General features: G+C 71.9%; 52 protein-coding genes and 2 tRNA genes (1 of these 54 cut by a window edge). 19 read left to right on the top strand and 35 right to left on the bottom strand.

Features of this window, described 5'->3' with window-relative positions; genetic code table 11:
* Positions 1-807: the 5' portion of an ectoine/hydroxyectoine ABC transporter substrate-binding protein EhuB gene (ehuB, locus tag ABT171_RS30980; protein WP_351249609.1), read on the bottom strand. Its footprint begins 111 nt before the window's first position; 807 of the gene's 918 nt are visible here — the first part of the coding sequence; its start codon is at positions 805-807; the stop codon falls past the left edge of the window.
* A gap of 47 nt (positions 808-854) precedes the next feature.
* Between ehuB and ABT171_RS30975 the strand changes: the two genes are divergently transcribed.
* Positions 855-1,349: a DUF3830 family protein gene (locus tag ABT171_RS30975; protein WP_351249607.1), complete on the top strand. Its 495-nt coding sequence runs from the start codon at positions 855-857 to the stop codon at positions 1,347-1,349.
* Between the two features lie 99 nt (positions 1,350-1,448).
* Entirely contained in the window at positions 1,449-2,768 is a 1,320-nt protein-coding gene (locus ABT171_RS30970; protein ID WP_351249605.1) for a hypothetical protein, read from the top strand.
* Here ABT171_RS30970 and ABT171_RS30965 read toward each other — a convergent pair.
* The gene (locus ABT171_RS30965) at positions 2,765-4,168 is read right to left on the bottom strand and encodes an amidase (protein ID WP_351249603.1); all 1,404 of its coding nucleotides are present in this window, start codon (positions 4,166-4,168) and stop codon (positions 2,765-2,767) included. The genes ABT171_RS30970 and ABT171_RS30965 overlap by 4 nt on opposite strands.
* A gap of 15 nt (positions 4,169-4,183) precedes the next feature.
* Positions 4,184-5,134: a D-2-hydroxyacid dehydrogenase gene (locus ABT171_RS30960; protein WP_351249601.1), complete on the bottom strand. Its 951-nt coding sequence runs from the start codon at positions 5,132-5,134 to the stop codon at positions 4,184-4,186.
* A 149-nt stretch (positions 5,135-5,283) separates the two neighbouring features.
* On the opposite strand from ABT171_RS30960, the gene ABT171_RS30955 reads away from it, so the two are divergent.
* From ABT171_RS30955 to ABT171_RS30945, 3 genes are all read left to right on the top strand, one after another.
* On the top strand, positions 5,284-6,075 hold the full coding sequence (locus tag ABT171_RS30955; RefSeq protein WP_351249599.1) for a maleate cis-trans isomerase family protein: 792 nt from the start codon (positions 5,284-5,286) through the stop codon (positions 6,073-6,075).
* On the top strand, positions 6,072-6,806 hold the full coding sequence (locus tag ABT171_RS30950) for a maleate cis-trans isomerase family protein (protein ID WP_351249597.1): 735 nt from the start codon (positions 6,072-6,074) through the stop codon (positions 6,804-6,806). The genes ABT171_RS30955 and ABT171_RS30950 overlap by 4 nt, the downstream gene beginning before the upstream one ends.
* A gap of 121 nt (positions 6,807-6,927) precedes the next feature.
* Entirely contained in the window at positions 6,928-8,034 is a 1,107-nt protein-coding gene (locus tag ABT171_RS30945) for an LLM class flavin-dependent oxidoreductase (RefSeq protein WP_351249595.1), read from the top strand.
* Positions 8,035-8,198: 164 nt separating this feature from the next.
* On the opposite strand, the gene ABT171_RS30940 is transcribed toward ABT171_RS30945, so the two are convergent.
* Positions 8,199-9,998 (bottom strand): putative bifunctional diguanylate cyclase/phosphodiesterase, encoded by a 1,800-nt coding sequence (locus tag ABT171_RS30940; protein ID WP_351249593.1) that lies wholly within the window; start codon positions 9,996-9,998, stop codon positions 8,199-8,201.
* 290 nt (positions 9,999-10,288) lie between these two features.
* Here ABT171_RS30940 and ABT171_RS30935 point away from each other — a divergent pair, with 290 nt between their 5' ends.
* Entirely contained in the window at positions 10,289-11,569 is a 1,281-nt protein-coding gene (locus tag ABT171_RS30935) for a M6 family metalloprotease domain-containing protein (protein ID WP_351249592.1), read from the top strand.
* A 103-nt stretch (positions 11,570-11,672) separates the two neighbouring features.
* Here ABT171_RS30935 and ABT171_RS30930 read toward each other — a convergent pair.
* The 7 genes from ABT171_RS30930 to ABT171_RS30900 form a co-directional block, all read right to left on the bottom strand.
* A tRNA-Lys gene (locus ABT171_RS30930) sits at positions 11,673-11,746 on the bottom strand.
* Positions 11,737-12,306, bottom strand: coding sequence for a bifunctional DNA primase/polymerase (locus tag ABT171_RS30925; RefSeq protein ID WP_351249590.1), 570 nt, complete (start codon positions 12,304-12,306; stop codon positions 11,737-11,739). Before ABT171_RS30925 ends, ABT171_RS30930 begins: the two co-directional genes overlap by 10 nt.
* A 144-nt stretch (positions 12,307-12,450) precedes the next feature.
* Positions 12,451-12,819 carry a DUF8844 domain-containing protein gene (locus ABT171_RS30920; protein ID WP_351249588.1) on the bottom strand — a complete coding sequence of 123 codons (369 nt, stop codon included), beginning with the start codon at positions 12,817-12,819 and terminating at the stop codon, positions 12,451-12,453.
* A gap of 291 nt (positions 12,820-13,110) precedes the next feature.
* The gene (locus ABT171_RS30915) at positions 13,111-14,448 is read right to left on the bottom strand and encodes an AAA domain-containing protein (protein ID WP_351249586.1); all 1,338 of its coding nucleotides are present in this window, start codon (positions 14,446-14,448) and stop codon (positions 13,111-13,113) included.
* A complete protein-coding gene (locus ABT171_RS30910) occupies positions 14,445-16,034 on the bottom strand; it encodes a hypothetical protein (protein ID WP_351249584.1) in 1,590 nt (529 codons plus the stop codon). The genes ABT171_RS30915 and ABT171_RS30910 overlap by 4 nt, the downstream gene beginning before the upstream one ends.
* Entirely contained in the window at positions 16,025-17,197 is a 1,173-nt protein-coding gene (locus tag ABT171_RS30905) for a hypothetical protein (protein ID WP_351249755.1), read from the bottom strand. The genes ABT171_RS30910 and ABT171_RS30905 overlap by 10 nt, the downstream gene beginning before the upstream one ends.
* A complete protein-coding gene (locus ABT171_RS30900; protein ID WP_351249582.1) occupies positions 17,178-18,122 on the bottom strand; it encodes a phosphatase PAP2 family protein in 945 nt (314 codons plus the stop codon). Before ABT171_RS30900 ends, ABT171_RS30905 begins: the two co-directional genes overlap by 20 nt.
* Positions 18,123-18,364: 242 nt before the next feature.
* Between ABT171_RS30900 and ABT171_RS30895 the strand changes: the two genes are divergently transcribed.
* Positions 18,365-18,958, top strand: coding sequence for a histidine phosphatase family protein (locus ABT171_RS30895; RefSeq protein WP_351249580.1), 594 nt, complete (start codon positions 18,365-18,367; stop codon positions 18,956-18,958).
* A 74-nt stretch (positions 18,959-19,032) separates the two neighbouring features.
* On the opposite strand, the gene ABT171_RS30890 is transcribed toward ABT171_RS30895, so the two are convergent.
* Positions 19,033-20,502, bottom strand: coding sequence for an NsdA family TPR-like regulatory protein (locus ABT171_RS30890; protein ID WP_351249578.1), 1,470 nt, complete (start codon positions 20,500-20,502; stop codon positions 19,033-19,035).
* A gap of 265 nt (positions 20,503-20,767) precedes the next feature.
* Between ABT171_RS30890 and ABT171_RS30885 the strand changes: the two genes are divergently transcribed.
* Entirely contained in the window at positions 20,768-21,181 is a 414-nt protein-coding gene (locus tag ABT171_RS30885) for a hypothetical protein (RefSeq protein WP_351249576.1), read from the top strand.
* Between the two features lie 34 nt (positions 21,182-21,215).
* Positions 21,216-22,103, top strand: coding sequence for a spermidine synthase (locus ABT171_RS30880; protein ID WP_351249574.1), 888 nt, complete (start codon positions 21,216-21,218; stop codon positions 22,101-22,103).
* A 4-nt stretch (positions 22,104-22,107) separates the two neighbouring features.
* On the opposite strand, the gene ABT171_RS30875 is transcribed toward ABT171_RS30880, so the two are convergent.
* On the bottom strand, positions 22,108-22,593 hold the full coding sequence (locus ABT171_RS30875) for a hypothetical protein (protein ID WP_351249572.1): 486 nt from the start codon (positions 22,591-22,593) through the stop codon (positions 22,108-22,110).
* Positions 22,594-22,692: 99 nt separating this feature from the next.
* Here ABT171_RS30875 and ABT171_RS30870 point away from each other — a divergent pair, with 99 nt between their 5' ends.
* The 3 genes from ABT171_RS30870 (at position 22,693) to ABT171_RS30860 (ending at position 26,390) form a co-directional block, all read left to right on the top strand.
* Positions 22,693-23,412: a response regulator transcription factor gene (locus ABT171_RS30870; protein ID WP_351249570.1), complete on the top strand. Its 720-nt coding sequence runs from the start codon at positions 22,693-22,695 to the stop codon at positions 23,410-23,412.
* Positions 23,409-24,791, top strand: coding sequence for a sensor histidine kinase (locus ABT171_RS30865; protein ID WP_351249568.1), 1,383 nt, complete (start codon positions 23,409-23,411; stop codon positions 24,789-24,791). Before ABT171_RS30870 ends, ABT171_RS30865 begins: the two co-directional genes overlap by 4 nt.
* A gap of 132 nt (positions 24,792-24,923) precedes the next feature.
* Positions 24,924-26,390 carry a glycoside hydrolase family 18 protein gene (locus tag ABT171_RS30860; RefSeq protein ID WP_351249566.1) on the top strand — a complete coding sequence of 489 codons (1,467 nt, stop codon included), beginning with the start codon at positions 24,924-24,926 and terminating at the stop codon, positions 26,388-26,390.
* 54 nt (positions 26,391-26,444) lie between these two features.
* On the opposite strand, the gene ABT171_RS30855 is transcribed toward ABT171_RS30860, so the two are convergent.
* From ABT171_RS30855 to ABT171_RS30840, 4 genes are all read right to left on the bottom strand, one after another.
* Entirely contained in the window at positions 26,445-27,875 is a 1,431-nt protein-coding gene (locus tag ABT171_RS30855) for a GH1 family beta-glucosidase (RefSeq protein WP_351249564.1), read from the bottom strand.
* 106 nt (positions 27,876-27,981) lie between these two features.
* On the bottom strand, positions 27,982-28,866 hold the full coding sequence (locus tag ABT171_RS30850; protein WP_351249562.1) for a carbohydrate ABC transporter permease: 885 nt from the start codon (positions 28,864-28,866) through the stop codon (positions 27,982-27,984).
* Positions 28,863-29,888 carry a carbohydrate ABC transporter permease gene (locus tag ABT171_RS30845; RefSeq protein WP_351249560.1) on the bottom strand — a complete coding sequence of 342 codons (1,026 nt, stop codon included), beginning with the start codon at positions 29,886-29,888 and terminating at the stop codon, positions 28,863-28,865. Before ABT171_RS30845 ends, ABT171_RS30850 begins: the two co-directional genes overlap by 4 nt.
* Positions 29,885-31,219 carry an ABC transporter substrate-binding protein gene (locus ABT171_RS30840; protein ID WP_351249558.1) on the bottom strand — a complete coding sequence of 445 codons (1,335 nt, stop codon included), beginning with the start codon at positions 31,217-31,219 and terminating at the stop codon, positions 29,885-29,887. Before ABT171_RS30840 ends, ABT171_RS30845 begins: the two co-directional genes overlap by 4 nt.
* 394 nt (positions 31,220-31,613) lie before the next feature.
* On the opposite strand from ABT171_RS30840, the gene ABT171_RS30835 reads away from it, so the two are divergent.
* A complete protein-coding gene (locus ABT171_RS30835) occupies positions 31,614-32,669 on the top strand; it encodes a LacI family DNA-binding transcriptional regulator (protein ID WP_351249556.1) in 1,056 nt (351 codons plus the stop codon).
* A gap of 15 nt (positions 32,670-32,684) precedes the next feature.
* On the opposite strand, the gene ABT171_RS30830 is transcribed toward ABT171_RS30835, so the two are convergent.
* Both ABT171_RS30830 and ABT171_RS30825 read right to left on the bottom strand, forming a co-directional pair.
* Positions 32,685-33,269 carry a signal peptidase II gene (locus ABT171_RS30830; protein WP_351249554.1) on the bottom strand — a complete coding sequence of 195 codons (585 nt, stop codon included), beginning with the start codon at positions 33,267-33,269 and terminating at the stop codon, positions 32,685-32,687.
* Positions 33,266-33,874 carry a TetR/AcrR family transcriptional regulator gene (locus ABT171_RS30825; RefSeq protein ID WP_351249552.1) on the bottom strand — a complete coding sequence of 203 codons (609 nt, stop codon included), beginning with the start codon at positions 33,872-33,874 and terminating at the stop codon, positions 33,266-33,268. Before ABT171_RS30825 ends, ABT171_RS30830 begins: the two co-directional genes overlap by 4 nt.
* A gap of 82 nt (positions 33,875-33,956) precedes the next feature.
* Here ABT171_RS30825 and ABT171_RS30820 point away from each other — a divergent pair, with 82 nt between their 5' ends.
* Positions 33,957-35,432, top strand: coding sequence for an MDR family MFS transporter (locus tag ABT171_RS30820; protein WP_351249550.1), 1,476 nt, complete (start codon positions 33,957-33,959; stop codon positions 35,430-35,432).
* 1 nt (position 35,433) lies between these two features.
* Here ABT171_RS30820 and ABT171_RS30815 read toward each other — a convergent pair.
* From ABT171_RS30815 to ABT171_RS30800, 4 genes are all read right to left on the bottom strand, one after another.
* Positions 35,434-35,506, bottom strand: a tRNA-His gene (locus ABT171_RS30815).
* Positions 35,507-35,612: 106 nt separating this feature from the next.
* Complete coding sequence (gene orn / locus ABT171_RS30810; RefSeq protein WP_351249548.1) at positions 35,613-36,215, bottom strand: oligoribonuclease; 603 nt, start codon at positions 36,213-36,215, stop codon at positions 35,613-35,615.
* A 132-nt stretch (positions 36,216-36,347) separates the two neighbouring features.
* Positions 36,348-37,565, bottom strand: a complete 1,218-nt coding sequence (locus ABT171_RS30805) for a helix-turn-helix domain-containing protein (RefSeq protein ID WP_351249546.1) — start codon at positions 37,563-37,565, stop codon at positions 36,348-36,350.
* 380 nt (positions 37,566-37,945) lie between these two features.
* Positions 37,946-38,236, bottom strand: coding sequence for a hypothetical protein (locus ABT171_RS30800; protein WP_351249544.1), 291 nt, complete (start codon positions 38,234-38,236; stop codon positions 37,946-37,948).
* Between the two features lie 315 nt (positions 38,237-38,551).
* Here ABT171_RS30800 and ABT171_RS30795 point away from each other — a divergent pair, with 315 nt between their 5' ends.
* Positions 38,552-39,079 carry a universal stress protein gene (locus tag ABT171_RS30795; RefSeq protein WP_351249542.1) on the top strand — a complete coding sequence of 176 codons (528 nt, stop codon included), beginning with the start codon at positions 38,552-38,554 and terminating at the stop codon, positions 39,077-39,079.
* 136 nt (positions 39,080-39,215) lie between these two features.
* On the top strand, positions 39,216-39,758 hold the full coding sequence (locus ABT171_RS30790) for a GPR1/FUN34/YaaH family transporter (protein ID WP_351249540.1): 543 nt from the start codon (positions 39,216-39,218) through the stop codon (positions 39,756-39,758).
* A gap of 70 nt (positions 39,759-39,828) precedes the next feature.
* On the opposite strand, the gene glmS is transcribed toward ABT171_RS30790, so the two are convergent.
* Both glmS and ABT171_RS30780 read right to left on the bottom strand, forming a co-directional pair.
* Positions 39,829-41,646, bottom strand: a complete 1,818-nt coding sequence (gene glmS, locus ABT171_RS30785; protein WP_351249538.1) for a glutamine--fructose-6-phosphate transaminase (isomerizing) — start codon at positions 41,644-41,646, stop codon at positions 39,829-39,831.
* A 12-nt stretch (positions 41,647-41,658) separates the two neighbouring features.
* Positions 41,659-41,916: a hypothetical protein gene (locus tag ABT171_RS30780; protein WP_351249536.1), complete on the bottom strand. Its 258-nt coding sequence runs from the start codon at positions 41,914-41,916 to the stop codon at positions 41,659-41,661.
* A 166-nt stretch (positions 41,917-42,082) separates the two neighbouring features.
* Here ABT171_RS30780 and ABT171_RS30775 point away from each other — a divergent pair, with 166 nt between their 5' ends.
* Entirely contained in the window at positions 42,083-43,648 is a 1,566-nt protein-coding gene (locus ABT171_RS30775; RefSeq protein WP_351249534.1) for a purple acid phosphatase family protein, read from the top strand.
* A gap of 18 nt (positions 43,649-43,666) precedes the next feature.
* Here the strand turns inward: ABT171_RS30775 and ABT171_RS30770 are convergent, their stop codons facing one another.
* Entirely contained in the window at positions 43,667-44,539 is an 873-nt protein-coding gene (locus ABT171_RS30770; RefSeq protein WP_351249532.1) for a DUF4429 domain-containing protein, read from the bottom strand.
* A gap of 62 nt (positions 44,540-44,601) precedes the next feature.
* On the opposite strand from ABT171_RS30770, the gene ABT171_RS30765 reads away from it, so the two are divergent.
* Entirely contained in the window at positions 44,602-46,212 is a 1,611-nt protein-coding gene (locus ABT171_RS30765; protein ID WP_351249530.1) for a beta-N-acetylhexosaminidase, read from the top strand.
* A gap of 183 nt (positions 46,213-46,395) precedes the next feature.
* The gene (locus ABT171_RS30760) at positions 46,396-46,923 is read left to right on the top strand and encodes a hypothetical protein (protein WP_351249528.1); all 528 of its coding nucleotides are present in this window, start codon (positions 46,396-46,398) and stop codon (positions 46,921-46,923) included.
* A gap of 103 nt (positions 46,924-47,026) precedes the next feature.
* Here the strand turns inward: ABT171_RS30760 and ABT171_RS30755 are convergent, their stop codons facing one another.
* From ABT171_RS30755 to ABT171_RS30715, 9 genes are all read right to left on the bottom strand, one after another.
* Positions 47,027-47,653 (bottom strand): hypothetical protein, encoded by a 627-nt coding sequence (locus tag ABT171_RS30755; protein ID WP_351249526.1) that lies wholly within the window; start codon positions 47,651-47,653, stop codon positions 47,027-47,029.
* A gap of 42 nt (positions 47,654-47,695) precedes the next feature.
* On the bottom strand, positions 47,696-49,465 hold the full coding sequence (locus ABT171_RS30750) for an IucA/IucC family protein (RefSeq protein WP_351249524.1): 1,770 nt from the start codon (positions 49,463-49,465) through the stop codon (positions 47,696-47,698).
* Positions 49,462-50,007, bottom strand: coding sequence for a GNAT family N-acetyltransferase (locus tag ABT171_RS30745; protein ID WP_351249522.1), 546 nt, complete (start codon positions 50,005-50,007; stop codon positions 49,462-49,464). The genes ABT171_RS30750 and ABT171_RS30745 overlap by 4 nt, the downstream gene beginning before the upstream one ends.
* The gene (locus ABT171_RS30740; RefSeq protein ID WP_351249520.1) at positions 50,004-51,278 is read right to left on the bottom strand and encodes a lysine N(6)-hydroxylase/L-ornithine N(5)-oxygenase family protein; all 1,275 of its coding nucleotides are present in this window, start codon (positions 51,276-51,278) and stop codon (positions 50,004-50,006) included. The genes ABT171_RS30745 and ABT171_RS30740 overlap by 4 nt, the downstream gene beginning before the upstream one ends.
* Positions 51,262-52,704, bottom strand: a complete 1,443-nt coding sequence (gene desA, locus ABT171_RS30735; protein WP_351249518.1) for a lysine decarboxylase DesA — start codon at positions 52,702-52,704, stop codon at positions 51,262-51,264. Before desA ends, ABT171_RS30740 begins: the two co-directional genes overlap by 17 nt.
* 121 nt (positions 52,705-52,825) lie before the next feature.
* Positions 52,826-53,683, bottom strand: a complete 858-nt coding sequence (locus ABT171_RS30730) for a siderophore-interacting protein (protein WP_351249516.1) — start codon at positions 53,681-53,683, stop codon at positions 52,826-52,828.
* A gap of 10 nt (positions 53,684-53,693) precedes the next feature.
* On the bottom strand, positions 53,694-54,740 hold the full coding sequence (locus ABT171_RS30725) for an ABC transporter substrate-binding protein (RefSeq protein ID WP_351249514.1): 1,047 nt from the start codon (positions 54,738-54,740) through the stop codon (positions 53,694-53,696).
* Positions 54,741-54,848: 108 nt separating this feature from the next.
* Positions 54,849-55,265 carry a hypothetical protein gene (locus tag ABT171_RS30720; RefSeq protein ID WP_351249512.1) on the bottom strand — a complete coding sequence of 139 codons (417 nt, stop codon included), beginning with the start codon at positions 55,263-55,265 and terminating at the stop codon, positions 54,849-54,851.
* A 128-nt stretch (positions 55,266-55,393) separates the two neighbouring features.
* On the bottom strand, positions 55,394-55,585 hold a 192-nt coding region (locus ABT171_RS30715), incomplete at its 5' end, for an acyl-CoA dehydrogenase family protein (RefSeq protein WP_351244160.1).

The following is a 55,585-nucleotide window of genomic DNA, read 5'->3' as shown; positions in this document are numbered from 1 at the left end:
GGTGTTGAAGGCGTCCCGCAGCCTGGTCTCGGTCGGCCGGAACGCGAACGCGCCGCCGTCGATGTGCGGTTTGCCCTTGACCAGCGGGGCGAAGGGCGCGGTGGCCTCCGCCTTCGCCGACTTCTTCACCACTTCCCGCGTGGTGAGCGCCGTACCGGCGAAGACGTCGGCGCGCCCCGCCTCGACGGCGTTCAGCCCGGCGACCTGGTCCGGCACGATCAGGATGTCGCTCCGCGCGTACCCGGCCTCGACCGCGAACTGGATGTCGGCGTATCCGGTGCCGGTGGCGAACCTCGCCTTCTTCGCGACGACGTCGCGGTAGGAGTGCAGCCCCAACGGGTTCCCCTTCCGCACGATGAACGAATCCAGCATCTGGTAGTCCGGGTCGGCGAAGATCACCTGCCGGCAGCGCTCCGGATTGACGTACATCCCGGCGGCCACGACATCGAACTGCTGCGAGTTCAGCCCCGGGATCAACGACCCGAACTCGGTGGGCACCGGCTGCACCCGGTCCACCCCCAGCCGCTTGAAGATCACCCTCGCCAGCTCGGGCGCCTCCCCGGTGAGACGGCCGTCCTTGTCGATGTACCCGAACGGGATCTCACCGGCGATGCCGAGCCGTACGACGCCCTGCGCGCGCAGCCGCTCCAGCAGATCGCCGCCCGGCTTGCCGGAGGCCTCGGCCACCCGGGTGCAGCCCGCCGCGCCCAGCACACCGAGAGCGGCGAGCCCGCCGAGCAAGGACCGCCGGGTGTGTCTGTGTTCCGCCCGTGTCGTGTATGCGTCGTTCCCAAGTGGTGGAGCCATGGCGGCGCGGCTACCCAAGCGCTCTCCGGCTATGCACCCTGGTTTTCATGGCCGACCGATATGTCACCGTGTCCCTCGCCAGGCGGGACGTGCACTGCACGGCCCGCCTCCTGACCGACCGCGCGCCCCTGACCTGCGAGGCGGTATGGGAAGCACTGCCGCTCTCGGGCGACGTCCACCACGCCAAATACGCCCGCAACGAGATCTACGCCCTCTTCCCGCCGTTCGCCTCCACGGAACCCCCACTGGAGAACCCGACGGTCACCCCGATTCCCGGCGACCTCTGTTACTTCACCTTCGCCGGCGCCGAACTCGGCACCAAGGCCTACGGTTACGACCGCGAGGTGCGCCCCGGCACCACGGTGGTCGACCTGGCCCTGTTCTACGAACGCAACAACCTGCTCCTCAACGGCGACGTGGGCTGGGTGCCCGGGATCGTGTGGGGCCAGGTGGTGGAGGGGCTCCAGGCGATGGCCGAGGCGTGCAACGACCTGTGGCGCAGCGGGGCGGCGGGGGAGACGCTGGGTTTCCGGCGGGCGTGAGCGCGTCTCCCCGGCGGTAGTCTTCTTGTCAAGATCACGCCATCGGGGGATGCGGTTCGGGTCGTGGGCTGTCCTCCGTGCAGAGGGAAAGGGCAGTGCATGAGACCGGTACTCGCCAGGGCGTCCGTCGCCGTCATCGCCATCGGGTCGCTCGCGGCCTGCGGCGGCGGCCCGGGAACGGCGAAGACCGCCGGCGGCGGCGACAAGAAGCCTTCCGCGCACGCCTCGGTACCGGCGCCCCTGCGCAGGCTCGCCGTCCCGGCCCGGTACGACACCTCACGCGGCTGGCAGCTCTCGGGGAAGCAGCTCGGTTCGTACGTCGTGCTGCCGAAGTCCGGCGCGCTGGCCACGATGACCAGCGAGCGATCCAGCGGCGGATACGCCTACCGGCTGACCGTACGGGACGCGGTGACCGGCCGGGTCCGCTGGACGGGCAAGCCGTTCAAGGGCCTGTCCGAGGGCGAGGCGCCCCACGTGTTCGTCGCCACCGCCGCCGGCAAGGAGTACCTGGTGACCTGGTCCCAGGGGAAGAAGGGCGAGGACGCCCTGTCCAAGGCGAAGTACGCGTACGCCGTCGACATCTACGCCGCCGACGGCTCGGGCGAGGCGGTCGCGCCCGCGCACCATGTCGAGCTTCCGGCGACCGCGTTCGAAAAGGCCGTCACCGACGGCGGGGAAGGCCTGCTGGTACCCGTGGCGGACCAGCGCAGGGTCGCCGTGGACCCGGCCACGGGCCGCACCACCACGTACGACACGGCTTCCATCGAGCCGCCCGCCTGCCCCGCCTGTGACGACCACCTCGGCAACGACATCGCCGCCGTGACGGAACGGGGCCCGGTGGTGGCCAACAAGGGGGCCGGCGCGTTCGGCATACCCGGTTCCTGGGACGGCGACCGGATCGCGCCCGCAGGCGTCCTTTCGGAGACCGGTCAGGTGTGGCCGGGCACCGGCGGACACCTCATCGCCCGCTGGACGCAGAAGGACTTCGACCACGACGTGTGGGCCGTCCTCGACAGCAGGACCGGCCAGGTCCAGGCGTCCGTGCGGTGCGCCAAGCCGCCCGCCCCGACGGCGGACGCCCCCGGCTCCGCGCTCTCCCCGAACGGCCGGTACCTCGTCTCCGGGCACCTCGCCTTCGACCTCAGGTCGAAGAAGGGCTACTGCTTCGAGGAGACCGACGACAGCAAGCCCCTCAGCTTCGACGCCGCCACCGACGACGGCACCGCCTACGGCACCTCGCTCACCAAGGACAGCCTGACGGGGACCACGGCCCCCGTCCAGCTCTCCCTGGCCACGGGCACCCCGAAGGCGCTGCCCGGCGGCTCCGAGGTACCGGTCGCCGACTTCGACGGGGTGGGTGTCTTCGCCCACGACGAGGGCGATGCGCCGTATCTGGTGGTCTATCGGCACAAGGGTTAGGCCACCGCGGCGACCGGTGGTGCCGAAGCCGCCCCGGCCTCGTACAGGGCGTGGGCCGCCCGCAGTACCAGGTCGTCCCGGTGCCGGGCGGCCACCAGTTGCATCCCCACCGGCAGGCCGTCCCCGTCCGTGCCCACCGGGACGGTCGCGGCGGGCTGCTGGGTGAGGTTGAAGGGGTAGGTGAACGGCGTCCAGCCCGTCCAGCGCCGGAAGGCGGAGCGGGCCGGCACCTCCGGCCCGGCCTCGAACGCGGTCAGCGGCAGCGTCGGGGTCACCAGCAGGTCGTAGCGCTCGTGGAAGCGGCCCATGCGGCGGCCGAGGTCCATGCGGGCGTCCACCGCGGCCAGGTAGTCCAGCGCGCTGTACCGGGCGCCCTGGGCGCAGATCTCGCGCAGGCCCGGGTCCAGGAGCCGGCGGCGGCGCGGGGAGAAGCGTTCGGTGAGGCGGGCCGCGCCGCTGAACCAGAGGGTGTGGAAGGCCTCCAGCGGCTCGCTGAAGTCGGGGTCGGTCTCCTCGACGTACGCCCCGAGGTCCGCGAGGCGCGCCACCGCCCGCCGGACGGCAGCCGCGACCGCCGGCTGCACCACGACCTGGCCGCCGAGGGACGGGGAGTACGCCACCCGGAGGCCGTGTACGCCCCCCTCCAGCGCCTCGCTGAAGGGGCCCGGCGCGGGCGGCAGCGCGGACCAGTCGCGTGCGTCGGGCGCGGCGATGACGTCCAGCAGCAGGGCCGCGTCGGCCGCGTCCCGGGTCATCGGGCCCGCGTGGGAGAGGGTGCCGAACGGGCTCGCCGGGTAGAGCGGCACGCGGCCGTACGTCGGTTTCAGGCCGAAGATGCCGCAGAACGCGGCCGGGATACGGATGCTGCCGCCGCCGTCCGTGCCCAGTGACAGCGGGCCCGCGCCGAGCGCCACGGCCGCCGCACTGCCCCCGCTGGAGCCGCCGGCCGTGCGGGAGAGGTCGTGCGGGTTGCGGGTGATGCCGGTGAGCGGGGAGTCGGTGACGCCCTTCCAGCCGAACTCGGGGGTCGTCGTCTTGCCCAGGAACACCGCGCCGTGCTCACGGAGCCGGGCCACCGAGGGGGCGTCCTCGTCCCAGCCGCCCTGCGCGGAGACCGCCTTCGAGCCGCGCAGGGTCGGGTGGCCGCGCAGCAGGAGGAGGTCCTTCACGGTCACCGGGACGCCGTCCAGCAGTCCGGCCGGTTCGCCGCGGCGCCAGCGCTCCTCCGACTCCCGCGCCCGTGCCAGCGCGTCCTCCCCGGTGAGCCGCACGAACGCGTTCACCTCCGGTTGGCTGCGCCGGGCCCGCTCCAGGGCCTGTTCGGTGACCTCCACGGGGCCGAACTCGCGCTTGCGGTAACCGTCCAGGAGCTGCAGGGCGGTGAGGTCGGTGAGCTGCATGCACCCTCCAAGAGGTCAGTGCCCCGGCACGTAACCACGCTGTTTGTCGACCACGTTCACCAGTGATCTGCCCGCCGCCCAGCGGTCGTACAACTCCACGAACTGGGCGCCCAGTTCGTCCCGCCAGCCGACCGTGTCGCCGCTCATGTGCGGGGAGACGATCAGCCCCGGCAGGGTCCACAACGGGCTGTCCGGGGGCAGGGGTTCGGTGGTGAAGACGTCCAGGGCCGCACCCGCGATCCAGCGCCGGGTCAGGGCGTGGGCGAGGGCCTCCTCGTCGACCAGGGCGCCCCGGCCGACGTTCACGAAGAACGCCGACGGCTGCATCACGCCGAACCGGCGGGCGTCGAACATGCGGTACGTCTCCTCGGTGAGCGGCGCCGCCGAGATCACCCAGTCCGCGCGGGAGATCAGCCGGTCCAGGTCCGCCGGGCCGTGGATGCCGGTCCGCGGTACCCGTCCGACCAGCGCCGTCGTCACACCGAGGGCCTTCAGGGTGCGTACGATCGCCCGGCCGATCGGGCCCGAGCCGACCACGCACGCGCGCGTGCCCGCCACCCGCCGTCCCTCCCGGTGCCGCCAGGTCCGCTCCCGCTGGTGCTCCAGCGTGCGCGGCAGGTCCTTGGCGACCGCCAGCACCAGGGCCGCCACGTACTCGGCGATCGGCTGGTCGAAGATCCCGCGCGCGTTGGTGACCACGGTGCCGGACGTGGCGAGTTCCGGGCACATCAGATGGTCCACGCCGGCGCTCGCCGTGTGCACCCAGGCCGGCCTGGGCCCGTCCCCCGGCCAGGCCTCGCGCACCGCGTGCGAGGTGAAGTCCCAGACCAGGAGCACGTCCGCCGCGGGCAGTCGCTCGGCCAGGTGCGCGGCGTCGGTGTGCACGATCCGCGCGCGGCCGGTGAGCCGGCCGAGCCGGGGCGGCGGCTCGGCGTCCAGGACGAGGACGGTCGGAAGGGTCGTCATACGGGGCGGCTCCGGGCGTCTGACGTGCGCGGATCATGCGGAGACTAGGTGCGGATTGACCACGCTCGCACCCGAATCTACCTTCGTCAACACGGGCGCAATCGCCATCCGTTGCCCCCTCGTCTCCCAGCGTGAGGCCGGTGCCAGCCATGGACGTCTCCTTTCTCGGCGGCCCCCGCCCCCAGCGCGGTGTCGGCGTGGTGGCTCCCTTCGACTTCGCCCTCGACCGCGAGCTGTGGCGCTGGGTGCCCGACGAGGTGTCGCTGCACCTGACCCGCACCCCGTTCGTGCCGGTGGAGGTGAGCCTGGACCTGGCCCGGCTGGTGAGCGAGCACGAGACCCTCCGCGACGCCGTGCGCGCGCTGACCGCCGTCGCACCCGAGGTCGTGGCCTACGCCTGCACCTCCGGCAGCTTCGTCGGCGGGATCGCCGGGGAACGGGCGATGTGCGCGGCGATGAGCCTGGCGGGCGCGCCGTCCTCCGTGACCACCTCCGGCGCGCTGCTCCAGGCGCTGGACGAGCTGCGGATCCGACGGGTCGCGCTGGTCACGCCGTACACGGTGTCGGTGACCCGGGCGCTGGAGGAGTTCGTCGCCGAGGCGGGCGTGCGGGTCACCGGATGTGCCTTCATGGGGCTCACCCGGCACATCTGGCAGGTGCCGTACCGGGACGTCGTCGCCATGGCCCGGCAGGCGGTCGTCCGCCCCGGCGGCGCCGACGCGCTGTTCATCTCCTGCACCAACCTGCCGACGTACGACGTGATCCCCCAGCTGGAGGCCGAGCTGCGCATCCCGGTGCTGTCCGCCAACCAGGTCACGATGTGGGCTGCGCTGCGCCGGATGGGTACCCGGGCCGTGGGGCCCTATCAGGCGCTGCTGGACGAGGCCGCGCGTGCCTGGCCCCCCGTACTGCCGGAAGAGACGCAGGAAGGCTGGACATGACCGCACTCGGATTCCTCTACCCGGGCCACTCCGCCGAGGACGACTATCCACGCATCGAGCAGCTCCTGGGCAGCGACATCCGGGTGGACCTGGTACACACCGACATCGGCGAGGACGCGCACCGGGTGGCGGCGCTGCGCGGGATGGGCTCCGCCGAGCGGCTCGCGGCGGGCATGGAGGGCCTGCGGCTGACCGGCGCCGAGACGGTGGTGTGGGCCTGCACCAGCGGCGGCTTCGTGCACGGCTGGGAGGGCGCGCAGGAGCAGGTGCGCACGCTGGCCCGGCTGGCCGGGATGCCCGCGTCCTCGACGTCGTTCGCCTTCGTGCACGCGGCCCGGGAGATCGGGGTGCGGCGGGTCGCGGTCGGGGCGACCTATCCGGAGGACGTGGCCGCGCTGTTCGCGGACTTCCTGCGGGCCGGGGGCCTGGAGGTGGCCGGGATGCGGTCGTCCGGGATCATCACGGCCGCGGAGGTCGGCAGGTGGGGCGAGGAGGACGTGCTGACGCTGGCGCGCGCGGCGGACGTCCCGGACGCGGAGGCGGTCCTGCTCCCGGACACGGCCCTGCACACGGCCGCGCATCTGTCGCTGCTGGAGAAGGCGCTGTCCAAGCCGGTGCTCACGGCGAACCAGGTCTCGGTGTGGGAGGGCCTGCGGCTCGCGGACCGGAGGGTGAACGCGCCGGCCCTGGGGACCCTGTTCACCAGGGAGCCGATCGTGCAGGTCCGCTGACCGGCGGGGAGGGAAGAGGAGCGAGGGAGGAAGAGGGACGAGGGAGGGAGAGGAATAAGCGGGGACTGCCTCCTGTTACGGCACGGCAGGACAGCCGCGCCACGAACAGGAGGCCCACACCGTGTCGGCAGACGAGGCAGACGAGGCACACGAGATCCGGGGCACCGCGTACGGGACCGCCCCCGTCCCCCTCTCCGTACTGGACCTGGTGACCGTCGGCGCGGGCAGTACCGCCACCGACGCCCTGCGCACCAGCGTGGCGCTGTCCCGGCTGACGGAGTCGCGCGGCTTCCACCGGTACTGGGTCGCCGAGCACCACTCCATGCCCGGTGTCGCCTCCTCCTCGCCCGCCGTGATCCTCGCCCACCTCGCCGCGCACACCGACCGCATCCGGCTCGGCTCGGGCGGCGTCATGCTGCCCAACCACGCCCCGCTGGTGATCGCCGAGCAGTTCGGCACGCTGGAGGCCATGGCGCCGGGGCGGATCGACCTGGGCCTCGGCCGGGCGCCGGGCACGGACGGGGCCACGGCCGCCGCCCTGCGCCGCAGCGACACCCTGAACGAGGGCGCCGACGACTTCCCGCAACAGCTCGCGGAACTCACCCGCTTCCTGGACGACGACTTCCCCGACGGGCACCCGTACCGGCGTATCCACGCGATCCCCGGCCCGGTGCAGGGCAGCACCCCGGGCGGCGTCCAGTCCCCGCACCGGCCGCCGCTCTGGCTGCTCGGCTCCTCCGGCTTCAGCGCCCGCCTGGCCGGCATGCTGGGCCTGCCGTTCGCCTTCGCGCACCACTTCTCGGCGCAGAACACCATCCCGGCCCTGGACCTGTACCGGCAGACCTTCCGCCCCTCCGCGGTCCTCGACGAGCCGTACGCCCTCATCGGCGTCTCCGCCCTCGCCACCGACGACGCGCGCGAGGCCCGCCGCCAGACCCGGGCGATGGCCCTCAACATGCTCCGGCTGCGCACCGGCCGGCCCGGCCTCTTCCCCGACCCGGAGGAGGCCGAGAAGCACGAGTTCAGCCCGATGGAGGAGGAGTTCATCACCTCCTGGACGGCCAACATCGTGCACGGCACCGCCGACGAGGTCCGCTCGGGCCTGGACGATCTGCACAAGCGCACCGGCGCCGACGAGCTGATGCTGGTCAGCCATGCCCACCGCGGCGAACTGCGCCTGCGTTCCTACGAGTTGGTCGCGGACGCCTACGGGCTGCCGAAGGCCTGACACCTGCGGGCCCGACCGCGGGCGCGAGCCCCGCCGGGCACCGGCCGCTGGCGGTGCTCCCGGCCGGCCCTCGACCATCGCGGTGGGGCCGGCCGGTGACCATCGGCGCGGTCGCCCACGACGCCGACGAGTGGCTCACCGCCATCGCCACCGTCCGAAGGACCCTAGGCCTGCGGGCAGGCCTGGGCCCCCAGCAGCTCGGAGATACGATCCGGCGGTACCGGGCGGGAGTACAGCCAGCCCTGGCCGGTGTCGCAGCCGATGCGGCGCAGCCGGGTGGCCTGGGCGGAGGTCTCCACGCATTCGGCGGTGACGGTGATGCCGAGCCGGTGCGCCAGCTGGATCATCGCCTCGACGATGACCATGTCGGCGGGGTTGGCGGTGATCGCGGGGTTCTTGTCGGCCTCGTACTGGAAGCCGCGCACGAAGGACCCGTCCAGCTTCAGCGTCGAGACCGGCAGTCGGCTGAGGTAGGCGAGGTTCGAGTAGCCGGTGCCGAAGTCGTCGATGGCGATGCGCACGCCCATGTCGCTGAGCGCCTGCAGGGCCTGCAGAGGGCGGCCGGCCGAGCCCATCACCGCCGACTCGGTCAGCTCCAGCTGCAGCAGATGCGGGGCGAGGCCGGTCTCGGCCAGGATCTCCGCCACGTCCGTGACCAGGTCCGAGTCCCACACCTGGCGCACGGCCACGTTGACGCTGACGAAGATGGGCGGCTCGTCGGGGTGGTCCTGCTGCCAGCGGCGGGCCTGGCGGCAGGCGGTCCTGAGTGCCCAGCGGCCGAGCTGCACGATCGAGCCGTCCTCCTCGGCCAGTCCGATGAACCGATTCGGCGTCAGTGTGCCGAACTGAGGATGATTCCAGCGGATCAACGCCTCGACCCCGGAGAGACGTCCGTCCTCCATGCCCACCAACGGCTGGTATTCGAGCGCGAATTCGCCGCGGTCGATGGCGGGGCGCAAAGTGGACGACAGGGCCTGGCGGGTCATGCGGTGCGCGTTGCGTTCGGGGTCGAACAGGGTCCAGCGGGCCTTGCCGTCGGCCTTCGCCCAGTACAGCGTCGTATCGGCCGCCTGCATCAGGCCGGTGGCCGTCGTACCCGCCGCGTGCCGTTCGACGACACCGATGGACGCGGTCAACGACAGCCGCTGCCCGGCCAGATCGAAGGGTTCCTCCAGTGCCTTGAGCGCCGACTCGGCCAGTTCGGCGAGCTGTTCGGTGCCGGTGGAGTCCTCCACGAGCAGGGCGAACTCGTCACCGCCGAGCCGGGCCACCAGCGGGGTCACGGCGCGGGCGTAGCCGGCCTCGTCGGCCACCCGGGTCAGCCGCTCGGCGACGGCCGCGAGCAGCCGGTCGCCGACGCGGTGGCCGAGGGTGTCGTTGACCGCCTTGAACCCGTCGAGGTCCAGATAGCACAGGCCGATCCGGCCGGTGCCGCTCTGCTCGTACGACTCCGCCTCCAGCGCGGCCGACAGCCGCTCGAAGAACAGCGTGCGGTTGGGCAGCCGGGTCACCGGGTCGTGCATCTGCAAGTGCCGCAACCGTGCCTGGAGTTCGCGGCGGGCGCTGATGTCGGCGACGGACAGCAGGACCCCGGCCTGCCCGCTCAGCGGGGCCACGGTCACCTGCACCCACACCGAGTGCCCCTCGGGATGTTTCAGCCGGCGGGTGCAGCGCAGCTTCGCCTGCCGGCCGCGCAGCACCTCGCGGTAGGCGTGCCAGCTGCGGGTGTCCGAGGCCAGGTCCACCAGGTCGGCGGCGACCCGCCCGGTGAGCGTGTCCGGATCGGTGCCGAGCAGCTCGCCGAAGGCCGCGTTGGCGCCGGTGACGAGTCCGGCGCGGTCCACGACGGCCATGGCGAGCGGGGCCGTCGCGAAGACACGATGATAGGTGGTGTGGTCACTGTCTGTAACGGCTGACCGGTCGAGGTCTGCCGCGGGCGTCGGCCCTTCGGACGTTCCGCTCACCGCTCGCTCCCGCAGTGCACTCGATCGATGTCCGTGCCGGAAAGTGTGCCGATCATAGAGGCTGGCCCCGGGCCCTTCCAGCCGGTGTCCAGTGTCCCGGACCGAACACCGGTTCTGACAGATCGTTTCTGCCCGCGCCTGGACGGGTTCTTCAGGCCCCCGACCAGTTGTGACGTTCCGTGAGTGTTCCGGGGTGTCGGGCGCCGGAGCGCGCCGGAGCATCAGGGGGGCGCACTCACCCTTGTGGTGCAGGTAAACAGGGCATAACGCAACACATCACAGCAATCTGGATGCGGGTCCCGCCGAACCGTGTCCGGAGGTCATCCGTGCCCAAGCTGCGCAGCACCGCCGCCGTGTGCACCACGCTGTCGGCGCTCGCCGCGACGTCCATCCTCAGCGGCCCGTCGGTCGCCGAACCCTTCTCCACCACCCCCTGCGCCCTGCACCGCACCGACGCCCACCACTCCGAGGGCGTCGACACCTGGAACCCCGACTACATCCGCCCCACCGGCGTGCTCGACGCCGTGATGGTCTTCCTCTCCTTCCCGGACGCCGCCCCGCGCACCACCCCGGCCCAGCTGGCCGCCGACCACTTCCCGGCCACCAGCCGCTACTTCGAGCAGGCCTCCTACGGCAGGTTCACCCTCCGCCCGCACCCGCTGAAGCACTGGCTGCGCATGCCCCGGCCGTCCACGGCGTACGCCATAAGGCGGGACTGGAGCGTGGCGGACCGGGCCGCCTATCTGCGCGACGCGTTCACGGTGGCCGACCCGGAGGTCGACTTCTCCCGCTACCAGGTCGTGTACCTCGTCGCCGATCCGGACGCGCCCGGCGTCGACTCGGACGCCACGAAGGTCGTGAACCTCGACACGCCCACGCATGTGGACGGTACGGACATCCACCGGGTCGTCACGGTCTTCGAGAAGCACCCGCCCGACCGCCTCGTCCTCGCCCACGAGACCGGCCACGTCTTCGACCTGCCCGACCTCTACCACCGCCCCGTCGACGGCAAGGGCGACTGGGACACCTACGTCGGCGACTGGGACCTGATGGGCAGCCAGTTCGGGCTCTCACCCGACCTGTTCGCCTGGCACAAGTGGAAACTGGGCTGGCTGGACCCGCGCCAGGTGAGGTGCGTGCGCGGCGCGGGGCCGACCCGGCTGACCCTGGAACCGCTGGAGGCGGGCCCGGGGATCCCGGCACAGGGCACGGCGGCCTTCGGCCTCGGGCACGGGGTGAAGCTGGCGATCGTGCGCACCGGACCCGACACCGCCCTGGGCTTCGAGGCGCGCGGCCCGGCCGGCAACGACCGGGCAGGCTGCCGGCAGGGAGTGCTGGTGTACCGGATCAGGAGCGGGGCCGAGTCCGGCGGGGGCCCGGTGGAGGTGGTCGACGCCCATCCGCACACCGAGGGCTGCTGGGAGGACTCGGTCTACCCGCCCCTCGCCGACGCCCCGGTCGCCCTCGGCGAGAGCTTCACCGTGCCCGGGCAGGGCGTACAGGTGGAGGTGGAGGGGAGGACGGCGTCGGGGGCGTGGACCGTACGGATCACACCGCGGATCGGCGGCTGAGAGCGGTTTGATGTGTACGCAAACGTGAGGCGTGTGCACACGTGAGGCGTATGCGAAACGGCGGGCCGGGTTCTTTCGAACCGGACCCGCCGTTTCCTTCGCGTGCGCCGCCAGGGACTCGAACCCCGGACCCGCTGATTAAGAGTCAGCTGCTCTAACCAACTGAGCTAGCGGCGCCTGCTGACGTCGTAGACCTTAGCATCCTGATCGGCGGGAGGAAAAATCGATATCCGCACAGCCGCGCGGGCCGCCCGTACGGCCGCCCAGAGCACCACCTCGGGGCCCGGCAACCAGGGGTGACGCGTGTCCGGGGCGACCAGCCAGCGGGCGGTGCCGACGCCGTCGTCCCCGGTGGGCGCCGGGACGGTCACCGCGTCGCCCGTGCCGTGGCACAGCAGCGGCGGCACCGCCTCCGCACGGTTCGAGCCCCACTCCTCCCACGCCAGCAGCGAGGGCAGCCGCTGGGCCGTGCCCGGAGCGGCGAACAGCAGCACGCGGCCCCGGAACACGGCGACCGGACCGGAACCCGGGCCGTCGTCCCAGAGCCGGTCCAGCATCCGGCGGCCGAAGATCGCCGGCGCGCTCACCACGTCGAAGACGGTGCCGCAGGGCAGGACGACAGGGGCGCCCGGGCGCTCCTCCCAGAGGGCGAGCGTGCTGCGGGGGTACGTGGCCGCCGAGGCGAGCCAGTCGACTCCGTCGGCGGTGACCCGGGTGACGTTCGGTGCGCTGCTCATGCCACCCAGATGTACCGGGGGTGAGCGTGCTGTTCTTCTGAGTTGCGGAAATCCGGGACAGGAGCGGTGGGGGAGGAGTATCTTGCCCGCCTGGCATATGCCAGATGGGTTACTCGGGGGCTCCGTGTTGACGCGGGCGCGCGATCAGACGGGGTCGGCGGTCGTCCGGCCCTCGGTGTTGCCGCGCAGGAGGTCCCGCCCGAACTCGACCATCTTCTTCGCGTAGTCCTCGGTCCACTCCGCGCGCTCGGCGATGTCCGCCGGGGTCAGCCGGTCGAACCGGCGCGGGTCGGCGAGCTGGGCCGCCGCGACGGCCTGGAACTCCACGGCCCGGTCGGCCGCCGCGCGGAACGCCTGGGTCAGCTCCGTGGCCCGGGCCAGCAGCGCCCGCGGATCCTCGATCGACTCCAGGTCGAAGAAGTGCTCGGGATCGGCGGCCGCCTCCGCGGGCTCGAAGATCAGGGGCGCGGGGCGTAGCCGCGGTTCGTTCCGACGCGGCGTGGGCTCCGCCATGTCTTTTCTCCTCCTCGTACGGTTCGCTGGGCACCGCCTTCAGGTGGGCCACCGTCCATTGTCCCGCGCGGACGCAAGGGCCCCTCATGGCCGCGAGTTCACCCGGTGTTCCGCCGGGCGGACGGGGACGGTGGGGTCCCGGTCAGGGGCGCCAGACCACCCGGTGTTCCGCCAGATGTGCAAGCACCGTGTGGTTCGCCTCGCACCCGTCAGGGCTGTTTCCCATGGCCGCCTCCGGCGGATGGGGCGGCTCGCGCTGATCGTCTGCCTGGGCAGGTGCCGGAGAGGCGGTCAGGGGCGCCAGACCACCCGGTGTTCCGCCAGATGTGCAAGCACCGCGTGGTTCGCCTCCCATCCGTCAGGAATCTTCACCAGCGTGCCCAGCTGGACCGGTTCCGTGGACGGGTAGTCGTCCAGGAGGTCGGTCACGCCCGCGCGGCAGACCACGATGCAGGCGTGGCGGTGCCGGGAGGCCAGGACGCACAAGCGGCCGGTCTCCAGGTGGAAGGCGGTGGCGTCGGGGCGGCCGGAGAGCGGGTGCAGGACGACCGTGAGGTCGTACTCCCGGCCCTGGAGACGGTTCGCGGTGTCCACCGTGACGTCCGCCACGCCCAGCTCGGCCAGCGCCGTGCGGACCGCCGCCGCCTGGTCGCGGTGGGCCGTGCCGACGGCGATGCGGTCGGCGGTCAGGGGAGCGGGGGACGGCGAGCGCTCGGAGGCCGCGGCGCCGCCCCGGTCCAGCAGGCGGCGTACGACCGTGGCCACGGCCCGTACGGCCTCCGGATCCGTGCGCGGGGTGTGCCGGGCGGGCAGCTCCAGCAGGCCCCAGCCGGATGCCGCCGCCTCGTCGATCACCCGGTCCGGGCCGGAGCCGTCGGAGGGCACCGCGAAGGTCAGCCGGCGGTCGCCGTGGTCCGTGCCGCTGCGGAAGGGCGTGTAGGGGTAGAAGGCGTCCGAGACCAGGGGGGCCGCGGAGGCCGGCAGGCGCCAGGAGACCGGCAGGCGGTGCTGGGGCAGGCCCGGGTTGTGGGCGAGGAGGGTGGTCACGGCGGAGGCCGAGGGGTCGTACGACAGGCCCGCCCACTGCTCGCTGCCGACGATCGCGAACGGGTCCAGCTGGCCGGGATCGCCCACGAACAGCGCCCGCTCGAACAGGCCCGCCACGGCCAGCAGGGAGTCGGAACGCATCTGGTACGCCTCGTCCACGATCGCGTGCCGCCATGGCTCGTCGACCTTCACATGCGCCCACTTCGCGGCCGTGGACAGCACGACCGGCAGGCCGTTCAGGTCGGCCGCCTTCGCGGAGGTGCGCACCTGCGGCAGCTCGTCCAGCGCCTTGTCGTAGGCGTCGGTGTCACTGCTGTGCAGCCGGCCGACCGGCAGGTCCGGGTTCTTCTCGGCGAGCCGGAGGACGAGATCGTCCACCTGCGCGTTCGTCTGTGCCACCACCATCAACGGGCGGCCCGCGCCGGCCAGTTCCAGCGCGGCGCGGACCACCAGCGTCGACTTGCCCGCGCCGGGCGGGGAGTCCACCACGACACCGCGCTCGGCGCCGTGCAGGGTGTCGCGGAGGATCGCCTCGGTGGCGCGGGCGGCGGCGGCCCCGGGGTCGGCGTCGACCGTCGTCACAGCACATCCTCCTCGGTCACCGTGTCGGGGGCCTCCGGTACGGCCTCCCCGGGCGGGCCGCCGTGCGTCCACGGGGTCTCCTCCGGGTCGGGCAGCTTCGCCCCGCCGCGCTGCTCGTGCTCGAAGAGGGTGAAGCACACCCGGTCGCCCTTCTCCGGCACCGAACCGGGCTCCGGCTCCTTGCCGCGGCCCATCTTGTCCAGGATCCGCAGCACCAGACCGTCCTCCGAGTCGTACCCGACGAACTCCGCCGACTGCGGCTTCCCGCCCAGCGAGCGGTACACCTTCGCGCGCTCCGCCAGATGCGGCCGGTCGTCCGTGCGGACCGTCACCAGCGGGCGCGGGCTGGGCCGCTTGCCCTCGCCGTACGCCATGACCACATCGGTCACCTCGCCCGCGAACGCCTCCCCGGCCAGCCGCCGCCCCGCCATCACCAGCGGATCGTCCAGCGCCTCCTGCGCCTCCAGGCGGGCCTGCTCGCGCTCGCGGGTCGCCAGCTTGTTCGCCGCCGTCACCGCGTCGTCCCGGCGCGGCTGCGGGGGCTCGCCCGCCAGCACCCGGTCGCGGTGGCCGGTGAACGACCAGCGGTCGCGGGTCCAGCGCTCCGCCACGTGCGCGCCCTCCGGCAGTGCCCGCAGCAGGTCCAGGCCCCGCCACACCGCGTCCCAGGTGGGCCGGGTGCGGCTCTCCACCAGGTCGCGGATCTCCCGCTCGGCCGTGGTGAGCGCGGCCAGCCGGTCGTCGGCGGCCAGGGCGTCCTCGGCGGCGGCGAGTGCCCTGCGCGCGCGGTCGTAGCGCTCGATCGCCGGGGCCAGCAGCCTGTTGTCGAACGCCGGGTCGGTGGCCGGGCCGGCCGGCGGGCACAGCAGCTGGCCGGCCGCGTCCCGGGCGAGCTCGGCCCGGCGCGCGGCCTCGGCACCCGAGGCGCCCTCAGGAGGGTCGATCCAGGCGAGCAGCGCCCCCAGGTGCTGGTCCTCCAGACCGGACTGGCCGGTCGCCCAGTGCCGGGACAGCAGATCGGTCAGGGCCAGCAGGAGCGAGGAGCCGGGGACCCGGGACCGCTCGCCGTAGTGGGTCAGCCAGCGGCCGAGCAGCGGCACCCGGGGCGGCGCCGGGTAGGGCGCCTCCGGGTCCTGCTCGGCCGTGCGGCGGAAGCGCATCGAGCGGCCCAGCAGCCGTACGAAGTCCAGGCCCGTGCGGCTGGGCACGATCAGCTGGGGCGCGTCCGTGCACAGCTCCACCTCGACCTTGACCCGCTTGCCGGTCTCGGGATCGGTCTCGGTGCGCTCGGCCGCCTCCACGGACTCGGCGCAGGAGTCGAGGTACGGCAGCACGACATCGGCCAGGTCGGCGAGGAACGTGAAGCGCAGGTCGCGGTCGCGGGGCTGCGGCACGACCAGCAGGCGCGGCGCGTCCCGGTCGGTGCCGACGAGCGCGCCGAGCGGGGCGCCGGCCTCACCGGCGGTGGTGAGCGGCACGAACACCAGGGGGCGCGGGGACAGATGCCGGTGCCGGACGGTCGCGGCGGGCTGGGCCCGGCCGGTGGCCACGGCCTCGAACCGGGCGAGGGTGGTGATCAGGGACACGGGGCCGCCTCCCGGTGGGCCGCGTCCGCCAGCGCCTCCGCGCGCAGGGCCGCCGCCCGGCGCAGCGCCGCGACCGCGGGGTCGTCCGGGTCGCCGGTCTCGCCGCGGGCCGCCGCGAGGACGTCCTCGACCGTGGTCAGACCGCCCAGTTCGGCGCGCAGGGGACGGCCGAGACGGGTGACGGAACCCTCCGCGCGGCAGCGTTCCCGGCAGTGGAAGGCCAGTTCGCACGCGGACAGGCACTCGGGCGCGTACGTCGCCGGGACCGCCTCCACGGCCGCCGTCAGCTCCTCGGCGTCCCGGTCGGGCGCGAAGCACAGGCCCTCGGGCAGGGCTTCGGCGATCTCCTCCAGCCGGGTGAGCCGGGCCAGCTGGCGGGCGGTGACCCCGCGCTGCTTGCGGACGTCGACGGCGGCGCCGGCGGGCAGGTTCGAGAAGTCCTTCGGGCACACGAGCAGGATCCGGTGCCGTACGGCCGGGACGGGGGCGTGCTCCTGGGCGCTCCGCATCCGGGGCACCCCCACACCGGCGTGCCCCTCCGGCTCCGCGCCGAGCCGCGCGGCGACCGCCTCCAGCGCCAGCACGTACACCGCCGCCTGCCGGGCCGCCGCGCCGACCTTCGCCGGGTCCGCCGAGCCGTCCAGCATCGGGAACGACTTGATCTCCACCACGGACCAGCTGCCGTCCGGGTGCACCACCACCGCGTCCGGCTCCAGGAAGGCGAGCGAACCGGCCACGTCCAGTGCCAGCATCGGATGGTCCAGCAGCGTCCAGCCGCCCGCGCGCGTGGCCTCGCGCAACGCCAGCGCCGTACGCGCCGTACGCCCCTCGGGGCCGTGCGCGGTCAGGTCGGGTACGGCGGCCCCTTCCGGCGCCGCGGCGCCCGGGTCGAGCCGGGCGTGTGCCAGTCGCAGCAACTCGGCGCCGCCGTCGGCCTTGACCTTCGCCTCGAACGCGTTCCCGCGGGTCAGCGCGAACTGCGACTGCCCGAACCCGGAGGGCGCGCCCAGCGCGCTCGCCAGCCGCGCCTTGTCCACCCCGGCGCCGTCCAGGAGCGCCCGCCTGGCGCACCCGGGGTTCGCGGCGAGCGCCGCGAGGGCGCGCGCGTCCAGGGCCTTGGCCGGTACGTCGGGACCGCGCAGCTCAGCCAGCCGGTGTCGCAGCCCCTTCTCCCGCGGCGCTGGGGGAGGTGTCCGGCTCGGCCCCGGCGTCGAGCGGCGACTGGCGCTGCCGTGGAATTCGCTCACCCGCGGAAGTCTGGCATCCGGCACTGACAATCGGGGAACCCGTGCCGTCCGTGACCGGTGTGCGGCGCGGGAACAGCCGGGCCCGGAGCCGCTCCACGGTCCGTGTCACGGGCGTGGCCAGCAGGTAGCCGACGCCCATCACGGCGACACCCGCGACCGCGTCGAGCAGGTAGTGGTTGGCGGTGCCCATGACCACCAGCGCGGTCCCCAGCGGATAGCCGACGGCGACGGCCTTCGCGAGAGGGCTGCGGCCGTGGCGCCACAGCATCACCCCGCACCACAGCGCCCAGCCGACGTGCAGGCTGGGCATCGCCGCGTACTGGTTGGTCATCCCGCCCATGCCGCGCGGCGCGCTCGCCTCGCTGCCCCACCAGCCGTACGAGCTGTAGTGCGCCATGGTGTCCACGAAGCCGTGACCGGCGGAGAGCAGCCGGGGCGGGCACGTGGGCAGCAGCGTGAAGCCGATCAGGCCGATGAGCGTGGACGTCATCAGCCAGGTGCGGGCCCGCCGGTAGTGCTCGGCGTGGGCCCGGAACAGCCAGATCAGGAGGGCCGGCGTGACCAGGTAGTGCAGCGAGGCGTACCAGAAGTCGGCCGGCACACCGAGCCAGGGCTCGCGCGTGAACAGCCGGTTGAGCGGGTGCTCCGCGTCGAGGTGCAGGGCCTTCTCGAAGCGCAGGATCGCCAGGCCGTGGCCGACGGCGGAGGGCACGTCACCGCGGGCGAGGAGGCGGCCGGCCGTGTAGCAGCCGTAGACCAGGAGGATCAGTGGCAGCTCGGTCCACCAGCGCAGCCGGGGTCGCGGGGTCACCTCGGTGCCCGGTGTCTCGGTCTGCGGCATCCGATCGCCCTCCCCCTTCTGCGGTGCGGCGCGCCCCGGCGAAGGGCGACCGTGCCACTTTACGGTGTCCGTACTCCCGCCCATGCGGGCGCTCCGGCCCCCAAAGACGCTGAGATCGCCCGCCGGGTTGCCCCGGACGGGCGTGAGCGATGATGGAGAAGTCCTCTCTCGTCCCTCTCGTGGCGTCCCCGCGGCGTCTGTGTGGCGTCTGTGTGGCGTCCCGTTCCCGGAAAGGTCTCCCCATGGCACCGCGCATCCTGCTGGCCCGGCACGGACAGACGGAATGGTCGCTGTCCGGCAAGCACACCGGCAGGACCGACGTGCCGCTGCTGGAGGAGGGCCGGCGGGGAGCCAAGCTGCTCGGCGAGCGACTGCACCGCGCTCCGCTGGACGGGCTGCCGGGGGCGGAGGTGCGCACCAGTCCGCTGGCACGCGCGCGTGAGACGTGCGAACTGGCCGGCTTCGGGGACCGGGCCACCGCGTGGGACACGCTCATGGAGTGGGACTACGGCGCCTACGAGGGGATGACGCCGGCCGAGATCCAGGCAGTGCGGCCGGGATGGCTGATCTGGCGGGACGGGGTGCCGGGGGGCGAGAGCCTCGCCGAGGTGACCGCGCGCGCGGACGAGGTGGTCTCCTGGGCCCGCTCCTCCGACCGCGACGTCCTGGTCTTCGCCCACGGGCACATCCTCCGCTCCATAGGCGCCCGGTGGCTCGGCCTCCCGCTGGACTTCGCCGCCCGGATACGCCTGAACCCGACCTCGCTGTCCGTCCTCGGCTGGGCCTACGGGGAGCCGGCGATCGAGAGCTGGAACGACCTGGGGCACCTGGGCTGACGGCATCGCGGCTCCCTACGGGCGCGAGGAACCGCGCGATCAGCCACGACGTGCCCGCAGACCGCCGGCGGCCCTCAGGCCCTCCCCGTTCTCGGCATCGACGCGTGCCGGTCCAGGAACTCCGACACCCCCGAAGCCCGCCGGTGGGGCAGCAGCACCCGAGCCGTCCCCGCCAGCATCCCCTGGATGCGGGAGGACTGGACCTGGTCGAGCAGCGCCAGCACCCGCAGCCCGGCCGCGGCCGCCTCGTCGGGACGGCCCTCGCGGGCCAGGTCGTCCGCCAGCTCGGCCGTGTACAGGGCGATGTTCCGGGTGAAGTGCGGATCCTGCAGACGCGCCGCCCGGCGCGCGTGCCGGGACGCGCGCCGCCAGTCACCCAGCATGGACCAGCACTGCGCCTCCAGCCCCTCCAGCTCGGCCTCGCCGTAGAAGCTCATCCATTCCGGGTCGGCGTCCGAGCGGCCCCGCGCGAACAGCGCCTGGGCCCGGACGAGTGCCTGTTGACAGCCCGTGCGGTCGGCGAGCCCCGCCCAGCCGCCGGCCTCGCGCAGCGCGAGCAGGGACATCAGACGCGCCGAACCCAGCGGAGCGGCCGCGCGCTGGGCGGCCTGCGCGGCACGGACCGCCTCGCGCGGGCGGCCGGCGTCCCGCGCCAGGAACGCGGTGTTGCAGAAGGCGTGCGCCTCCAGCGCCGGGTCCCCGGTCATCCGGGCCGTGGCCAGCGCCTCCGCGTAGTGCGAGCGGGCGTCGTCGAAGCGGCCGGAGTCGTGCGCCAGCCAGCCCACCGAGATGGCGAGTTCACCGGCGCCCGAGTGCAGCCGGTCGGCGGTGGTCTGCCGGGTCGCGCCGGCGTCCAGCAGCGCGTAGGCCGCGCGCAACGGAGCCGCCGCGCGCCGGTAGAGGCCGTCCGCGCCGTGCCGGTCGTCGAGCAGCCGGATCCGGCGGACCGCCTCCTCCAGGGCGGCCGCCTCGGAGGTTCCGGGCCGGCGAGCGGGCCGGACCGCCGCCGCGGCGTCCGTGGTGAGCCCCAGCGGGCCCAGCGTGGCGGCGGCCATCGTGGCGCCTCCGCCGGTCATGAATGCGCGACGCAGCACGTCGCTCTCCTCGTGGTTCGGATGGTCTTTCGCGTACGGCTCGTGCGGGTCGTACGGGTCCTGCGGGTCATACGGTTCGAACGCCGCCGGCGTCTCACCGGCCCCCTGGCCCTCGCCGGTGATGAGCGCCTCGGGCGTGGCCGCCGCCGTCCGCGCCGCGCGCCCGCGGACGGACGAGCGGGGCGCGAAGCCGAGGTCGGTGAGCGTGCGGCCGGGGAACATGTGCAGGAACACCCGTTCGTACGCGTAGTTCGGGCAGCGGATCTCGCCCGCCTCGACCCTGCCGACGTACCGCGCGTCACAGCTCACCCGCTCACCGATCTCGCGCGCGGCACGGCGTACCAGTGCCGCGAACTCGGCGGGTGAACGACTGCCGCGCAGATGCCGGAAGGCGAGGTTCGGCCGGGGTGGCCGTTCGGGCTGTGACGCGGTCTCGGTTGACGACGCCATGGCCGGGTCCTCTCGTGCGAACCGTCGAACCATGCCGGATCCCGGGCGGATCGGGACGAGTTGTCCGAGTGACGCTCTGGTTCCGGCGGGCATGAACGTACCTGCTGTGAAGGACCCGCCACGCTGTGTTTGGCTACAAACCGGATATCTCATGCACGATCTGCCATGAAGTGCCATTCTTTGCGGCGCACTTGTGCCGTAGCCGTTGACGCGTTCACGCGTTGGATCCCGTGGACCGCAACAGGGCTGTGTGGTGGAGGCCGGCATGGAGACCAGCCAGAGCAACGAACCTTGTATCCCGCTGTCGTCGGCCGTTCGGACCGCGGCGGCCGCGGCGGCCTGCGACCTCGTGACGGTACCGGCCCGGCAGGGCCTTGAGGCGGTCGACATCCTGCGGCGCGGCGCCGGTGACGCGATGGGGCCCGTGCTGCACGACGGCGGCTGCGCCACCCTCGGCTTCCTGGTGCCGGCCGGCACGGCGGCCTGCTGGGACGTGCCGGGGAGCACCTGCACGGAGACGGACGGGCGTGGACTCAGACTCGCTCCCGAGCCGCCGGTGGCGGGCTCCGACTGGCTGCTGCCGCCCGGCGAGGCCGACCTCGCCACCGACCCGGCGGTGCTGCGCCGGGCCCTCGGAGAGGCGGCCCGGCTGATCGAGGCGGCCGACAGCTGCCGGTGAGGCACCCGCTCGGACCGGCTGCGAAAATGGTCCGATGGGCAGGTCCAGGAGCACACGGCAGAAACGGGACACGCGGCGCGGGGCTGCCGCCGTCGAAGCCGTCGCGGAGGCGGTCGACGGCGGGCTCGCCCAGCTCGTGCCCGACCCCGACCGCGGCCGGGCCTGGACCCTGCTGATCGACGGCGCACCCCAGTCGCACGTCGACCTGGACGACCCCGCGTATCTCTCCTTCGAGTACCAGCGCCGGCTCGGTCATGTCATCGACCTCCTCGCCCCGCCCGGCAGGCCGGTGCACGCCGTCCACCTCGGTGGCGGCGCGTTCACCCTCGCCCGGTACACCGCGGCGACCCGCCCCCGGTCCACCCAGCAGGTCGTCGAACGCGACGCGGCCCTGGTCCAACTGGTGCGCCGGGAGCTGCCGTTGGACTCGAACGCACGGATCCGGGTGCGCTCGGCGGACGCCCGCGCGGGGCTGGCGAAGGTCCCGGACGGGTGGGCGGACCTGGTCGTCGCGGACGTCTTCAGCGGCGCCCGAACACCCGCCCACCTCACCTCCACCGAGTTCCTGGACGAGGTCCGCCGGGCCCTGAAGCCGTCCGGGGTCTACGCCGCCAACCTGGCCGACGGTCCACCGCTCGCCCATCTGCGCGGCCAGATCGCCACCACGGCCGCCCGGTTCGCCGAACTGGCGCTGATCGCCGACCCGGCCGTCCTGCGCGGCAAGCGCTTCGGCAACGCCGTCCTGGTCGCCTCCGACGCCCCGCTCCCGCTCGCCGACCTCACCCGCCGCGCCGCCTCCGACCCGCACCCGGCCCGGGTCGAACACGGCAAGCCGCTGCGGGACTTCGCCGGCGGCGCGCTCCCGGTGACGGACGACACGGCGGCGGCCTCACCGGCGCCACCGCCCTCGGTGTTCCGCTGAGCGTTCAGTAGGTCCCGATCTCCACATGCGGCGGCCCGTCGTGCCAGGTGCAGAACACCGACACCCGGTCCGTGCCCCGGCTGAACTCCACGCGGATCCACGTCTCGGTCTTCCACACCTGCATCGACCAGCCGGTCCCCGGCGTCGCCGAGACGAGGGTGGCGCTGGACGCGCCCAGCTCGAACACCGCCCGGCCGCCGTCGGTGTCGTAGGACCTGACCCGGCCGGACGGGGCGGGGGCGGAGGGAGCGCGGGTGGGCGTCCGGGAGGGCGTGGGAGCCGGCGGTCGCTTCGACGGGGACGGCCGGTGCGCCGGCGGGGGCGGCGCCTTGGTGCCCTGCGCGGTGGCGCCGGCGGCCGTGATCGGCAGGGCGCGCGGCGGGTCGTACGCCGTCCCGGCCATCACCGTGTGCACGCCCCACCACGACAGCGTGACCGCCGCTCCCGTCGCGAGCAGCCACGCCAGTACGTGTACGAGTCCTCTGCGCATCGCCGGCCATACTGCCTCAGGGGGACCGCGGTACGCACATGCTCCGAGTTGTCCACAGGCCCCGGCCCGGTGTGGGCCGCATGGCGTACGGTGCGGCGCATGGCAAGTGTGCTCGTGGTCGAGGACGACCAGTTCGTACGCTCGGCGCTCATCCGGCACCTGACCGACGCCGCACACACCGTGCGCAGCGTCGGTACGGCACTGGAGGCGCTGCGCGAGGTCGCCCACTTCCGCTTCGACGTGGTCATCCTCGACCTCGGACTGCCGGACCTGGACGGCTCCGAGGCGCTGAAGATGCTCCGCGGCATCACCGACGTGCCCGTCATCATCGCCACCGCACGCGACGACGAGACGGAGATCGTCCGGCTGCTCAACGCCGGTGCGGACGACTACCTGACCAAGCCGTTCTCCGTCGAGCACCTGTCCGCCCGGATGGCGGCGGTACTGCGCCGGGCCCGCTCCGGCGGCGCGGAGGCCCCGCCCTCGCCCGTGCTCCGCGTCGGCGGCCTGACCGTCGACCCGCTGCGCCGCCAGGCCGAACTGGACGGGGTCCGCCTCGACCTCACCCGCCGCGAGTTCGACCTGCTGGCCTTCCTCGCCGGGCGGCCCGGGGTCGTCGTCCCGCGCAGGGAACTCCTCGCCGAGGTCTGGCAGCAGTCCTACGGCGACGACCAGACCATCGACGTCCATCTGTCCTGGCTGCGCCGGAAACTGGGGGAGACGGCCGCCCGGCCCCGCTATCTGCACACGCTCCGGGGTGTCGGCGTGAAGCTCGAACCCCCCGTGGAGCCGTCCGCGGACGGGGAGCCGGTGGGATGAGGTGGGCCCTGGTCAAGGTGTGCCTGGCGGTCACCACGATGGTCGTGGTCGCCTTCGCGGTCCCGCTCGGGCTGGTCGTCAAGGAGATGGCCCGCGACCGGGCCTTCTCCAACGCCGAACGGGAGGCCGCCGCGGTGGCGCCCGCGCTGTCCATCACCACCGACCGGGACGAACTGGAGCGCGTCGTCGCCTCCGCCGGTGCCGACTCCGGCATGGCCGTGCACCTGCCCGCGGTCGACGGCCGGTCCGCACTCGACCTCGGCAGGCGGCGCGCCGCCGACCGCGACATCGAGGCGGTGCGGAAACTGGGCCGGGCCTCCACGACCTCCGTCCCCGGCGGCTCCACACTGCTCCAGCCGGTCGCGCTCGGCTCCGGCGCCATAGCGGTCGTCGAGGTCTACGTCCCCGAGTCCGAGGTGACCAACGGCGTGGGCACGGCCTGGGCGGTGCTCGCGGCCGTCGGCCTCGCGCTGATCGTCGGCTCGGTCGCGGTCGCCGACCGGCTCGGGGTGCGCATGGTGCGGCCCGCCCAGCGGCTGGCCGAGGGCGCGCACGAACTGGGCGAGGGCCGGCTGGGCGCCCGGGTGCCGGAGGACGGCCCGGCCGAACTCAGACTGGCCGCCGTGGCGTTCAACTCCATGGCCGACCAGGTCGTCCAACTCCTCGCGAACGAACGGGAGCTGGCGGCGGACCTCTCCCACCGCCTGCGCACCCCGCTCACCGTGCTGCGGCTCAACACGGCCTCCCTGGGCGCGGGACCGGCCGCCGAGCAGACCCGGGCCGCCGTCGCCCAACTGGAGCGCGAGGTCGACACCATCATCCGCACGGCCCGGGAGGCCAAGCCGCAGACGGCCGCGGCCGGACCCGGCGCCGGATGCGACGCGGCGGAAGTGGTGCGCGAGCGCATGGGGTTCTGGTCCGCGCTCGCCGAGGACGAGGGCCGCAAGTGGCGGGTGGCCGGCGTCGACGGGCCGGTGCGCGTACCCGTGGCCCGCGCCGACCTGGCCGCGGCCCTCGACGCCCTGCTCGGCAATGTCTTCCGGCACACCGCCGAGGGCACCGCCTTCGCGGTCGACGTGCACAACGCCGAGGACGCGGTGATCGTGCTGGTCTCCGACGCGGGCCCCGGCATAGCCGACCCGGACGCCGCGATGGCCCGGGGCCGCGGCTCCGGGAACACCGGCTCGACCGGTCTCGGCCTCGACATCGTGCGCAGGCTCGCCGAGGCCACCGGCGGGGACGTCCGGATCGGCTCCTCGGTGCTGGGCGGCACCGAGGTGCGGATCTGGTTCCAGCGGGACGGGCGGGGGCCGGTGGCGCGGGGCCGTACGCGAAGACGCCGGTCGGGCAAACCGGTCCCGACTGGTCTCGACCATTAATCGTCCCCGATCCCTTCCTTAAGCGAACCCTAAGGTCGGCAACGGCCGCCCCGATCAAGCCGTTTGTCCGATTCCGGATCGCTAGCGTGCTGCCGCACCTCACCCCCGTGAACAGCGAAGGCAGGCACGCGCATGAGCACGCACCGGCGCAGGACCAGTGGCAGGAACAAGGCGATAGGCGGTCTCGTGGCCGCGGCAGCCGTCGGGGGCGGCGCGGTCCTGCTCACCGGCACCGCCCACGCGGCCGGCGTGAACGCCGCGTACACCAGGACCAGCGACTGGTCGACCGGCTACACCGCCCAGTACGTCGTCACCAACAACAGCGGACAGCCGGAGAAGGCCTGGACGCTGGAGTTCGACCTCCCGGCGGGCGCCAGGCTCAGCTCCCTGTGGAACGGCGAGTCCCGCGTCAGCGGTGCGCACGTCACCGTGAAGCCGGCGAAGTGGGACACCGGGGGCCTGGCCCCCGGCAGGTCGGTGACCGTCGGCTTCGTGGTCGACGGCAGCGGCGCCCCGACGGGCTGTCGTATCGACGGCGCCCCGTGCTCCGCGGACGCGGGCCCCACCCCCGAGCCGAGCGGCCGCCCCACCCGGACCCAGCCGCCGGCCCCGACCGCCACACCGAGCAAGAGCGCCACCCCCGCCCCGACCAGGACGGCCACTCCCACGCCGACCGCCCCCCGCACGACCGGCAGCGGCACCACCGCCTCCGCCGGCTTCGCCCCGTACGTCGACACCTCCCTCTACCCGGCGTTCGACCTGGTCGGCGCGGCCGACGCGACCGGCGTGAAGAACTACAACCTCGCCTTCCTCACCGACGGCGGCGGCTGCACCCCCAAGTGGGGCGGGGTGACCGACCTGACCAGCGACGGCGTGGCCGCGCAGATCGGCTCCCTGCGAGCCAGGGGCGGTGACGTCCGGGTCTCCTTCGGCGGCGCCTCCGGCTCCGAACTGGCCACCACCTGCTCCTCCGTGGACGCGCTGGCGGCGGCGTACGGCAAGGCGGTCGACGCGTTCAAACTCACCAAGGTCGACTTCGACGTCGAGGGCGGCGCGCTGGCGAACACGGCGGCGAACACCCTGCGGGCGAAGGCGATAGCGAAGCTCCAGGCGCAGCACCCGGGCCTGGACGTCTCCTTCACCCTCCCGGTGATGCCCGAGGGCCTCACCCAGGACGGCGTGAACCTCCTGTCCGACGCCAAGTCCAACGGCGTGAAGACCGGCACGGTCAACATCATGGCGATGGACTACGGCCCCTCGTACAGCGGCGACATGGGCAGCTACGCCGAGCAGGCCGCCACGGCCACCCAGGCGCAGGTCAAGAGCGTGCTGGGCCTCTCCGACGCCGCCGCCTGGAAGACGGTCGCGGTCACTCCGATGATCGGCGTCAACGACGTCTCCTCCGAGGTCTTCAAGGTGGACGACGCCACCCGGCTGGTGGACTTCGCCCGCTCCAAGGGCCTCGGCGGCCTGTCGATGTGGTCCGCCACCCGCGACCAGCAGTGCGCCGGCGGCCCCAAGCCCACCGCCGACGCCACCTGCAGCTCGATCGCCCAGGACAAGAACGCCTTCTCGAAGACGTTCGGGACCTTCGGCTGACCCATCCCCCGCGCGGGGCGCGGCACGACGGAGGGGTGCCGCGCCCCCCGCCTCTCAGGCCACCGGCTCCACTCCCGGCAACACCCCCGTCCGCGCCACCTCCCCGTACCACCGCGCGCTCGACTTCGGGGTCCGCTTCAGCGTCCCGTAGTCCACGTACACCGCCCCGAACCGCTTCCCGTAGCCGTGTCCCCACTCGAAGTTGTCCAGCAGGGACCACAGGTAGTAGCCGCGGACGTCGGCGCCGTCCGTGATGGCCCGGTGGACCTCCGACAGATGGCCGTGCAGGTACGCGATGCGCTCGGGGTCGTGCACGCGGCCGTCGGGGTCGGGTTTGTCGTCGTAGGCGGCGCCGTTCTCCGTCACGTACAGGGGCAGGCCCGGCGCCTCGCGGGTGTAGCGCAGGAGCAGGTCGTACAGGCCCGTCGGGTCGATCGTCCAGCCCATCTCGGTGCGCTCGCCCGGCGTCTGGTGGAACCGCACGTCATCGGCGCCCGGCCAGGGGGAGTGCTCGCTGGCGCCGTGGCCGTCGGCCCGGGGGCCCTTGACTCCGCCGGGCGCGGCCGAGACCAGGGCCGGGGTGTAGTAGTTCAGGCCCAGCGCGTCCAGCGGGACGTTGATCGTGCGGGTGTCGCCGTCGAGGACGTACGACCAGTCGGTGACCGAGGCCGTGGCCTCCAGCAGCGACGCGGGGTACGCGCCGTGCAGCATCGGGCCGTGGAAGATGCCGTTGGCCAGGTCGTCGATCCTGCGGGCCGCCGCGATGTCGGCCGGGTCCTGGGAAAGCGGCCGTACCACGGACGAGTTGAGGCTGATCGCGATCTCGTTCCGGGCCGGCATCACCGAGCGCAGGGCCGAAGCCGCCAGGCCGTGTCCGAGGTTCAGGTGGTGGGCGGCGCGCAGCGAGGCTTCCGGGTCGGTGCGGCCGGGGGCGTGGACGCCCGAGCCGTAGCCCAGGAAGGCGCTGCACCAGGGCTCGTTGAGGGTGATCCACCGCTCCACCCGGTCCCCCAGCGCCTCGCCGACCAGCCGCGCGTACTCGGCGAACCGGAACGCGGTGTCCCGCTGCGGCCAGCCGCCCGCGTCCTCCAGCTCCTGCGGCAGGTCCCAGTGGTAGAGGGTGAGCGCCGGCTTGATGCCATGGGCGAGGAGTTCGTCCACCAGGCGGCGGTAGAAGTCCAGACCGCGCTGGACCAAGGGGCCCCGGCCCGTCGGCTGCACCCGGGGCCAGGACACCGAGAAGCGATAGGCGTTCAGGCCCAGCTCCGCCATCAGCGCCACGTCCTCGCGGTAGCGGTGGTAGTGGTCGACAGCGGTGTCACCGGTGTCACCGCCGGCCGTCCTGCCCGGTGTGTGGCTGAAGGTGTCCCAGATCGAGGGGGTGCGGCCGTCCTCCCGTACCGCCCCCTCGATCTGGTACGCCGAGGTCGCGGCACCCCAGAGGAAGGCGGAAGGAAAGGTCACGGCGGTATCGGGTTCAAGCATGGAAGCGCTCCCATGTGAGGTCGTAGGAGACCGGACGAACCGGGTCGGGGAGGGGACGGGGGAGAGGAGCCGGGCGGTGGTGGCCCGGCCCCTCGGGAGGTGGCCGTCAGCCCTTGATCGCGCCCTGCATGATCCCGCCCACGATCTGCTTGCCGAACAGGACGAACGCGATCAGCAGCGGCAGGGTGCCCAGCAGCGCGCCCGCCATGATCACCGCCTGGTCCGGGACATAGCCGGTGCCGAGCGAGTTCAGGGCCACCTGCACGGTCGGGTTCTGCTGGTTCAGGGCGATGATCGGCCACAGGAAGTCGTTCCAGGCGAACACGAAGGTCAGCAGCCCGAGTACGGCCATGGCCGGACGCGCCGCCGGGAAGACCACGTGCCAGACGATCCGCAGGCTGCTCGCGCCGTCCACCCGGGCCGCCTCGACCAGCTCCGTCGGCAGCGCCTGCACCAGGTACTGGCGCATGAAGAACGTACCGAAGGCGGTGACGAGACTCGGCAGGACCACCGTCTGCAGCTGGTTCGACCAGCCGAGGTCCGACATCCACAGGTACAGCGGTACGACGGCCAGCTGCGGCGGGATCATCATCGTGCCGACGGTCAGCAGGAGCAGCAGACCGGAGAAGCGGAACCGCAGTTTGGCGAAGGCGAAACCGGCCAGGGTCGAGAACAGCACCGTGCTCACCGTGATCGTGCCCGCCACGATCACCGAGTTGAACATCGCGGTGCCGAGCCCCGCCTGGTCCCAGGCCGTCCGCAGGTTCTTGAACAGGTTGGCGCCGAACCACAGCGGCGGCGGGGTCTCGTCCAGCCGGTGCGCGGTGCGGGAGGCGGCGATCGCCGTCCACACCAGCGGGGCGAGGGAGACCAGCGCGAAGACGGTGAGCACGACGTAGGTCACCGGACCCGCGTGCAGTTGCTTGCCCGCGCCCGTCCGGCCCCGGCGCCGGACCGCCTTCCGGGGAGGTGCCAGTTCACTCGTCGTCATTGGGACTTCCTCAGCCGTCGGGTGAGCAGCAGGTTGACCGCGGCGACGACCAGCAGGACCAGGAACATCGACCAGGCGATCGCGGACGCCTTGCCGAGGTTGCCGATGATCCAGCCCTGGTCGTACATGTACAGGCCGAGCGTCTGGTACTGGTGCTCGGAGCCGCCCTTGGACCCGCTGACCCCGCCGAACAGCAGCGGCTCACCGAAGAGCTGTGTCGCGCCGATGGTCGAGACCACGACCGTGAACAGGATCGTGGGCCTGAGCTGCGGGATCGTCACGTGCCGGAACTGCTGCCAGCGGTTCGCGCCGTCGATCGCCGCCGACTCGTACAGGTCCGTCGGGATCGCCTGCATGGCCGCCAGATAGATCAGCGCGTTGTAGCCCGTCCACCGCCAGATCACGATCGACGACACCGCGAACTGCGAACCCCAGTCCGACTCACGCCAGTTGACCGGGCCGACCCCGAAGAAGTGCAGGATCCAGTTGACCATGCCGCCGTCCCACGAGTACAGCAGCGTGAACACCAGGGTCGCCGCGGCCACCGAGGTGGCGTACGGGGTCAGCATCACCACACGCCAGACGGTCGAGCCGCGCAGCCTGTAGTTCAGCAGGTGGGCCAGCCCGATCGCGGCCAGCAGCTGCGGCACGGTCGAGATGACACCGATGGTCAGGGTGTTCTTCAGGGCGTTCCAGAAGAAGTCCGAGGACCACAGGTTCTGGTAGTTGTCCAGGCCCGCCCACGTCTGGTGGTCCAGCGCGGACAGCTGCACATGGTGCAGCGAGTACCAGGCCGTGTAGAGCAGCGGGACCAGCGTGAACGCCGCGAACAGGACGAAGAACGGGGACACGAACGCGTACGGCGACGCCTTCATGTCCCAGCGGTACAGCCGGCTGCGCCAGGAGGGGGCGCCCGCCGGCGTACCGCGACCGTGAGCGCCCCGGGCCGCGCCCGGCGGGATGCCGGGCGCGGCGTCGGCGCTCGACGCGGAGTGCGCGAGAGCCTGCTCGGGACCGGTCACTGGCCGAGCACGTCCTTGATCTCCTTGGCCGCGGCGTCCCAGCCCTGCGCGGGCGACTTGCCCTTCTGCTCGACCTGGAGGATGCCGATGTCGCTGATCGCGGTGTCGATCGGCTTGTCCTTGGGCCCGAGGGGCTGGGCCGGGATGGTCTTCGCCGAGTCGGAGAAGATCTGGGTGATCGGGGCGCCCGAGAAGTACGCCGTGGTGTCGGGCTGCGGCTTCAGGCTCGGGTACACCGACGGGGTCGACGGGAAGCTGGCCTGCTTGGCGAAGACCTTCGCCTGCTGCTCGGGCGCGGTCAGCCACTTCGCCAGCGCGACGGCCTCCTTCTGGTGCTTGGTCGCGGTCGGCACGCCGAGGAAGGAGCCGCCCCAGTTGGACGCCGCCGGCGCCGCCGCCACGTCCCACTTGCCCTTGCCGGAGTCACCGGACTTCTGCTCGATGTAGCCGATCATCCAAGCCGGGCAGGCGATGGAGGCGAAGCTGCCGTTGGCGAATCCCTGGTCCCAGGTCGGGTCGAACTGCTTGAGCTTCGCCGACATGTCGCTGGTGGCGGCGGTCATGGCGGCGTCCCAGGCCTTCTTCACGCCCGCGGACCTGTCCCAGACGACGTTGCCGTCCTTGTCGTAGTACCGCTCGCTCGCGCCGCCCACCGCCGCCATGTAGACGGAGGCGGCGGAGTCCACGAACTTGGTGCCCCTGGGCGCCTTCTTCATGTACTGCTTGCCGACGTCGACGTACTTGCTCCAGTCGCCCTTCCACATCTGGGCGAGCCTGGTCCGGTCGGTCGGCAGCCCGGCCTGCTGGAACAGGTCCTTGCGGTAGCAGATGGCCATCGGCCCGGTGTCGGTCCCGAGCCCGATGAGCTTGCCGTCCTTGGTGGTGGCCTGGGCGTTCTTCCAGTCCAGCCACTGCGACTTGTCGACCTCCTTGCCGAGGTCGAGGAACTTGTCCGCCTGGGTCTGCACGGCCTCGGTGATGTTGCCGATCTCGATGGCCTCGATGTCGTCCGTGCCGGAGCCGGCCTGGAGGCGGGTGAGCACCTTCGGCCAGTACACGTCGGTACGGGTGGTGACGTTCTCCTTGATGTTGATGTCCGGATGCAGCTTCATGTACTCGTCGTAGAGGCCGGCCTGCTTGTAGCCGAAGACGCCGAAGGTGCCGATGGTCAGCGTGATCCTGCCCTTGCCACTGCCGTTTCCGCCGCCGTCCGAGTCATGGGACGAGCCGTCGTCCGAGTCCTTGGCACAGCCGGCCAGCAGCCCCGTGGTCAGCGCGGCCACGGCCGCGAGGGCCATCAGCCGCTGGGACCGGCGGATGCTCGTGCGCATTGCGTCCTCCTGTTGCCTGACGTGCCGACCCCCCGGCCGACTGCATGGAATCGGGCCCGTTCGTACGCGCTGCGGCTCGGGCGGGGAACGTGCGGGTTGTGTAGGTGTCAGGTACTGTGGGAGCGCTCCCACCTGTGATGTGTTGAAGAGTCGTCGGTTCGTGGCGGGGTGTCAAGGGAGCGGACGGCGGCAACCGCCTTCAGTTATCGGCCCGTTAAGTGGACCAGTGTCCTCCCGGTTCCCGGGCGCCGGCCGTCGGTATTCAGCCTGTCGGGCGATGGAGGAGGAGGCCCGGGGGAGCGTCCGGGGGCGCGGTCCCCGGGGGCGGCAACCGCAGTGAACAGTGCTGTTACATTCCAGCCAGCACCAAGGTCGGTCGAGAAAGGCGGAGCCCATGGCAAGCCACGGAGCGCGGGGCCGCAGTGGGGGTCGGCCCACGCTCGAAGAGGTCGCCGCCCGTGCCGGGGTCGGCCGGGGCACGGTCTCGCGGGTGATCAACGGCTCGCCCCGGGTCAGCGACGCCACCCGCGCCGCGGTGCAGGCGGCCGTGGCCGAACTCGGCTACGTCCCCAACACGGCGGCCCGTGCCCTCGCGGCCAACCGGACCGACGCCATCGCCCTCGTCGTCCCCGAGCCGGAGACCCGGTTCTTCGCCGAGCCGTACTTCTCGGACATGCTGCGCGGTGTCGGCTCCCAGCTCTCCTGCACGGAGATGCAGTTGCTGCTGATCTTCGCGGGCAGTGACCGTGAGCGGCAGCGCCTCGCGCAGTACCTGGCCGCCCACCGCGTGGACGGCGTGCTGCTGGTCTCGGTGCACGCCGACGACCCCCTGCCCGACCTGCTGGCCCAGCTGGAGATCCCGGCCGTGATCAGCGGCCCCCGCTCGGCCGGTGAGACGCTCACCTCCGTGGACTCGGACAACTACGGCGGCGCCCGCTCGGCGGTGGAGCACCTGCTGTCCCGGGGCCGCACCCGCATCGCCCACATCACCGGCCGCCTCGACGTCTACGGCGCCCAGTGCCGCGTCGACGGCTACCGCGACGCCCTGCGCGACGCGGGCCGTGAGGCGGACGAACTCCTCGTCGCACCGGGGGACTTCACGGACGAGGGCGGTCGCCGGGCGATGACCGCGCTGCTGGAGCGGTGCCCCGACCTGGACGCGGTCTTCGCCGGCTCGGACGTGATGGCGGCCGGCGCCCGGCAGGTGCTGCGTGAGGCGGGCCGCCGCATCCCGGACGACGTGGCGCTGGTCGGCTACGACGACTCCGCCATCGCCCGCCACATGGACCCGCCGCTCACCAGCGTGCGCCAGCCCATCGAGGAGATGGGCCGCGCGATGATCGACCTGCTCCTCGCGGAGGTCGCCGACCGCCGCCCGCCGCTGTCCCGGGGGCTGGAGCGCCGGCACGCCGTGCTGCCCACGGAGCTGGTGGCGCGGGCGTCGTCGTAGGGGGCCGGTAGCCGGTCACGCACCCGGATCGGTGTCCGGTGCCGGGCGTCCGCCGGGGAGGCGATCCGTGGGGACGTCCTGGGGTGGGGTGCCGCTCAGTTCCCAGCCCAGGAACGAGAAGAGCACGATCAGTGCGCCGCCGCAGACGATCGCCCAGTCCGCGAGGTTCATCACGCTGAAGCCGCGGACGGCGATGAAGTCGACCACCGCTCCCCGCGGGCCGCCCGGCGCACGGAAGAGACGGTCCGTCAGGTTGCCCAGCGCGCCGCCCAGCAGCAGTCCGAGGGCCACGGCCCACGGGGCGCTGTACAGCTTGCGTGCCAGCCGCGCGACGACGCCGACGACCGCCGCGGCGATGGCCGTGAACACGAAGGTCATCGCCGTGCCCATGCTGAACGCGGCGCCCGCGTTCCGGGAGACCCGCAGTTCCAGCCAGCTGCCGATCACCTCGACCGGGGCATGGTGCTCCAGCCGCGCGACGACGAGCAGCTTGCTGCCCAGGTCGATCGCGTAGGCGAGTCCCGCCAGCGTCAGGAGCAGTGGGATCCGCCGTTTCCGCCCGGCGCCCTCCGCGCCCGCGGCCCCCGCGTCCGATGTCATGCCACCCGCCCCTGCGCGCCCGACACGGCCGCCCAGCCCCGCTCCAGCAGATCGAAGGCGGCGTTGACGGCGGCGACCCGGTCGGAGGCGGCCGTGGCGAGCGCCCGGGACTCCAGAGCCAGATGGGCCAGGGCGGCGCAGGCCGGGTCGTCGGCGGGGGCGCCGGTGTCGGCGGCGACCGCCTCGGCCAGGGCGCGTTCGTGCCGCATCCACATGCGCCGGTGGTACTCCACCAGGGCGGGGGTGCTGGTGACCAGCCGCTGGAACGCGGCGAGCTGCTCGTCGTACTCGGGCTTGAGCAGCCGCGTCCGCAGCATGTGCTCGCGCAGCGCCTCCAGCAGCGGTGTGCCGGGGGCCCGGTCGCGTACGGCTGCGACCAGCGCCTCCTCCACGTCCTCGTCCATGTCGAACAGCAGCGCTTCCTTGCTCGGGAAGTGCTTGAACAGGGTCGTGGTGGAGACGTCGGCCGCCTCGGCGACGTCCCTGATGCTCACCGCGTCGAAGCCGTGCTCCAGGAACAGCTTCAGCGCGGCGTCCGCCAGCGCCTGGCGCGTCGCGGCCTTCTTGCGTTCACGGCGGCCCATCGGCTCCGTCGTCTCCGTCATGGTCCGTAGCGTACCCGCTCGGTTGTCGGTGGCAAAAAGTTGACTCATTGCACATAGTGAGTCGGTGTGCTTTTCTGGCCGCATGACCACACCACCTCCCCAGAGCGTCCGCTGGACGCTGCTCGGCGTGATGCTCGCCATGCTGCTGGCCATGCTCGACAACAACATCGTCGGTACGGCGACGCCGACGATCGTCCGGGATCTCGGCGGCCTGGAGCACATCTCCTGGGTCGTCACCGCGTACACCCTCGCCACCGCCGTCTCGACTCCCGTGTGGGGCAAGCTCGGTGACCTGTACCGGCGCAAGCGCGTCTTCCTCGCCTCGGTCGCGCTCTTCCTGCTGGCCTCGCTGCTGGCCGGCGCCGCCCGCTCGATGACCCAGCTGATCGGGTTCCGTGCCCTGCAGGGCGTCGGCGCGGGCGGGCTGGCCGCCGGCGGGTTCGCCCTGATCGGCATCCTCGTGCCGCCCCGGGAGCGGGGCCGCTACCAGGGCATGACCGCCTCCGTGATGGCCCTCGGCGTGGTCGGCGGACCGCTGGTCGGCGGCCTGGTCACCGGGCACCTCGGCTGGCGCTGGGCGTTCTACGTCAATCTGCCGCTCGGGATCGTCGCCCTCGTCTGGGTCCAGCTGATGCTGCGGCTGCCGGCGCGGGAACCGCAGGCCCGGCCGCGCGTCGACTGGGCGGGCATCGCCGTCCTCGCGGCCACGATCGGCGCGGCGGTCCTCGCGGCGACCTGGGCCGGTACGACGTACGCCTGGACGTCCTGGCCGATCCTGGCCCTGGGGGCGACGGTCGTCCTCGGCGCGGTGGCGTTCGCCGCCGTGGAGCGGCGTGTGGCCGAACCCCTGCTGCCGCCCCGCGTGTTCACCGGGCACCGCAACTTCCCGCTCGGCATCGGCCTGTTGGCGGCGGCCGGGGTGGTGATGTTCGGCTCGGCGCTCTATCTGCCCCTGTTCCAGCAGACCGTCCAGGGCGCCACGGCGACCAGCTCGGGCCTGCTCCTGCTGCCGATGATGATCCCGGTGGTGATCGCCTCCCACCTCGCCGGGAAGGTCATGTCCCGCACCGGCCGGTACAAGGTGTTCCCGGTGTCCGGCACCCTGCTGCTGACGGCCGGCACCGGGGCGCTCGCCACGATGGACACGGACACCTCCCGTCTCACCGCCGGCTGCTGGATGGCCCTCGTCGGCCTCGGTCTGGGCTTCACCATGCAGATGGCCACCACGCTCGCGCAGAACAGCGTGGAGCTGCGGGACATGGGGGCGGCCATGGCGGCGACGAATCTGTTCCGCACCCTCGGCGGCTCGGTGGGCGTGGCCGTCTTCGGCTCGCTGTTCACCCGGGCGGTGCCGGCCACGGCCAGGGGGGAGGCGTACCGGCACGCGGTGGCGGCCGGTACCGGGCACGTCTTTCTGACCGCCGCCGCGGTGTGCGCGGTGGCGTTCGTCCTCGCGCTGCTGGTGCGGGAGGTGCCGCTGCGGGGCGGGCCCGGCGGTACGGCACAAAAGAATCAGCCGGTGACCCGTCTCGCGACGGAGTCACCGGCTGATCGGTGAGGGTGAGTGACGGGACTCGAACCCGCGGCATCCTGGACCACAACCAGGTGCTCTACCAGCTGAGCTACACCCACCATGACCGGTAGTGGAACTTGTCGTTTCCCCGACCGGCCGAGAAGAAGTCTACAGGGTCCGAAGGGGTGCTCGCGCACACGTTTTCGCGAGCACCTTTCCCGGGCGCTACTGCGCGGGCAGGACGTGCTTGGCGGCGATCGCCTTCGCGGTGTCGGAGTCCGGGCCGGGCTGGGGGACGAAGATGGCCTCGCGGTAGTAGCGCAGCTCGGCGATCGACTCGCGGATGTCTGCGAGGGCCCGGTGGTTGCCGTTCTTCTCCGGGCTGTTGAAGTACGCCCTCGGGTACCAGCGGCGGGCCAGCTCCTTGACGGAGGAGACGTCGACGATCCGGTAGTGCAGCCAGTCCTCCAGGGCCGGCATGTCCCGCAGCAGGAAGCCGCGGTCCGTGCCGACGGAGTTGCCGCACAGCGGCGCCTTGCCGGGCTCCTTCACGTACTCCTTCACATACGCGAGGACCTGCTCCTCGGCGTCCTGGAGGGTCGTACCGTTCTCCAGTTCGGCGAGCAGCCCGGACGCGGTGTGCATCTGACGCACCACCTCCGGCATCGTCTCCAGCGCCTGCTCCGGCGGGCGGATGACGATGTCCACCCCCTCGCCGAGTACGTTCAGCTCGGAGTCGGTGACGAGGGCGGCCACCTCGATGAGAGCGTCGTCGGACAGCGAGAGGCCGGTCATCTCGCAGTCGATCCACACCATGCGATCGTTCATGCGACCACCCTAAAGCGGGCCTGAGCTTTTGTGGCGCCCTGTGCTGCTGCCGAGCTCGCCAGGGGCTGCCGGCCCGCGCCGAAAGGACAGCCGAAAAGACAAGGGGGCGAGTGCATGCTCGCCCCCTTTCTCTCAGCTACCGCTCCGCGGCCCCGGCAGCAGCCCCACCGCGCCCGCCGCCGTGCGGCGGCTCTGCATCGGGACGCCGCTGTCGCGGTCCGGGTGCAGTACGGGTGCGTGGCCCATCGGGCCGGGGCCCGCCAGGCCCATGGGGGCGCCCGGCTGGCCGGCGGCGTGCACCGGCGGCTCCGTGTCGGCCGGCTTGTCGGCCTGCGGCCTGCGGGCCCGGTAGGCGGCCCGGTAGGCGGCGGGGGACGAGCCGAGCTGGCGGCGGAAGTGCCCGCGCAGCGCGACGGGGGAGCGGAAGCCGCACCGGCCCGCCACCTCGTCCACGGAGTAGTCCGACGTCTCCAGCAGGCGTTGGGCCTGGAGCACACGCTGCGTGATCAGCCATTGCAGCGGCGCGCTGCCCGTCAGCGAGCGGAACCGGCGGTCGAACGTACGGCGGCTCATATAGGCGCGTGCCGCCAGTGTCTCCACGTCGAACTGCTCGTGGAGGTGTTCCAGCGCCCAGGCGACGACCTCGGCCAGCGGGTCGGCGCCGATCTCCTCTGGTAAAGACCGATCGAGGTAGCGCTCCTGGCCGCCCGATCGGCGCGGTGGGACCACCAGGCGCCGGGCGAGCGCGCCGGCCGCCTCGTTGCCGTGGTCCGTCCGCACGATGTGGAGACAGAGATCGATTCCGGCCGCGGTGCCCGCCGACGTGAGCACATCGCCGTCGTCGACGAACAGCTCCCGCGGATCGACGTGCACCGACGGATAGCGCTTGGCCAGCGTCGGCGCGTACATCCAGTGGGTGGTCGCCGGACGGCCGTCCAGCAGTCCGGCTGCCGCGAGCACGAAGGCGCCCGTGCACAGCCCGACGATCCGGGCCCCCTCCTCATGCGCCCGGCGCAGCGCGTCGAGCGCTTCCTCCGGTGGCGGCGCGGTGATCGAACGCCAGGCCGGTACGACGACCGTCCCGGCGCGCGATATCGCCTCCAGTCCATGCGGCGCGGTGAGTTCCAGGCCCCCTGTGGTCCGCAGCGGGCCCTCTTCTCCGGCGCACACCAGCAGTCGGTAGCGCGGGACGCCGGCGTCCTGGCGGTCGATTCCGAACACCGACAGCGGTATGGAACTCTCGAAGATGGGGCCGCCGCTGAACAGCAGCACCGCGACGATCTCCTTGCGGCGGCGCCCGGAAAGCTTCCGGGCCGCGGCTTCCGGCGCGGCAGTGGAGTCGTGGCTCATACTGCTAAGCCCCCCTCGGTGGTCGCGGCTCCTCGGTTGTGTCGCTCCTGCACGTTTCCCCTCGGTCCTGCACGAGTCCCCCGCCGTAAAGACAGTCAAGATCGAAATCTACTGGCTCCCGCGGTCTCACGGTGACCAGTTCCACACGCCACAGATTGTCGACATGACAACTTGGCGTGAAGCATTCGATCACGAAGCGTTGCACTCGCGGAGCGTGGAGGGAAGTGCGCCTTGTCGCAGTGGCCAAACCGCGTAGGGTGCGCAACTGCCCGTAGACCCTTTCCGTGCAGGTCGAACGGGGGTTGGAGGGGGCTCGGAGGCCCTGTGGGGCGACATTCAGAAGTTGGCTGAAAAGATGCGTTCGGGGGTACGGAAACCGGTCAGTCGACCGGTGTCCGTCGACGGGTATGACGTCCGCCTCTTTGCTTCGGGCAACGCCTGCGGCCGCGCCCGCTCCGCTCGGCGCACCGCTCGGAGCGGCGCAGCAGGATCCGGCACACGGCCGTGACGGCGGCCAGGCCCAGCGCCGCACCCGTCGCGCCGGCCAGCGAGGTGCCGTACCAGACCAGCACCACGGGGACGAGGACGCAGCTGAAGGCGGCCCAGCGGATCACATCGCTCGCGGTGTCCGGCGCGGGGTGCGGATCGGAGGTGGATCGGGGACGGGGCATCACTCGTACTCCCTGTGGCGGTGGCTCACCCGGTTCAACGTCTGTTCGAGCGGTCGGTCACCGGCCGTACGTCTGTGAATCCTGAGCAAACCGCCTGTACGGGGCAGCAACCATTGCGTTACGGGCGCGGCTCGTGCATGCTCCGGTGAACCCCTCCGGATGTCGGGGACCGCTTACGGAGCGTGCGCGGGAACTGGGCTCGGGAGGCGTGCCGCCGTACCCTTGGGGGTATGGGGTTGGGAAGATGTTTCCCGGACACAGCTCCGCCGCACACTGTCGTCCCGCCCATCAAAGGATCACAACGCCGAGACAGCCATGGCCGGTCACGAATTCTTCGAACCCGCGGACCGCAAGCGGCCGGTCGCCGACCCCACGGCGGCCGAGCCCCTGGCGGCGGAAGAGCCGCGTCCTTCCTGCGACCCCGCCTTCCGGCACGGAGTCGTCGTCGGCTTCGACGGCTCCACCTCCAGTGAACGCGCCCTCGCCTACGCCATCGGCATGGCCCACCGCTCCCACTCCGGCCTGATCATCGTCCATGTCGCCAACAGGCTGCCGACCACCGTGTGGGCCGGCTGCGAGCCGCCCGTCTTCGTCGACGTGCCGGACCACCGCACCGAGGTCCTCGGGCTGGAGCTGGCGTGCGCGGACTATCTGACCGAGGTGCCGTGGATCCTGGTGGAGCGCGGCGGCGACATCTGCCACGAGCTGGAAGAGGTCGGCAAGGAGTACGAGGCGGACGCGATCGTCGTCGGCTCCACGCACGGCATCGTCGGCCGGATCTTCGGCTCCGTCGCGGGGCGGCTCGCCAAGCGGGCCCGGCGGCCCGTGATCGTCATCCCCTGACCGTCCCAACTCCCCGGCGCCGTACGGCAAATCCCTTTGTGCAGCGCGAAACTACTCACGCGTAGAGGTGGTTTGTGCCCTTGTGAAGGGCATATACCGGTCACCGCGCACCTGCACGACATGAAGGGAGCCCGCCGTGGACAACGGAAGTACTACGGTGGTCGGCCGACTCGCCCTGGGAATAACCCTGTTGGCGTTCGGCCTCGGTACGACAGGCGTGATCCACGGTGTGGCCGCGTCCGACGCCGTGTCAGTGGCCCACTACGTGGGCGGAGTCGCCCTGTTCCTGGTCGGCCTGCTGGCCTTCCGCGGCGGCGACGGCGTTTCCGGCACGGGCTTCGCGGCCCTCGGCGCACTGTGGTTCACCTGGGCGGTCGGCGGTCACTCCTCCGCCGACGCGGCCGGGCTCTTCCTGCTTCTGTTCGCCCTCGTGGCGCTCACGCTGACCCTCGCGGGCGGGGACGGCCTGGGTCAGCTCATGCACGGGCTGCTGTTCCTGGCGATGCTGGTGCTGGCGGTCGCGGCCTTCGCCGACAGCTCCTCCCTGGCCAAGGCCGGCGGCTGGATCGCCGCGGTCTCCGGTGCGGTGGCCTGGTACGCGGCGACGGCCGCGCTGGCCCACTGGCCGACGACGCTTCCCGGGCGTGCCGCCGGCCGGGGGGTGACGGCCACCGGCTGATTCCCAGCGGCACGAAAAGGACCCCCACGTGCTCGGTGGCACACGTGGGGGTCCTTCCGTCGTCGCGGTACTACTCGACCGTCACCGACTTGGCGAGGTTGCGCGGCTTGTCGATGTCCCGGCCCAGGGCCTTGGCCGTGTGGTAGGCGAGGAGCTGCAGCGGGATGCCCATCAGGATGGGGTCGAGTTCGTCCTCGTTCTTCGGGACGACGATCGTCTGGTCGGCCTTGTCCTGGTGCTGGTGGGCCACCGCCAGGATCTTGCCGCTGCGGGCCTTGATCTCCTCCAGGGCCGCGCGGTTCTTCTCCAGCAGGTCGTCGTCGGGGACGATCGCCACCGTCGGCAGGGCCGGCTCGATCAGGGCCAGCGGGCCGTGCTTCAGCTCGGAGGCGGGGTAGGCCTCGGCGTGGATGTAGGAGACCTCCTTGAGCTTCAGGGAGGCCTCACGGGCCACCGGGTAGCCCCGGACGCGGCCGATGAAGAGCATCGAGCGGGCGTCGGCGTACAGCTCGGCCAGCTCCTTGATCTGCTCCTCCTGCTTGAGGATCTCGGTGATCTGCTCGGGAAGCTTGCGCAGGCCCGCGATGATCCGCTTGCCGTCGCGCACCGAGAGGTCGCGGGTGCGGCCGAGGTGCAGGGCGAGCAGGGCGAAGGCCACCGTCATGTTGGTGAAGCACTTCGTCGACACCACGCAGACCTCGGGGCCCGCGTGGACGTAGATCCCGGCGTCCGCCTCGCGGGCGATCGCCGAGCCGACGACGTTGACGACGCCGAAGACCTTGGCGCCCTTGCGCTTGAGCTCCTGGACGGCGGCGAGGACGTCGTACGTCTCACCGGACTGGGAGACGGCGACGTACAGGGTGTCGGGGTCGACGACCGCGTTGCGGTAGCGGAACTCCGAGGCCGGCTCGGCGTCCGCCGGGATGCGGGCCAGCTCCTCGATCATCTGGGCGCCGATCATGCCCGCGTGGTACGAGGTGCCGCAGCCGAGGATCTTCACGCGGCGGATCTGCCGGGCCTCGCGGGCGTCCAGGTTGAGGCCGCCGAGGTGCACGGTGGAGAAGCGGTCGTCGATGCGGCCGCGCAGCACGCGGTCCACGGCGTCGGCCTGCTCGAAGATCTCCTTGTGCATGTAGGTGTCGTGGCCGCCCATGTCGTACGACTCGGCCTCCCACTCCACCGTGGTGGGCTCGGCGGTGGTGCGCGTGCCCTCGGTGGTGTAGGTGCGGAAGTCGTCGGCCTTGAGCGTGGCCATCTCGCCGTCGTCGAGGGTGACTATCTGCCGGGTGTGGGTGACCAGGGCGGCGATGTCGGAGGCGACGAACATCTCCTTCTCGCCGATGCCGAGGACGACGGGGGAGCCGTTGCGGGCCACCACGATCCGGTCGGGGAAGTCGGCGTGCAGCACGGCGATGCCGTAGGTGCCCTCGATCACGCGGACCGCCTGGCGGACCTTGTCCTCCAGCTTCTCGGCCGTGGCGCGGGCGATGAGGTGGGTGAGGACCTCGGTGTCGGTCTCGGAGAGGAACTCGACGCCGTCCGCCTCCAGCTTGCGGCGCAGGTCGGCGGCGTTGTCGATGATGCCGTTGTGGACGACGGCGACCTTGTTGTCGGCCGACATGTGCGGGTGGGCGTTGACGTCGGAGGGGGCGCCGTGGGTGGCCCAGCGGGTGTGGGCGATGCCGGTGGTGCCCTTGAAGCGCGCCGGGACCTTGGCCTCCAGGTCGCGCACCCGGCCCTTGGCCTTGACCATCTTCAGGCCGGGCGCCTTCGGGGAGGTGACGACGATGCCCGCCGAGTCGTAGCCGCGGTACTCCAGCCGCTGCAGCCCTTCGAGCAGCAGCGGGGCCACGTCACGCTTCCCGATGTATCCGACAATTCCGCACATGTATGGGTATTCCTAGCCGTAGACGATGCGGCGCAGCTGCCTGAGCGTCAGCTCGGGCGGTGCCACCGCTCGGTACTTGAGGTCCGCCGAGATCCGTTCGAAGATCTCGGCGTTGACCAGGCCCTGGGCCTGCAGTTCACGGTGACGGCGACGGACGTAGTCCTCCGTCGACTCGTCGAAGTAGGCGAGCACGTCCTGGATCACCCGCAGCGCCTCGCCCCTGGCCAGGGGCGTGGACCGCGTCAGGTGATCAACAAGTTCGTCGTGCACCCGGTAGATCCTGGGGTACCGGACCCGGTTTCGCAAGGAGCGTGCCCGATTTCGGGCAGACGTCCGCGGTGAGTGCTGTTGGATCTCTGTTCGCAAGCCGTCCACTCTGTGTCCTGCATCTCGTTGCCCGGACCCGTGAGTTTCGGACGCCATGGACATTCCTCGTATGGGAGTACCCGAGAAGCTGGCCGAGCGCATGAGCATGGCCGAGCAGCACGAGTACCTGCGCGCCAGATTCTCGCGGCGCAACCTGATCAGAGGCGGCGCCGTCACCCTGGGCGCCGTCGCGGGCGGCGCGTTCGTGCCGGGCGCCACCGCACAGGCGACCGTGCCGACGCAGGCCGCCGCCCCCGCCACCGAGACGGTCGACGGCGCCCTCGTCGCCCCCTTCGGCCGCCACCTCGCCTACGGCAACGACCCGCGCACGGAGATGACCGTCTCCTGGCAGGTCCCGGTCGCCGTGAAGAAGCCGTTCATCCGCATCGGCGCCCACCCCTGGGACCTCTCCCGCAAGATAGAGGCCGAGGTCCGCAGCCTCTACACCCCGGCCGGCGTCGGCGCGAGCGGCGACCACACGCAGTACTACCTGCACGCCAAGCTCACCCACCTGCGCCCCGGCAGGACCTACTACTACGGCGTCGGCCACGAGGGCTTCGACCCGGCCGAGCGGCACCTGCTGGGCACCCTGGGCACCTTCACCACCGCCCCCGCCCACAAGAAGCCGTTCACCTTCACCGCCTTCGGCGACCAGGGCGTCAGCTACCACGCGCTGGCCAACGACAGCCTGATCCTCGGCCAGAACCCGGCCTTCCACCTGCACGCGGGCGACATCGCCTACGGCGACCCGGCCGGCCAGGGCAAGACCACCGACACCGGCTTCGACGCGCGCACCTGGGACCAGTTCCTGTACCAGACCGAGTCGGTCGCCAAGCAGATCCCGTGGATGGTCTCGTACGGCAACCACGACATGGAGGCCTGGTACTCGCCCAACGGCTACGGCGGCGAGGAGGCCCGCTGGACCCTCCCGGACAACGGTCCGGACGCGAAGAACCTGCCCGGCGTCTACTCCTTCGTCCACGGAAACACCGCGGTCATCTCGCTGGACCCCAACGACGTCTCCTTCGAGATCCCGGCGAACCTGGGCATATCCGGCGGAACCCAGACCAAGTGGTTCGAGGCCCAGCTGGAGAAGTACCGGGCGTGTGACGACGTCGACTTCATCGTCGTGTTCTTCCACCACTGCGCGTACTGCACGTCCACGGCGCACGCCTCGGAGGGGGGCGTGCGCCAGGAGTGGGTGCCGCTGTTCGAGAAGTACCAGGTGGACCTGGTCATCAACGGCCACAACCACCAGTACGAGCGCACCGACGTGATCAAGGGCGGCCAGGTCACCAAGAAGCTCCCGATCGGCGGCACCGCCTACCCCGAGACCGAGGGTGTGGTCTACGTCACGGCGGGCGCGGCGGGCCGCAGCCTGTACGCCTTCTCCGCCCCGGACTCCTACGAGGGCCACGAGCACGAGGTGGACTCGGTCGCCTCCTTCATCAACACCAAGGACGGCAAGGTCGACGAGACCGTCACCTGGTCCCGGGTGCGCTACCTCAACTACTCCTTCCTGCGCGTGGACGTCACCCCCGCGCCGAAGGGCCGCCAGACCACCCTGACGGTGTCGGGCATCGCCGAGACCGGCGACCGCATCGACCACTTCACGGTGTCCCGCACGGCGAAGTGAGTCTCCGGCGGGCGGTCCTCACATCCGCTTGAGGACCGCCTGCTTGGCCAGGGCGAACTCCTCCCCGGTCAGGACCCCGTCGCGGTGCAGTTCGCCCAGCTCGCGCAGGCGGCGCAGCAGGGCGTCGTGGTCGCGCTCGGCGGGCGCCCCGCCGAGCGCCGGCGGGTCCTTCGGCGCGCCCCGCCCCGTCGCGGCGGGATGCGGCAGCCGGGCCTGTACGGCGGCGGCCACCAGGGCCATCAGCGGGTCCTTCTTGAAGCCCCACAGCTCGACCGCGTTCGGGTCGTACTTGGCCGTAGCCGTCGCCGGGGCGCCGCGCACATGGAAGCGCAGATGCCCGTTCTCCAGTCCGGCCGCCGGCTGCCAGTCCACACCGAGGACGTCGGCGAGCGGGATGGTCCGGGTGCCGACGTTCGCCTTGGCGTTCTCCGTCTTCCAGTTCCACTCCAGCCGCACCCGCTCCCCGTCGAAGCCCACCGTGCCGTCCCCGGCCGCGGCGGACACCGGCAGGGGCGGGCCCGGCAGCAGATAGCGGGTGAGCGGATCCGGTGAAACCCCGTCCAGCAGGAGGGAGTTGCGCACCTCGTCCGCGAAGTACTCGGCGACGCCGTACCGGTCGGACTCCACGGTCAGCTGATAGGGATCGTGCGGCTCGCCGAGCCGGCCGCCGGTGGCCTGCGTCAACGGATCGGCCCCGTCCCTCAGCCGCAGCCGCAGCCGCCCCGACTTCCGCCCCTGCTCGAAGGAGACACCGGCCAACGCCCCCAGGGGCACGACGAGTTCGCCCAGCTCACGGCGGAGCAGGCTCACATTCTTGTCCCGGCCCGGGGTGAGCCGCAGGGCATCGCCGTCGAAGGTCCAGGTGCCGTCCTTCTGGATGATTTCCGCCATGGGGGGATTGTTTCACCGGATCTGCGGGACAGTGGTCTCGACCACATCTGAAGGGAGCGCATGTGAGACGCACACACAGCACGACTCCCCGTACCACCCGCGTGCTCGGATCACTGCTGCTGGTGGCGGCGGCCGGCGTGTTCACGCTGGGGGCCGCCCCCGCGGCACCCGCGGCGCGAACGGCTGCCCCCACCCCGCTGGACCAGGTGATCCCGGCACCCGCCTCCGTCACGCACGGCGGAACGCCGTACCGCCTCACCCGGGCGACCGGCGTCCGGGTCGACGACTCCGCCGAGGTCCGCCGGATCGGCGCGTACCTCGCCGGCATCCTGCGGCCCTCCACCGGCTATCCGCTGGCGCTCACCGACCACGGCACCGGAGGCATCCGGCTCCACCTCGCACCGGGCGACTTCGGCGCCGAGGGCTACCGGCTGCACAGCGACGCGGGCGGCGTCACCATCACCGCGAGCGCCCCCGCGGGCCTCTTCCACGGCGTGCAGACCCTGCGTCAGCTCCTCCCGCCCGCCGTCGAGAAGAAGACCGCCCAGCCCGGCCCCTGGCAGATCGCCGGCGGCACCGTGCAGGACCGCCCCCGCTACTCCTACCGGGGCGCCATGCTGGACGTCTCCCGGCACTTCCTCACCGTCGACCAGGTCAAGCGGTACATCGACCAGTTGGCCCTCTACAAGCTCAACGAGCTGCACCTGCACCTCAGCGACGACCAGGGCTGGCGCATCGCCATCGACTCCTGGCCCCGCCTGGCCGCCTACGGCGGCTCCACGGAGGTCGGCGGCGGCCCGGGCGGCTACTACACCAAGGCGCAGTACCAGGAGATCGTCCGGTACGCGGCCTCCCGCTATCTGGAGGTCGTCCCCGAAATCGACATGCCCGGCCACACCAACGCGGCCCTCGCCTCCTACGCCGAGCTCAACTGCGACGGCACGGCACCCCCGCTGTACACCGGTACGAAGGTCGGCTTCAGCTCGCTGTGCGTGCCCAAGCAGGTCACCTACGACTTCGCGGACGACGTGATCCGGGAGCTGGCCGCCCTCACCCCCGGCCGCTACCTCCACATCGGCGGCGACGAGGCGCACTCCACCAGCCACGCCGACTACGTGGCGTTCATGGACCGCGTGCAGCCGATCGTCGCCAAGTACGGCAAGACGGTGATCGGCTGGCACCAGCTCACCGGCGCCCACCCGGTCCCGGGCGCCCTCGCCCAGTACTGGGGCCTGGACAGCACCAGCGCGGCGGAGAAGGACCAGGTCGCCAAGGCCGCCCGGAACGGCACCGGCCTGATCCTGTCCCCGGCGGACCGGATCTACCTCGACATGAAGTACACCAAGGACACCAGGCTGGGCCTGGACTGGGCGGGCCTGGTCGAGGTCAGGCGGTCGTACGACTGGAACCCGGGCGACTACCTCCCGGGTGCCCCGGCCTCGGCCGTCCGGGGCGTGGAGGCCCCCATGTGGTCGGAGACCCTCAAGGAGTCCGCCGACATCGAGTACATGGCGTTCCCGCGCCTGCCCGGCGCGGCCGAACTGGGCTGGTCCCCGGCGGCGACGCACGACTGGGACACGTACAAGGTGCGCCTGGCGGCACAGGCCCCGCGCTGGGACGCCCTCGGCATCACCTACTACCGCTCACCCCAGGTCCCCTGGCCGACGAACTGACCACACCCCGGCGTGCACCCCGGAGGACCGTGCTCCGGGGTGCACGTCCGTCTCCCTGGGTGTCCTTGGCCAGGGGGGCGAAGCGGCGAGGCGGGAACTCCACGGCCTGATGGCGCGTTGCGAGGGCGACCTGATCGTTTGATGTGGCACACGACGGCGGGGCCGCCGTCGGGGGGAGCAACCATGGCCATGGTGGGGCTGTTCTGCATTGTCGGCAGCGACGTGTACCTGGGCGCGAAGCCGTCCGGTCTGGCTCCCGGGGTGCGCCTGACCCCCGAGGGCGTGGTGGCCCTCGGCGACGGTCAGTCCGGCCTCTACCCGTGGGAGGACGTACACGCCCTGACGGTGGCGGACGTCCCCGTGAAGTCCCTGAAGCGGCAGGCCGGAGCGGTCAGGGACCTGGCCCTGGGCATGGTGCTGGACGTGGCCCTGGCCGGGGGCGTCGGCCTGACGGGCGAGGACCCGCCGATGATGAGGGTGCGCGTGGAAACGACTGACGGTGCCCATGAGCTGTCGGCGTACGTCGCCGCGGCGGTCGGCTACTCCCAGACGGAGGCCGACCTCTCCCGCGCTCTCCTGTCCCGCCTCACGGAGGGCGCCGCGACGATGGCGACGACGCTGGCGGCCATGTCGGAATGGGGCCGCGCGCAGGAAGGCGGGTCGCCTCGGAGAGCGGAGCGGGAGGAGCTGTTGCGGGGGTGGGTGGGCTGACACCTGCGACTCCGGGAGCGGCGAGGCCCGATGTGACTGCGCACACGGGGTGCCGGTGCGAGTACGTTCGCCGGGGGACAGATCTACAGCTGGAGCAGACCGGTTACAGCTCGTCTCTCAGCCGCGTCCAGGTATGGCTGTCCAGGCCGTCATGGGGCCCGATGCGGGAGAGCTCCGTGCCGGCGTGGTCCAGGGCCGCGATCACGGGACGGACTCCGAGGCCGGTGGCGCGGGGAGACGTCCAGACGGCGATGAGCCTGCGCTGCTCGGGGGCCTCGATCCGGCGGGCGCCGATGAGCACATGGCCCACGTCCGGACCGAGGCGCACGATCTCGCAACCGATCCACGGGGCCGCGGTGAGGGAGTGGGGTGGGTCGAGGCGGCGGGTGAGGCTGATGCTGCCCGCGGCATGGCGAATGTGGAGCACATCGACGTCGGCGCCGTCGTCACCGTCTCCGTCGCCCCAGCCGCCTCCCAGGTACCGCCACTGCTCGTCGGACCACTCCAGCAGCTCGGTGTGCTCACGCGTCCGCCGTGACCTCGGGCGCCACAGCATCCAGACCGCCGCGACTCCGGAGGCGGTGTCGACATCGGCCGACACCACGGTCAGCACCCGCCGCGGCATCCACCACGGCTGCGGCCGGCCCCCCGCCTGCACCCGCCGCACCACGCCCAGCACGAACGCCTCCCACCAGGGCCCCGCCCACACGGCCGCTCGCCATGCCCGCATGCGCCTGCGATACCCGGTGCGGGTGGGCATCAAGCCCCACGCTCAGAACCCGGCGATCGGGTTCTTCAGGGTGCCGACGAGCTGGAGGGCGCCCGAGGGGTCGGTGAGGTCGACCATCTGCCTGTTGTTGCGCAGCTGGAGCCGGTTGAGGCAGGACAGGGCGAACTCCGGGGCGAACAGGTCGTACTGGCGGAACCGGTGGGCCAGTTCGGGGTTCGCTTCCTGGTACTCGTGCGTGACCTCGGCGACCGTGCCCCAGAAGGCGTCCTCGTCGAGGATCCCCTCGGCGGCGAGGTGCGCGGCGAGGAAGCGGAAGAAGCAGTCGAAGACGTCCGTGAAGATCGACAGCAGCTTGGTGTCGTCCGGGACCTCCACACGGATCCGCCGGACCTCCGGCGGCAGCACCGCGTCCGGGTCCATCACCACGATCTCCTCGGCGATGTCCTTGTAGACGGCCCGCCGCACCACGCCGTCCTTCAGGACCAGGATCACGTTCTCGCCGTGCGGCATGAACGCCAGGTCGTAGGCGTAGAAGCTGTGCAGCAGCGGGGTGTAGTAGGCGCGGAGGTAGCGGCGCAGCCACTCCACCGGGGTGAGCCCGGAGCGCTCGACCAGCGCGCCCGCGAAGGAGGCGCCGGTGTGGTCCACGTGCAGCAGCGAGGCCATGGTGGCCAGGGACTCGCCGTCCTGGAGCGAGGGCACCGGGCTCTCCCGCCACAGCGCGGCCAGCATCTTGCGGTAGGGGGAGTAGCGGTCGGTGGCCTGTTCGTACTCCAGGTGGCGGTAACCGACGGCCGCGCGTTCCCGGATGACCGACAGGCCCGTCGACTTCAGCACCGGGTCGTTCTCGATCAGCTGGGCCAGCCAGTCGTTGATGGCGGGCGTGGCCTCCATGTAGGCGGCGGACAGGCCGCGCATGAAACCCATGTTGAGGACGGACAGGGCCGTCTTGACGTAGTGCTTCTCCGGGTGGGAGGTGTTGAAGAAGGTCCGGATCGACTGCTGGGCCAGGTACTCGTCGTCGCCCTCGCCCAGGCAGACCAGGTGCCGGCGGGCCACCTCGGCGGCGAAGGTGACGGAGAGCTTGTTCCACCACTGCCAGGGGTGGACGGGGATGAGGAGGTAGTCGGCGGGGTCGAGGCCCTGGTCGGTGAGCACCGAGCGGAAACGGTTCAGCGTGCCGTCACCCAGCTCCTCCCGCAGGAAGGACTCGTACGCGATCCCGGCACCCGCCGTGAACGCGGCCCGCGAGCGGTGCGCGGCCAGCCACACCAGCCGGACGGGGCTCGCGGCCTCCGGGGCGTACGACAGGTACTCGTGGATGCCGAATCCGAGCCGCCCGTTGTTCGCGACGAAGCAGGGGTGGCCCTCGGTCATCCCGGTCTCGATCGCCTGGAAGCCGCCGGCCGCCAGCTCGGCGGAGGTGATCCGGGGCTTGGTGAGCTTGTAGCAGGTGCCGGAGAGGGTGGAGGAGATCTCCTCCAGGTAGACCGGCAGGATCTCGTCGCTCAGGCCCAGGGACTCCTTCAGCTCGATGAAGAAGTCCAGGGCGCCCAGGGGGAGTTCACGGCCGTCGCGGTGCCGGGTGATGGACTCCGCGTCGACCTGCCAGTGGTCGAGGGCGCGCCGGACGGCCGAGAAGCGGTAGGAGGTCAGGCCGTCGTCGCTGCGGACGACATACCCGTCGCCTTCCTGCGCGGGCGTGATCAGGCGCTCGTGCGCGAACTCGGCGAGCGCCTTGCGTATCAGCAGGCGGTTGGCGGTCGCCCAGCGCTCGGGGGAGAGGTGGGCCACGGCGTCGGCGACGGTCATGCGGCCACCCCCGTCGCGGCGGCGAACCGCTCGCGCGTGCAGAAGCTCAGCAGGGCCTTCTTCTCCGGCTTCTGGATCTCCCGCTCGGGCACGAACCCGACGGTCTCGTTCAGCGCGTGCACGGCCGTGTTGCGTACGTCCGGTTCGACCACGACCCGCGACACCGCGGGGTCCGCGAAGAGGTGTGCCATCACCGCGGTGATGACGGACCTGGTGAAGCCGTGGACGGGCGTGTCGGTCGCCGGGGTGAGGAAGTGCATGCCGATGTCACCGGGCTGTGCCTCGTACAGGCCGGTCAGTTCCCGGTGCGCCGGGTCGTACTTCTCCATCAGGAACATCGGCTCGCCGTCGCGCAGCCCGAGCAGCGCGTGGTGGTGCTCGTCCGCGGCGATCTCCCTGTAGGCCCGCTCGACGTCCTCCAGCCTGGTGTCCTGCATCATCCAGAAGGAGGCCTTGGGGTGGGTGACCCAGGAGTGCAGGAGTCCGGCGTCCCGCAGCGGGTCGACGGTGCGGAAGGTGAAGGTCGTGTTCGTGCTGGTCATACGGCGAACTCCTGGAAGGCGATGGTCTTCTCGACCGGGTAGTACTCGCTGCCGAGCAGCTCGCGGATGATGTACGCGTTGCGGTACGCGCCCATGCCCAGGTCGGGGCTGGTGATGCTGTGGGTGTGGACGCCGGCGTTCTGCAGGAAGACGCCGCGGCCGGTGACGTCGATGGCGTAGTTGCGGGCGACGTCGAAGCGGCCGTGGCCGTCGAAGCGGAGGCGGTCCTGGATCGGGGCGAGGAAGGCCGGGGGCTCGTAGTGGTAGCCGGTGGCCAGCAGCAGGCCCTCGGTGCGGATCTCGAAGTCCTTGTCCTGCTCGTCCTGGTGGAAGCCGAGGGTGTACTCGCCGTCCGCGTAGGTGGCGCTGTGCAGGCTGGAGTTGGTGAGCAGCCGGGTCGGCACGGGGCCGGTGAGGTTCTTCTGGTAGAGCAGGTCGAAGATCGCGTCGATCAGATCCGAGTTGATGCCCTTGAACAAGCCCTTCTGCTGCTTCTCCAGCCGGTAGCGGGTCTCCTCGGGCAGCGCGCGGAAGTAGTCGATGTAGTCCGGGGAGGTCATCTCCAGGGTCAGCTTGGTGTATTCGAGGGGGAAGAAACGGGGGGAGCGGGTGACCCAGTTGAGCTGGTAGCCGTGTACGTCGATCTCGGCGAGCAGCTCGTGGTAGATCTCGGCCGCGCTCTGGCCGCTGCCGACGATCGTGATGGACTTCTTCGCCTGCAGCTCCGCCTTGCGGTGCATGTACTGGGAGTTGTGCAGGAGGTCGCCGGCCAGGCCTCGGCAGGCCGGCGGGACGTAGGGGGTCGTCCCCGTGCCCAGGACCAGGTGCCGGGCGCGGAACGTTTCGCCGCGCTCGGTGCGGACGGCGTACAGCTCGTCCTCGTACGTCACCTCGGTGACCGTGGTGTTGAACCGGACGCTGCTCAGCTTGCCCGCCGCCCAGCGGCAGTAGTCGTCGTACTCGGCCCGCAGCGGATAGAAGTTCTCGCGGATGTAGAACGAGTAGAGTCTGCCCTTCTCCTTCAGGTAGTTGAGGAAGGAGTACGGCGAGGTCGGGTCGGCGAGGGTGACCAGGTCCGACATGAACGGGGTCTGCAGGTGGGCGCCGTCCAGGAACATCCCGGCGTGCCACTCGAAGTCCGGTTTGGAGTCGAGGAAGACGCCGTCCAGGCCGTCGATGGGTTCGGTGAGGCAGGCGAGGCCGAGGTTGAAGGGGCCCAGCCCGATCCCCACGAAGTCATGAACACGGGTGGCTTCAGGAAGCGCGGTCAAGGGACTCTCCCAGGTACTGCTCGGCGTGGCCGGCGATCAGGTCGAGGACGGCGGCGATGTCGGCCGGCGTCGTCTCGGGGTTGAGCAGGGTGAACTTCAGGTAGTGGCGGCCGCCGACCTTGGTGCCGGCGACCACGGCGTCGCCGGAGGCGAACAGGGCCTTGCGGGCGTAGAGGTTGGCGCGGTCGGTCTCGGCCGGGTCGGTGACGGCCGCTGGGATGTAGCGGAAGACGAGGGTGGAGAGGGCGGGCTCGACGACGACGTCGTAGCGGGGGTCGGCGGCGAGCAGCTGCCAGCCCTCGGCCGCCAGGTCGCAGACCCCGTCGAAGAGTTCACCGATGCCGTCGGCGCCCATCACCCGCAGGGTCATCCAGAGCTTGAGGGCGTCGAAGCGACGGGTGGTCTGCAGGGACTTGTCGACCTGGTTGGGGATGCGTTCCTGCGCCATGCGGAGCGGGTTGAGGTAGTCGGCGTGGTAGGTGGCGTGGCGGAGGGTCGCCGCGTCCCGCACCAGGAGGGCCGACGAACTCACCGGCTGGAAGAAGGACTTGTGGTAGTCGACGGTGACCGAGTCGGCGCGCTCGATGCCGTCGATGCGGTGCCGGTACTTCAGGGAGGCGAGCAGCCCGCAGCCGTAGGCCGCGTCGACGTGCATCCAGGCGCCGTACTGGGCGCACAGCCCGGCGATCTCCGGGAGCGGGTCGATGGAGCCGAAGTCGGTGGTGCCGGCGGTGGCGACGACCGCCATCGGCACCAGCCCCTCGCGACGGCAGCGCTCCAGCTCATGGGCGAGTGCGACGGTCTGCATCCGCTTGTCGCGGTCGACGGGGACGGTGACGACGGAGTCCGGGCCCAGACCGAGGAGTTTCGCGGACTTCTGCACGCTGAAGTGACTGGCCTCGGACGCGAAGATCCGCAGTTTCGCCGGGCTGTCGCTCTTGGCCTCCTCTCTCGCGAGGAGCAGCGCCTGGAGGTTGGACTGGCTGCCGCCGGAGGTGAACACCCCGTCGGCGGCGGGGCCGAGGCCGATGCGCTCGGCGGTCCAGTCGACGAGCTTGCGCTCGATGAGGGTGCCGCCGGCCGACTGGTCCCAGGTGTCCAGGGAGGAGTTGACCGCGGAGAGCACGGCCTCGCCGAGTACCGCCGGGATGACCACGGGGCAGTTGAGGTGGGCGAGGTAGCGGGGGTGGTGGAAGTAGACGGCGTCCCGGAGGTAGACGTCCTCCAGTTCGTCGAGTGCGGCGGCGGTGTCGCCGAGCGGCCGGTCGAGGTCGATGGCGTCCACGCGGGGGGCGAGGGCGTCCACGGTGACGCCGGTGAACGGACGGTCGGTGGTGGCGAGTCTGGCCGCCACCCGCTCGACTCCTTCGGTCACGGAGCTGCGGTAGTGCTCCGCGGTGAGGCCATTGAGCAGGTGCGAGCGCATGTGGGGGGTCCTCCGAGGGGGCAGGCCGTGCGAGTGCGGGGCTTTCTGCTTAGGTTAGCCTAACCTAACTGTTCTGGATCAAGGCATGCCTGACCCGTGACCGGCGTCACTCCAGGGGGAGTTACTCGGCGGCCCGCAGCTGTTCCTCGGTCATCCCCTGCCGCCAGTACCCGACGAAGGTCACCCGCCGCCGGTCGACGCCACGCTCGCCGACGAAGTGCCGCCGCAGCGCCTTCACGTGCCCCGACTCACCGGCGATCCACACGTACGGCCGGTCGGCGGCGGGCAGTTGGGCGGCCCGTACGGCATCGACGGCCATGGGGGACCCGTCGTGCCGTACGAGCCACGTGATCTCCGCGTCCGCCTCCGTGCGCACGTCCTGGATGTCCCCGGCGTGCGGCACCTCCAGCCAGGCGCGGGCGCGGGTGCCGGCGGGGAGGGATTCGAGGATCGCGGTCGCGGCCGGTACGGCGGTCTCGTCGCCCCACAGGACGACGAGGTCGGTGTCCTCGGGCGGACGGAAGCGGATCGCGCGGTTGTCGGCGACGGCCGGCCCGAGCAGCAGCACCCGGTCACCGGCGGTCGCCCGGGAGGCCCAGCGGGAGGCGGGGCCCGCCGGGGTGTGCAGGGCGAAGTCGATGTCGATTTCGTCGGGATCCCGGCGCAGGGACCGCAGTGTGTACGAGCGCATCACCGCCCGTATGTCCTCGGGCAGTTCGCGCCAGGCCTGCCACCATCCTCCCCCATTCTCGGCTTCGCTCGAACGGGGGGACCCCCATCCCGACTCCAGGGGGACGACGGGCTCCCGCTGACCCGGGTGCGGCAGGAACAGGGAGAGGGACTGGTCCCGTCCGCCGGAGTGGAACGCGTGCAGATCGGCTCCGCCGAAGGTGACGCGGACGAGCGACGGCCCCAGCCGCCGGGTCCGTACCACGTACAGGGAGAAGAAACGGAACGGGGCGGCTACGGCCGTCGTCATCATGGGCTCCTCAGCTAACCTTCTTGGCCTTCTCCAAGGCCTCGGCCAGGTTGTCCAGCAGCGGCACGCACTTGTCGTACGACAGGATCGGCTCGGGGGAGCGGGGGATGACCTGCCCCGCCTTCACCGCGGGCAGCTTCTTCCAGGTGGGCTTGGTGATGCCGGCGGGCTGGATCGCCGAGGCCCGGTCGTCCATCATGATGATGTCGGCCTGGTACTTGTCGACGTTCTCCCAGCTCAGCGACTCGTACCAGCCGCCGCCCTGCTTCTTGGCGCTCTCCGGCGGCTCCACGAAGTTCACGCCGAGGGCCTTGAAGTACTCCAGGTCGACGGAGAGGTTGGTGCCGGAGACGTAGAACAGCTGGTCGCTCGCGCTGCCGGCCATCACCTTGATGCCGGGCTTGGCCTTGGCGGCGGCGCGCAGCCGGGCGGCGGCGGCCTCGAACCGCTTTTTGGCGTCGGTGACCTTCGCGGCCCCCATGTCCGCGCCGAGCGACTCGGCCAGCTCCCACATGCGCTGCAGTGGCTCGGTGAGACGGCGGTCGTAGACGGAGATGCCGACGCTCGGGGCGAGTTGGGCGATCTTCTTCTTCGACTCCTCGGGGACGTACCACAGTGTGCCGGTACCGTCGAACATCGTGGAGATCAGCACGTCCGGCGCGAGCGAGGCGTACTTCTCGATGTTGAACTGGCCCCAGGTGTTGCCGAGGACGGTCACCTTGCTGACGTCCATGTCGCCGGCCTGGACGTCGGCCTTGCCGTCCTTGGTCGTCGTCGGGCCGAAGACGCCCTTGACCTGGATGCCGTAGTCGTGGAGCGCGGCGCCGACGCCGGTGAAGGCGACGATGTTCGCGGGGACCCTGTCGAGCTTCACGGCCGTGCCGCGGTCGTCCTTGAAGGACCAGGGGCCGGACTTGGCCGCCTTCGACCCGCCGCCCGTGCCACTGTCTTTGCCCTTGCCGTCCCCGCAGGCGGTGAGCGCGGCGGCCAGTCCTACGGCGCCGCCCGCGGCGAGGAGACCGCGGCGAGTGAGGTGGGTGGCACGGGCGTGGGGCATGGGTATGACTGCTTTCGAACGGGGCGAAGCGCCCGCCGGACAGGTTCGAAGGTAGGTTAGCCTAACCTCAGCTGATGTCCAGGGGTGCCCTGTTCGACGCGCGACGCCTCAGCTCACCCGAAGGGTGGCCTTCCATGGAGCGAGGGTGCGGGGGCAGGCGTACCCGGGGTCGGCGTGGCACTTCCGTGCGGCGGAGACGGTGCTGGTACCCGGGCCGTCCGCGTGCAGGACCGCGTAGGCGTCACCCGTCGGCCTCACGCCGGCGACCGTCCGGCCCAGGACGCGGGGACCGGCGGCGTCGGGAATGCCCCACGTGTACGTCAACCCCCGCTCGCGGTAGGCCGTCAGCCGGATCTCGGTGTCGTCACCGACCGACCGGGCCACGCTGCGGCCGTTGTCGGCGTTGGTCAGGACGAGACGCCCGGCCAGAGCGGAGTGCGACGCGGCGGAGGCCGCCGTGGTGACCACCGCCGTGGTCACCGCCAGCCCCAGCATCAGTCCGGTCGCACACTTCGCGGCTTTCACGGTTACCTCCACAGACAGATGACGGACGCGCTGATCAACGCCCGGTGCGCCCGTCGCGCACTGCTCTGCCGGGAAAACCACCTGATTCGCCGAACGGGTGCCCGGGGGGACGGCCCGATCGGACCGCCTCAGCTCACCAGGCCCAGCTCCCGTGCGATGAGCATCCGCTGGACCTCGCTCGTGCCCTCGCCGATCTCCAGGATCTTGGAGTCACGCCACATACGGGCCACCGGGTACTCGTTCATGAAGCCGTAGCCGCCGTGGATCTGGGTGGCGTCACGGGCGTTGTCGACGGCGACGGTGGAGGAGTGGAGCTTGGC

Source organism: Streptomyces sp. NPDC001851 (genome assembly GCF_040297165.1).
Classification (GTDB): domain Bacteria; phylum Actinomycetota; class Actinomycetes; order Streptomycetales; family Streptomycetaceae; genus Streptomyces.
This window is presented reverse-complemented; position numbering and strand designations above follow the sequence as displayed.

Bases quoted from the DNA above. Each gene is read 5' to 3' on its own strand.
- ABT171_RS30975 (WP_351249607.1), top strand. From the start codon at position 855: ATGGCCGACCGATATGTCACCGTGTCCCTCGCCAGGCGGGACGTGCAC.
- ABT171_RS30970 (WP_351249605.1), top strand. From the start codon at position 1,449: ATGAGACCGGTACTCGCCAGGGCGTCCGTCGCCGTCATCGCCATCGGG.
- ABT171_RS30965 (WP_351249603.1), bottom strand. From the start codon at position 4,168: ATGCAGCTCACCGACCTCACCGCCCTGCAGCTCCTGGACGGTTACCGC.
- ABT171_RS30960 (WP_351249601.1), bottom strand. From the start codon at position 5,134: ATGACGACCCTTCCGACCGTCCTCGTCCTGGACGCCGAGCCGCCGCCC.
- ABT171_RS30955 (WP_351249599.1), top strand. From the start codon at position 5,284: ATGGACGTCTCCTTTCTCGGCGGCCCCCGCCCCCAGCGCGGTGTCGGC.
- ABT171_RS30950 (WP_351249597.1), top strand. From the start codon at position 6,072: ATGACCGCACTCGGATTCCTCTACCCGGGCCACTCCGCCGAGGACGAC.
- ABT171_RS30935 (WP_351249592.1), top strand. From the start codon at position 10,289: ATGCGGGTCCCGCCGAACCGTGTCCGGAGGTCATCCGTGCCCAAGCTG.
- ABT171_RS30925 (WP_351249590.1), bottom strand. From the start codon at position 12,306: ATGAGCAGCGCACCGAACGTCACCCGGGTCACCGCCGACGGAGTCGAC.
- ABT171_RS30920 (WP_351249588.1), bottom strand. From the start codon at position 12,819: ATGGCGGAGCCCACGCCGCGTCGGAACGAACCGCGGCTACGCCCCGCG.
- ABT171_RS30900 (WP_351249582.1), bottom strand. From the start codon at position 18,122: ATGCCGCAGACCGAGACACCGGGCACCGAGGTGACCCCGCGACCCCGG.
- ABT171_RS30895 (WP_351249580.1), top strand. From the start codon at position 18,365: ATGGCACCGCGCATCCTGCTGGCCCGGCACGGACAGACGGAATGGTCG.
- ABT171_RS30890 (WP_351249578.1), bottom strand. From the start codon at position 20,502: ATGGCGTCGTCAACCGAGACCGCGTCACAGCCCGAACGGCCACCCCGG.
- ABT171_RS30885 (WP_351249576.1), top strand. From the start codon at position 20,768: ATGGAGACCAGCCAGAGCAACGAACCTTGTATCCCGCTGTCGTCGGCC.
- ABT171_RS30880 (WP_351249574.1), top strand. From the start codon at position 21,216: ATGGGCAGGTCCAGGAGCACACGGCAGAAACGGGACACGCGGCGCGGG.
- ABT171_RS30875 (WP_351249572.1), bottom strand. From the start codon at position 22,593: ATGCGCAGAGGACTCGTACACGTACTGGCGTGGCTGCTCGCGACGGGA.
- ABT171_RS30870 (WP_351249570.1), top strand. From the start codon at position 22,693: ATGGCAAGTGTGCTCGTGGTCGAGGACGACCAGTTCGTACGCTCGGCG.
- ABT171_RS30865 (WP_351249568.1), top strand. From the start codon at position 23,409: ATGAGGTGGGCCCTGGTCAAGGTGTGCCTGGCGGTCACCACGATGGTC.
- ABT171_RS30860 (WP_351249566.1), top strand. From the start codon at position 24,924: ATGAGCACGCACCGGCGCAGGACCAGTGGCAGGAACAAGGCGATAGGC.
- ABT171_RS30855 (WP_351249564.1), bottom strand. From the start codon at position 27,875: ATGCTTGAACCCGATACCGCCGTGACCTTTCCTTCCGCCTTCCTCTGG.
- ABT171_RS30850 (WP_351249562.1), bottom strand. From the start codon at position 28,866: ATGACGACGAGTGAACTGGCACCTCCCCGGAAGGCGGTCCGGCGCCGG.
- ABT171_RS30840 (WP_351249558.1), bottom strand. From the start codon at position 31,219: ATGCGCACGAGCATCCGCCGGTCCCAGCGGCTGATGGCCCTCGCGGCC.
- ABT171_RS30835 (WP_351249556.1), top strand. From the start codon at position 31,614: ATGGCAAGCCACGGAGCGCGGGGCCGCAGTGGGGGTCGGCCCACGCTC.
- ABT171_RS30830 (WP_351249554.1), bottom strand. From the start codon at position 33,269: ATGACATCGGACGCGGGGGCCGCGGGCGCGGAGGGCGCCGGGCGGAAA.
- ABT171_RS30825 (WP_351249552.1), bottom strand. From the start codon at position 33,874: ATGACGGAGACGACGGAGCCGATGGGCCGCCGTGAACGCAAGAAGGCC.
- ABT171_RS30820 (WP_351249550.1), top strand. From the start codon at position 33,957: ATGACCACACCACCTCCCCAGAGCGTCCGCTGGACGCTGCTCGGCGTG.
- orn (WP_351249548.1), bottom strand. From the start codon at position 36,215: ATGAACGATCGCATGGTGTGGATCGACTGCGAGATGACCGGCCTCTCG.
- ABT171_RS30805 (WP_351249546.1), bottom strand. From the start codon at position 37,565: ATGAGCCACGACTCCACTGCCGCGCCGGAAGCCGCGGCCCGGAAGCTT.
- ABT171_RS30800 (WP_351249544.1), bottom strand. From the start codon at position 38,236: ATGCCCCGTCCCCGATCCACCTCCGATCCGCACCCCGCGCCGGACACC.
- ABT171_RS30795 (WP_351249542.1), top strand. From the start codon at position 38,552: ATGGCCGGTCACGAATTCTTCGAACCCGCGGACCGCAAGCGGCCGGTC.
- glmS (WP_351249538.1), bottom strand. From the start codon at position 41,646: ATGTGCGGAATTGTCGGATACATCGGGAAGCGTGACGTGGCCCCGCTG.
- ABT171_RS30775 (WP_351249534.1), top strand. From the start codon at position 42,083: ATGGGAGTACCCGAGAAGCTGGCCGAGCGCATGAGCATGGCCGAGCAG.
- ABT171_RS30770 (WP_351249532.1), bottom strand. From the start codon at position 44,539: ATGGCGGAAATCATCCAGAAGGACGGCACCTGGACCTTCGACGGCGAT.
- ABT171_RS30760 (WP_351249528.1), top strand. From the start codon at position 46,396: ATGGCCATGGTGGGGCTGTTCTGCATTGTCGGCAGCGACGTGTACCTG.
- ABT171_RS30755 (WP_351249526.1), bottom strand. From the start codon at position 47,653: ATGCGGGCATGGCGAGCGGCCGTGTGGGCGGGGCCCTGGTGGGAGGCG.
- ABT171_RS30750 (WP_351249524.1), bottom strand. From the start codon at position 49,465: ATGACCGTCGCCGACGCCGTGGCCCACCTCTCCCCCGAGCGCTGGGCG.
- ABT171_RS30745 (WP_351249522.1), bottom strand. From the start codon at position 50,007: ATGACCAGCACGAACACGACCTTCACCTTCCGCACCGTCGACCCGCTG.
- desA (WP_351249518.1), bottom strand. From the start codon at position 52,704: ATGCGCTCGCACCTGCTCAATGGCCTCACCGCGGAGCACTACCGCAGC.
- ABT171_RS30730 (WP_351249516.1), bottom strand. From the start codon at position 53,683: ATGACGACGGCCGTAGCCGCCCCGTTCCGTTTCTTCTCCCTGTACGTG.
- ABT171_RS30725 (WP_351249514.1), bottom strand. From the start codon at position 54,740: ATGCCCCACGCCCGTGCCACCCACCTCACTCGCCGCGGTCTCCTCGCC.